This is a genomic window from Marinobacter algicola DG893 (assembly GCF_000170835.1).
GTDB lineage: Bacteria > Pseudomonadota > Gammaproteobacteria > Pseudomonadales > Oleiphilaceae > Marinobacter > Marinobacter algicola.
The window spans coordinates 115,344-169,482 of sequence record NZ_ABCP01000005.1 but is presented as its reverse complement, the minus strand read 5'-3'; the positions used below and the strand labels follow the sequence as shown (position 1 = coordinate 169,482).

Below are 54,139 nucleotides of genomic sequence, written 5' to 3'. Positions count from 1 at the left end.
GCGCAGGGCAAGAACATTGCGCGGCTGGCGGCGATTCGTGCCGGTTTGCCGGTGACGACAGCGGGGCTTTCGATCAACCGTTTCTGCAGTTCCGGTCTTCAGTCCATCGCCATTGCCGCCCAGCGGGTGGTGTCGGAGAAAGTACCGGCCATGGTGGCGGGTGGCGTCGAATCCATTTCCATGGTGCAGAACGAGAAGCTCAACAGCTTCCACGCTACCAACGATTGGCTGATGAAGAACAAGCCCGAGTTGTACCTGGCGATGATCGAAACCGCCGACATTGTAGCCCAGCGTTATGGCATTAGCCGTGAGGCCCAGGACGAGTACGCGTTGGTTTCCCAGCAGCGTACCGCTGCGGCCCAGGAGGCGGGTCGGTTTGACGATGAAATCGTGCCCTATGACGCTACCATGATGGTGAAAGACAAGGAGACGGGTGATGTCAGTTATAAGGACGTCACTTTGACTCGTGATGAATGCAACCGGCCCAACACTACCTTGGAAGGTCTGCAGGGCCTGAATCCGGTGCGCGGAGACAATCAGTTCGTCACCGCCGGTAACGCGTCCCAGCTGTCTGACGGCGCGTCTGTGTGCACGGTGATGAACAGCACCTACGCTGAGAAAAACAATATTGAGCCCATGGGTATCTTCCGTGGTTTTGCGGTGGCAGGCTGTGAGCCGGATGAGATGGGTATTGGCCCGGTTTTCGCGATTCCGCGCCTGTTGGAGCGGAATGGTCTTAAAATGGACGATATCGACCTGTGGGAGCTGAATGAAGCCTTCGCCTCACAGGTGGTTTACTGCCGTGATCGCCTGGGCATTCCCATGGAAAAGCTGAACGTCAACGGCGGCTCTATCTCCATTGGCCATCCCTACGGTGTCACGGGCTCCCGTCTGGCCGGTCATGCGCTGATTGAAGGCAAACGTCGTGGTGCCAGGTATGTGGTTGTGACCATGTGCATCGGCGGTGGCCAGGGCGCGGCTGGTTTGTTCGAGGTGGTGTAAGGTCGTGTGGTACAGAGCACCATCCGCATGAATTTATTCAGGAGCAGAACCATGAAAGATCTCAGCAAAAACTACATCAACGGCCAATGGCAGAACTGGAATGGTGAGACCATTGATGTCCACGAAGCGGCCACTGGCGACGTTATTGCCAGGGTCCCCGCCTCCGGTCGTGAGGAAATGGAGAAGGCCATCGCCGCCGCCAGTACGGCTTTCGAAAGCTGGTCGGAAAGCACGCTGGAAAAACGATTGCATGTGCTGGAGCAACTGCATGCCGGTCTGAAAGAACGGGCAGGTGAAATAGCCGAAACGGTGTGCCGGGAAGTGGGAATGCCCATTAAACTGGCCACCGGCATCCAGGCGGGGCTGCCGGCGACTATTACCAAAAGCTACCTGAAAATGCTGCCGGAATTCACCTTCGCCGAACAGGTCGGCAACTCCGAGGTGCAATACGCGCCGGTGGGCGTGGTGGGATGCATCACCCCCTGGAACTACCCCCTGCACCAGGTCATCCTCAAGGTGGTTCCGGCCATTGCCGCCGGTTGCACTGTAGTGCTCAAGCCGTCAGAAATCGCGCCCCAGAGTGCCTATATCCTGGCGGATATTCTGGCCCAGACAGACCTGCCCGAAGGTGTTTTCAACCTGGTCTGCGGCGAAGGCCACACGGTTGGCGACACACTCATCAAACACCCGGACGTCAATATGGTGTCGTTCACTGGCTCCACCCGCACTGGCAGCCTGATTGCCCACGCCGCTGCCGATGATTTCAAGCGCTTTGCCCTGGAGATGGGTGGCAAATCCGCCTCGGTTATCCTGTCGGATGCCGACCTGGCGAAAGCGGTCAAGGGAACCGTTAACAACTGCCTGCTGAACTCAGGCCAGACCTGCACCGCGCTGCCCCGCATGCTGGTACCGGCCCAGATGCATGACGAAGCCTGCGAGCTGGCCGCCAATGCGGTGGCGAAAATGACGCCGGGCAATCCGCTGGAAGAAACCACACGCCTGGGCCCGCTGGCCTCGGCCCAACAGCGCGACAAGGTCATCGACTTCATCAATATCGGTATCAAAGAAGGCGCCACCCTGGTTGCCGGCGGCCCGGAAGCACCGGAAGGCTGCGACAAGGGCTACTTCGTGAAGGCCACGGTGTTCGGTAACGTCAAACCCGACAGCCGCATCGCCCAGGAGGAAATTTTCGGCCCCGTGCTGTGCGTGATTCCCTACGAGGACGAAGCCGAGGCCATCGAGATCGCCAACGGCACGGCCTATGGCCTGTCCGGCGCCGTCTGGTCTGCCGATGATGCTCACGCGAAAAAAGTGGCAGGCAAACTGCGCACTGGGCAGGTGTTCGTCAACGGTGGGGACTTCAACCCGTTGGCGCCGTTTGGCGGCTTCGGCCACTCCGGTATTGGCCGTGAATTTGGCAAATGGGGACTTGAAGAGTTTCTGGAGGTGCGGTCCCTGCAGCTTTAAGCCTGCTAGTTGGCGGGCTGGGCCCGAGGTGGTGCCCTTTTCTTCTGGGAAAAATAACTCGCTTCGCTCAGACATCTTTTTCCCGGCAGAAAAGGGCCCCACCCCGTGCCTGACTGACTTTGGCGGATATGTCTCTGTTCAGGCCGTTCCGCCAAGCATCACACGAACAGCGGTACAGGCGTCCTCCAACTCCTCTTCACGGGGTTCGCGGCCGTTGATGATGTCGCTGTAAAGGCAGGATTCGGCCAGACGCACCATGAAGTAGGACAGGCTGTTGACGTTCAGAGGCGGATTAATGTGTCCGCCCGCAATCTGATCCCGAAGTGTGCGGGTGTTGGCCTCCACGGTACGGCTGTGAAGCGTGGACTGGGATGACGTCAGGATTTTGAGCGCGTACTCCGGATCTTCGCGGATAAACCGCCGCAAGGGTTCAGAGTGCAACAGGGTGGAATTAATGTGGCGGTATACCCCGACAACAAAGTCGACGCCGTTTCCCGGTGTCGCGCTCAGCGCCTCCAGCCTCAGGGGTTCGTAGAGTGACCAGAGCACTTCCCCCAGCAGCAAATCCTTGTTGCCAACCCAGCGAAACAGGGTGGCCCTGCCAATATTCAATTCCGCAGACAGCGATGCCAGATGAATTCGTTCACCTTTCAGCCACATTCTCCGTGCACGCCGGAAGGCATCTGCTGGTGTCGCCCTTGTTGTTGTTTTTTCTGTCACTGCAACCTCGTATCGGTACTCGATTTCATTCTAACGACAAAACAGGAAGCCCGCTATGAAGACCAGAATCACTGAATTGTTTGGTATCCGTCACCCAATTATTCAGGGTGGCATGCACCACGTTGGCTATGCGGAGCTGGCCGCCGCTGTCTCCAACGCCGGTGGTCTCGGTATTATCACCGGACTGACTCAGCCTACCCCGGAAGACCTGTCCAGGGAAATTGCACGTTGTGCCGAGATGACTGATCGGCCGTTCGGCGTTAACCTCACGTTTCTGCCGTCCTTCAAGGCGCCGCCCTACCCGGACTATATCCAGGCCATTATCGACGGCGGTGTGAAGGTGGTGGAGACGGCCGGGCGTAGCCCCGAGCAATACATGCCCCAGCTCAAAGCGGCCAGTATCAAGGTGATCCACAAATGCACGTCCGTGCGTCACGCCCTGAAGGCTGAAAAAATCGGTTGCGATGCTGTCAGCGTCGACGGCTTCGAATGTGGCGGCCATCCGGGCGAGGATGACATCCCTAATTTTATTTTGCTGCCCCGCGCCGCGGAAGAACTCACCATTCCATTTGTCGCGTCAGGCGGTATGGCGGATGGTCGCAGCCTGGTGGCGGCTATGGCACTGGGCGCTGATGGCATGAATATGGGCACCCGTTTTCTGGCGACCACAGACGCTCCCATCCATGACAACGTCAAGCAGGCCATTGTCGACGCGGACGAACTTCAGACCCGCCTCATTATGCGGAACCTCCGTAACACCGAGCGGGTAATGAACAATGCCGCCGTGGAAGAAATCATCCGCATCGAGCACGCGAAGGCTGGCTCCGAAACCATTGATGATATTCGTCATCTGGTGACCGGTGTGAAGGGCAGGCTGGTGCTTCAGGAAGGCAAGATGGATGAGGCAGCCTGGAGTTGTGGCATGGTGGCGGGGCTGATTCACGACATTCCCAGTTGTGAGGAACTGATTGGCCGCATTATGGATGAAGCAGACAATATTATCCGTCAACGCCTGCTGGGCAGCCTGGAGGCCTGATATCGGCGTGATACATTTGTGAACTTTTGGCTCTACACTGGTATCAACTAACGGTAATTTTCGAGCTTCCAGAGCCAGTAACTTATGACACGAAACGTACTGATTGTTGAGGATAACCCGGGTATCGGGGAGCTGGTGCGAATGCACGTGGCGGACCTTGGCATGAATGCTGTTCTCTGTGACCGAGGCGATACCGGGCTGGAGCGTTTTCGCGAAGGGGACATCGACCTGGTGGTGCTTGATCTGATGTTGCCTGGAATGGACGGTCTCTCGGTGTGTCGGGAGATTCGCTCCGGCCCCGGGTATGTGCCGGTGCTGATGCTGACAGCGAAAAGCACGGAGCTGGATCGTGTACTGGGGTTGGAGATGGGGGCGGACGATTACCTCACCAAACCCTTCAGCGTGGCCGAGCTGTCGGCACGGGTGAAAGCCCTGTTCCGGCGAGTGGACGCCATGTCGAGTTCGTCAGGCGAAACGTCCGGGCCCGAAGAGTTGGGTGAATTGGACACCGAAGGTTTGCGTATCGACCCGACCCGACGCCGAGTGTTTGTATGGGAACAGGAGGTGGAACTGACGGCCCGTGAGTTTGACCTGCTCTGGCACTTTGCCAGCCACCCGGGACGTGTATTCAGCCGGGTTCAGCTTCTGGACAAGGTCTGGGGCTATAACCACGAAGGCTATGAGCACACCGTCAATACCCACATTAACCGTCTGCGCGGGAAGATTGAGCAAGACCCGGCGCGGCCGGAGTTTATTGAAACCGTCTGGGGGGTGGGCTATCGCTTCCGGGACTGAACCATGCTGAAAACGCTCTACACGCGGCTGGCGTTAGGCCTTTTCCTGCTACTGTTGGCCGTTGGTCTGCTGTATACCTTTTTCAGCTTGTATTCCCTGCGGGAGTACAACGCGTCTGTTAATCAGGAACTGCACCGGGATCTGGCGAAAGATCTGGTGGCAGACAGGAATCTGGTCAGCGAAGGGGAGCTCGACCGCGGCGCCCTGAAAGAACTCTTTGCGCTGTACATGACCATCAACCCCAGCATTGAAATCTACCTGCTGGATTTGGACGGCACCATCCTCTCTTACTCCGCTGATCCGGCGAAGATCAAACGCAAGCAAGTCTCGCTCGAACCCATCCGCCGCCTGATGAACGATATGGACAGCTACCCGGTACTGGGCGACGACCCCCGCAGCCATGACCGGCAGAAAGTCTTTTCCGTAACGCCGGTGCCGTCGATAGACAATCCGGAAGGGTATCTCTACGTGGTGCTGCGTGGTGAGGAATATGACGCTGCGGAAACCATGGCCCGAGGTGGTCAGTTGGTGGAGCTGAGCGCCTGGGCTCTGATTATCAGTCTGGCGGTGGTGATGATTGCGGGGCTGGCGGTCTTCCGGCTGCTGACACGCCGGCTGACCTTGCTGACCCGGCTGGTGGAAGATTTCGAGCACAGTGACATGAGTCGACTGGCCCTACAGAGCACCTGGCGGGACCGGCGGCCAGTGGTGCGTGATGAAATTGACTACCTGGGCGCCACCTTTGACGACATGGCCAGCCGTATTGCATCCCAGATCGAACTGCTGACGGAAAAAGACGCCCAGCGCCGGCAACTGGTCGCCCAGGTCTCCCATGACTTGCGTACGCCGCTGGCCTCGATGCAGGGCTACATTGAAAGCCTCAAGCTCAGGCGCGATCGGCTGACAGCGGAAGAGCAGGACCGCTTCCTCGACATCGCCCTCAAGGAAGGCCGACGCCTGAGCCGCCTGGTGGACGAACTGTTTGAGCTTGCGGCTCTCGAGGCCCGGGAGAAACAGCCCGTGCCGGAACCCTTTCCGCTGGCCGAACTGGTGCACGATGTGGTCCAGAAGCACGGACAAGAGGCCAGCACGCGGCAACTGGACTTTGTGGTGGATGGGGATCCCGACCTGCCCCTGGCGTACGCGGACCTGGCCATGACCGAGCGGGTGCTGGACAACCTGATCGGCAATGCCATTGCCTACAGTCCCTCAGAGAGCCGTATTGAAGTGGTGTTCGGGCAGTCGGACGGACTGCCGCAGGTCTGCGTGCACGACAGTGGCCCGGGTATCCCAGAGCAGGACCTGCCTCACATTTTCGATCCTTTTTACCGTGGCGAATCGTCCGGCGGTTCCGGCCACGCCGGCCTGGGGCTGGCCATCGCCCGCAGAATCATGAGTCTTCAGGGCGGTGACATCAGCGTTGAGAACCGGAGTTCCGGTGGCGCATCTTTCTGCATACGCTTACCGATTGGGCCACCCAAATAGGCTGCCTGCATCCGTAATGATCTCTCCGGCGTTATACAAACGTAATAAACTGGAGAAAGTGGTGTGATGAATTCCGTGCAAACTGGTCACAGTTTTCAATAGGCAAGAGGTTAAGGTTATGAAACGGTATCTGTTACTGACGTCTGTCGCGGCAGCGATCGCACTGACCGGTTTCCAGGTTGGCGCTTCCAAGGGGACGGAATCAAAATACGCCCCGGATGATCCTAACCTGGCGGTTGCCACGTTCGCTGGCGGCTGCTTCTGGTGTGTGGAAGCGGCGTATGAAGAGAAAGTGCCCGGCGTTGTTGAGGCGGTGTCCGGCTATAGCGGCGGCGACGAGAAGAACCCGAACTATAAACAAGTAGCTGGTGGCCGTACCGGCCATACCGAGGCGGTGCAGGTCTACTACGATCCTGATGTCATCACCTACGAAGGTTTGCTCCAAGGTCTTTGGCGCACCGCCAACCCCACCGACGTGAAGGGCCAGTATGTGGACCGGGGCAAACAGTACCGGCCGGCGATTTTCTATCACAACGAAGCCCAGAAGCGCGCAGCCGAGGCCTCGATAAAAGCACTGGAAGAGTCCGGTCGTTACGATCATCCGGTCAAGATTGAAGTGGTTCCTTTCGAAGCGTTCTACGACGCCGAGGAATACCATCAGGACTACTACAAGAAGAACCCGGTGCGGTACCAGTTCTACACCTTCAACTCCGGCCGCTACCAGTTTATCGAAAAGGTCTGGGGCGAAGACGAGAAAGTGGATTACGCTCAATACCGTCCCGAGAACAACGGGGGTTCCGCGCAGGCGACTGTCAACAAAGCGTCTGAAGGCAATGCCGGCATGAACCTCAGCCGGGTTGAGGCGTTCAATCCAGACACGTTCACCAAGCCTGACGCCAAAACCCTCAAGGCACGGTTGACCGAGGAACAGTACGAAATTACCCAGGAGGATGGCACCGAGCCTGCCTACCAAAACGAGTATTACGATGAAAAACGGGCCGGCATTTACGTGGACGTTGTGTCCGGCGAGCCGCTGTTCTCCTCCCGTGACAAGTACAAGTCCAACACAGGTTGGCCCAGCTTTACCAAGCCGATCAGCCCGGACATGGTGGTGGAGAAAGAGGACAACAGCTTCTTCATGACCCGCACGGAGATCCGTAGCCGCTATGCGGATTCCCATCTCGGGCATGTGTTCAACGACGGCCCGGCGCCAACGGGGTTGCGTTACTGCATGAACTCCGCCGCGCTCCGGTTCATCCCGTTGGAGAACATGGAGAAGGAAGGTTACGGTGCGTTGATCAGCGAAGTGGAAAAAACCAGCCGTACCGCATCCAACTAAGGAAATGCGTTACAGCCAGAGATCCCGGATGGGGGTCTCTGGCGAAAAGTGGTGCTGGACCTGCGCCATCAGCAATTCGGCGCTGGCCAGCGCATCCACCAGGGCATTGTGCGGTGGGTAGTGTGGCAGCCCATATCGTAGCCGGCTGTCTGCCAGCCGAATCGAGATCGGCTGTTGGCCTTTCAATTTCTGCCACCAAGAGCGTTTCCGGTTGGGATGCAGGTAGGCTTCAATGGCCATGGTATCCATCACCGGGAAGCGGATTTCCTCTCCGATTCTCCATTTCAGCGCCATATTCAGGAACGGACGTTCGATGTTGCGGTAGTGCACTACTGGTATCCGACCGGCCAGGCTTTTCAGAATCTCGTCCAGAACGTCGTCCAGATCAGGGGCCTTGTCAATATCGGTATGGGTTATGCCATGTATCGTGACAGAGGTCTGGTGTAGCGGCAGTTGCGGCTTTACCAGCCAGTGTCGGGAACCCCCAAGTTGCACCCGGCCGAGTGTGAATGGCACCACGCCAATACTGACGATGGAGTGCTTGTCTGGGTCCAGGCCGGTGGTTTCGAAATCCACAGCGACAAACGGGACGTCGTTCAGAGCCGTTTCGGGCGCCACACAACCTGCCTCGTAGAAAGCCTTCAGGCGCGGGTCTTTCGTTTGTGTTGCCAGTTCCCGGTAGTGTTCGGGCCAGGACACAGTGTCGATCAGTTTTGCCTTGCCATCAGACATTCCGGGCCGCCTGGGGGTTATAGCGGAACTTGAGGAACTTTTGTGCCTGACTGACCACCTGAAAAGCGTCTTTCAGGTGGCTGCGCTCAAACGGCGAAAGGTCTTCCGGCCGCACATTGTTGTCCGGCTCTCTACCTGCTTCGATGGAGAGGGCCTGATGTCGAATGCGCACAATCGCAATGAACTCGAAGGCGTCCCGAAGGTTATCAACGCCATCTTCCGGGATCAGTTTGGTTTGCCCAATGGCCTTGAGCCGGTTGAAGGTATTCTGCGCCCGTGATCCGCAGGCCAGGGCATGCACCCGGATCAGATCCGACACCGGTGCCGTGCCGCGGCGCTTCAGGTTGAAAGTCTTGGCTTGCTTGCCGCTTTCCTCCATCACAAAGGTCCGGAAAAATCCCAGCGGTGGCGTTCGGTTGAGTGCGTTGCGGGCGAGCATGGCCAGGAATCGCTGGCTATTGCTCGCCTTTTCCGCAATGAAGGTTTTCAGCTCTTCGGTGTATTCTGTGCGGCCGTGGATGCCGTCCAGGTCAAAGAAGATATTGCTGTTGAGCAACGCCTCCGCCTTGGGATTTTCGATCCAGTCGGCGAAGTACTCCTTCCATACCCGCAGCGGTTGTCGCCACTTCTGGTTGGTGGCCATGATATCGCCGGTGCAGTAACTGTAGCCGCACTCAGCCAGACCATCGCTGACAAACTTTGCCAGCGCCAGGAAATACTCGTCATGCTGGGCGGGATCGAAACTGTCGTCCAGCACCATGGCGTTATCCTGGTCGGTGACGACAAGTTGCTCGTCCCGGGCCATGGAGCCGAGTGCCATAAAACAATAAGGCACGGGGGGCGGCCCCAGTTTCTCCTCGCCCAGCTCAAGCAGCCGTTGGCTGAAGGTACGCCCGATGCCAGCCATGGCACTGCCGATCATATGGGAATTGGCGTCTTCACGAACCATGCGTACGAAGGTGTTGGGTACCTCCTTGCTCAGGCGCTTCAGGCCCTTCACATCCTGCTGATGATAGATGTTACTGACCAGATACAGGCTGCTCTGGGACTCGTGTTTGACGATGTCCGACAGTGCAATGACGCCCCGCACCTTGTCACCTTCCATCACAGGCAGGTGGTGCACGTTGTTGTGCAGCATGGTCAGCATGGCTTCGAAAATGAAGGCGTTGGAACGGGTGGTGATCAGCTCTTCCGTCATAATGTCGCTGATGGGTGTTTCCGACGGCAGTGCCTCGCAGAGGGCGCGGGTGCGCAGGTCGCGGTCGGTAATGATGCCTGAAAGCCGGGGCTGTTTGCCGCTCTCGTCCATCAGCAGGAGGGCCGACACACCCCGTTCCGTCATGATTCGAGCGGCCTCCTGAAGGCGCACGGTATTGGGTGCCATCACGGGCTCGCGGGAAATTAGCCGGGTCACCCTTGCGGTCATCGGTTGATTCGATTTCTCCCGCCGCGAGAGCGCTGACCGCAGACGTGAATGGTCCTCAGTTTCGACAAAATCAGTGAAGTTATCGTCGTTTTCCCACAAATATTGAAATATTTCGTCGGGAATCAGGTAGATCAGGGAGTCTTCAATGGTCTTGGCCGGAAACCGTACGGTTTTGTTCGTTAGCAAGCCAAACTGACCGAAAATCTCACCTTCGGTAATGCGGTTGTATAGCTCGCCAGAGCGACGATAAATCTCGACGGCACCGCTGCGAACGTAATGCAGGTACGTGTTTCGTTCGCCCAGCGTGAGGATGTCCGTGCCGGCTCGGAAATAGGCGATTTCGATGCCGGAGACGACGCGGTCCAGGACATTCTCCGGCATCTCGTCAAACGGAGCGTGCTGGGCCAGGTGGTTGCGTATCTCGATCAGCTCTGCCTGCATTGCTCGCTTCCTTTTCGCGCCGGTTACGCCTGTAGATTTTATTACGCAATATAGCAGTGGCGCTGTTTTACAGCCATGATGTTGGGCAAGATGACGATGGCTTACACATAAGAGGATGGGTTTTGTCTGCGATTCATACACTGGTTCTTGGGGGCATTCGGTCCGGCAAAACCGCGCTGGCGGAACGCATTGCCAGCGCCGCCGGTTTACCCGTGGTCTATGTTGCAACGGCGACCGCCGACGACGAAGAAATGACCCGGCGGGTGGCCCGTCACCGGCAGAATCGGCCGCCGGAATGGGGGTTGGCAGAGGAACCCTTGAAGCTGGCCTCCCTGCTGGATGGTTACACCAGGGAACCACAGCCATCGTTGTTGCTAGTGGATTGCATGAGCCTGTGGGTGAGCAACCTGTTGTTTGCCGGCGACGAGGTGTTTGCCCATGAGCGTGCCGCCTTCCTGCGGGCACTGGAGAACTACCCGGGCCAAATCGTGATTGTCAGTAATGAAGTGGGCCTGGGTACCATTGGCATGGACCCGCTCACCCGCCGTTTCTGCGATGAACTGGGTTGGCTCAACCAGGATCTTGCCGCCTGCTGTGAGCGGGTGCTGATGAGCGTGGCGGGGCTGCCGCAAACGTTGAAAGGCTGATTACCCGCCGTGCGTTTGCAGGCAACTGAGCAGGCCATGCTCCGATTCGTCCACGCGGATACGGCTGCGGCAGGCATAGGGGACGGTTAGCGCTGAAAAAGAGCGTTCAGTGGGGATACCCATTACCTCCGCCAGGAGCATGCGGATCACGCCGCCATGGCACACCACGAGCACCCGCTTTCCTGCCGCTTGCGTTTGCCAGTCCTGCCAGGCGCTGCTGACCCTCTGCCGGAATTCGGTGATGGCCTCACCACCGGGCGGAGGATAACGAACCGGGTCGCGCCAGAAGCGGGTCAGCGCCTCGGGCGTATCGGCCATGATGCTCTCGGAAGTTCTGCCCTCCCAATCACCGAACGCAATCTCCCGCAGCCGTGGCTCCTGGTGCAATGGAATCTGACGTTGCTCAGCCAACTGTTCCGCGAAGAGGCGACAGCGCAGCAGTGGGGAGGTGATGATCACATCCCACTGATCGTCGTCCCTGATAGCCGCGTTCATCTGTTGCCAGCCGGTGTCGCTCAGTGCGTCATCCTTGCTGCCCCGAAACATGGGCCCGCCGGCAGGTTCGCCATGGCGGATCAGGTCGAAAAACGTGATGGTGTTCTGGTTGTTGGTCATCCGGTTTCAGTTCCCTTCCTTGTCGGTCACGCCAGCATCCGCGAAGCTGGCCATCTGGTTGTGCAGGGCACAGGCACTGCGAAGCAGCGGAACCGCCACCGCAGCGCCGCTGCCTTCACCCAGGCGCATGCCCAGATCCAGCAACGGCCTGGCATCCAGTGCGTCCAGCACCGCCTGATGCCCCGGTTCCGCCGAACGGTGCGCGAACAGTAGCCATTCCCGGAGATTCGGCTGTTGGCGCACGGCGACCAGCGCCGCGACGGAAACGATAAATCCATCCACCAGCACGGGAATGCCGCGTGCTGCACTACCCATAATGGCACTTGCCAGCGCGGCAATCTCGAACCCGCCGAGGGAGGCCAGCACGGTCAGCGAATCTCGATTATTGCCATGCTTGGCGAGCGCACGGGCGATGACCTCGCACTTTCGAGACACGCCGGCTGCATCCAGCCCCGTGCCCGGCCCGGCCAGATTTTCCGGGCTTTGTTCCAGCAACGCGCAGGCAATAGCGGTGGCACTGGTGGTATTGCCGATACCCATATCGCCACCCATAAACAGTCGGCACCCGTCATCCGCGGCGCGGGCGGCGGCCTTGTCACCGCTGGCCAGCGCTTGTTCAAGCTGATTTGGTGTCATTGCATCGGTTGTGGCCAGATTGGCGGTGCCCGCGGCGATCTGCTCATCGCGCACATCGGTCAATGGCGGAACGTCGCCGACGGTTCCGAGATTCACCACTTCCAGAGAGGCCCCCAGTTCCCGAGCCAACACGCTGATAGCCGCGCCACCGCTGGCAAAGTTGGCAATCATCTGGGCGGTAACTTCCTGGGGATACGCGGAGATGCCCTCGGCACAGACGCCGTGATCTGCCGCGAAAACAGCAATACGGACAGGATCGACCTGTGGTTGTTGCGTGCGCTGAAGGCCCGCCAGTGTGATCGCCACGTCTTCCAACTGCCCCAGAGACCCCCGGGGCTTGGTGAGCACTTGTTGGCGTTGCCGTGCCCGCTCAGAAAACTGGGTGTCGGAGCTTGGCAACGGCTGTGTCCAGCAGGAAGGCAGCGGCATGGTTGGGTCCTGAGATCGCAAAGTGTTGGGAGTCGAAGATGGTCTACCCGGCCTGAAAAAGTGTCAAGGATAGCAGTCACTCGGTTAGACTTCCTTTCGATCACGACAACTCACCGCCCGCTCGAAGAGACACTGCTGATTTGAATGCCTTCATTCTCGCCGTGACCGCTTGTTTTATCGCCGTTGTATTGGACCGCTGGCTGGGTGAACCGCGCCGGTGGCACCCGCTTGTTGGTTTTGGGCATGTCGCCGCCTTCCTGGAGCAGAGATTGAATCGGCTACCTGAGCGAATGGCGCGATCGATGGTACTCGGGTTCCTGGCCCTGTTAATCGTTGTGATACTTGTGTTGGCGGTAGCCGAGTGGCTGCGCTGGTGGTTGGGGAGCTGGGAATACTTGCTGGTTCAGGCTGTGGTGTTGTATTTCGCCCTGTCCATTCGTGGCCTGACGGAGCACGGCCGGGCAGTGTCTGACGCGTTGCATGGGGGCGACCTTGAGAAAGCCCGCGCGCAGGTCGGTCGTATCGTCAGTCGTGATGCATCGGCGCTTGATGATAATGGCGTCGCAACAGCCGCGACCGAGTCCATGCTGGAAAACGGCGCGGACGCGGTATTTGCCAGCCTGTTCTGGTTCCTCGTGGCCGGTGTGCCGGGCGTTCTGCTTCACCGGTTGGTGAACACCCTGGATGCCATGTGGGGGTATCGCAATGATCGCTACCGGTATTTCGGCCGCGCTGCGGCGAGGCTGGACGATGTATTGAACTGGGCACCCGCTCGCCTCACGGCGCTGACCTACAGCCTGCTTGGCGATGTCCGTAGCGGTTTTCGTTGCTGGCGGACACAGGCCCCGGCCTGGGACAGCCCGAATGCCGGCCCAGTGATGGCTGCAGGAGCCGGGGCCTTGAGGGTTGTACTCGGTGGCCCTGCGCCCTACGCCTCGGGCATCAAGCAACGACCCACGCTCGGTGAAGGTGAGCCGGCATCGGCTGAGACCATCGACGGGGCTATCCGACTGGTCCAACGCGGCGTGTGGTTGTGGCTCGGACTGTTGGTAGCCGTAGCCATTATCGGATGGATAGCCAGCGCCTCTCCTTGACGGTGTCAGCCTGCCGCTTCCGGTTCCCGTGTTTCGCTGGCCGGTATGGTCAACATCAGCAGGAAGCCAATCACCAGGAACACCAGGATGGTGCTCATGCCCCAGCGCTGGCTGTCGGTGACGGCCGTGACCCAGCCCACCAGCAGCGGGCCGGCAAACGCGGTGGCTTTGCCAGAGAACGCGAACAGGCCGAACATCTGCGTTTGCAGGTGCGGCGGCGCAATGCGGGCCAGGTGGGAACGGCTGGCGGACTGCAACGGCCCCACGAAGATGCCCAGGATCATGCCCCATACCCAGAACGCGGTGGCGCCATCCACCACCAGAATGGCCAGGGCACTGCAGCCCAGCCCCACCAGTGACAGCAGGATGGTATTCCGCCCGCCCAGGGCATCATCCACCCAGGCGAAGCCCAAGGCGCCGAGGCCGGCGGTGACGTTCAGCGCGATGGCGAATTGCAGCACTTCCGTGGACCCCATATTGAACGTACCCGCCGCGTACACCCCGCCGAAGGTGAAGATGGTGGCCAGGCCATCGGTGTAGAGCATGCGGGCGATCAGGAAGCGCACGATGTCCTTGTACTGGCGAACGTGGGCGATGGACTCCTTCAGTTGCCGGAACCCGGCGCGGGTGGCGGCGGCAAGTCCCAGGCCGGTGGATGGGCGGTCCGGAACAAAGATAAAGGCCGGCAGGGCGAACACCAGGTACCACACCGCTACCAGCACAAAAGTGGCACGCACGTGCTCGGCGTTGTCGCGATTGAGATCGAACAGGCTGGCATCGGCCTCGATAAAGCCATACAGCGCCACGATAAGGCTCAGCACGCCCCCGGTGTAACCCAGCCCCCAGGCCCAGCCTGACCAGCGCCCGGTTCGCGCCGGGCTTGCGAGATCCGGTAGCATGGAATTGTAGAAAATGAACGCGAATTCGGCGCCGAGTGTACCCAGCCCCACCCACAGTGCTGCGTTCCAGAACTGGTTCTGCTCCGGCGTGACCGTCCACAACATGGCGCAGGAGACCACACAAAGCAGAGTGAAGCTGATAAACCAGGGCTTACGGCGGCCCGACTGGTCGGCGATGGCCCCCAATATCGGCGCCAGAATTGCGATGAACACGCCGGCAATGCCAACGATGTTGCCCCAGGCTGCCGTGCCCTTCACCTCGTCCTGCACCACCGACACGCTGAAGTACTGGGCGAAGACAAAAGTCAGAATGATGGTGAAAAAAGCGCTGTTGGCCCAGTCGTACAGCGCCCAGGACCAGAGCGCGCGTTTGTCTTCCGGCTTGCCCTGTGGGGGGGCGACAGGCGATTGCGATGACATGTGGGGCTGGGCTCCTGATCCTTGCAAGGTAAATCCGTGCAGTGATTGTCGCCATTATCGCCACAAATGCACAGCCCCGCGGGGTTAAACCCTCTTCAGGTTCCGTGATTCGTGGTCCAGCAACCACGCTTTGCGTTCCAGGCCGCCGGCGTAGCCCGTCAACGTACCATTGGCTCCGATCACCCGGTGACAGGGAATCAGAATGGCAATGGGGTTGAGGGCGTTGGCGCGAGCCACAGCACGTACCGCCTTCGGGTTGCCTAACGTGGTTGCCAGCGCGCTGTAGGAGCGGTGCTCACCCGCTGGAATCCCAGTCAGTCCCTGCCAGACCTGCTGTTGGAACTCGGTGCCGGTCAAGCGGATGTCCTTCCACGGCAGGGGCTTGATCACCCCGGAGAAGTAGGCGTCCAGCCATTCGATAATGGTTCCGGGGGCGCCGTCCTGCTGCTCGCGCCACTCAGGCTGACGGAACCGGCGGTTTTGCAGCATATGCATGCGCTCTTCGTTGTCGTCGAAGTCCAGGTGCACCAGTTTCTCATCCACCGTTGCCAGGCTCAGAGGGCCAACGGGGCTGGGAAATCTGCTGACATGAATTTGAGTTGTCATGGTGTGGTCTCCTGCCGGGGTGGATGGGCGTTCAGTGATGTCCACAGGTACTGCGCAGCGTAAGCCCGCCATGGCCGCCAGCGCTCGGCATGGCGAGTCAGGGCTTTGGCGTCTTGCGGGCCGCCCAGGTGGCTCGCGGCCTTGAGTATGCCCAGGTCGCTGGCGGGAAATGCGTCCGGATCTCCCAGGCCGCGCAGGGCCAGGTACTGGAGTGTCCAGGGGCCGATGCCCCGCATGGATGCCAATTGCGCCAACAGGTCGTTGCCATCCTGTTCGGCAAAACCGGGTTCGGCGAACCGGGCGGTGATTCGGGCCAGGGTGTCTGCACGGCTGCCGGGCATGCCGAGTGTGTTCAACGGCTGGCCGACGAGTGCCGCCGGTTCCGGGAATCTATGGGTAATGCCCGTGCCCCTGGCAAGGTCGTCGGGAAGGGGCTGGCCATAACGAGCCACCAGCCGCCCGGCCAGGGTTCGCGCCGCAGAGATGGACACCTGCTGACCCAGGATGGCCCGAACAGAAAACTCAAACCGCTCCCAGCTGCCCGGAACGCGCAGGCCGGGATGCTGTGTGACCAGGGGTTCCATTAGCGGGTCCCGGGCCAGATGTTCGCTGATGCCAGGCAGGTCCGCATCCAGATCGAGCAAACGGCGTATCCGCGCACTCACCTCCAGAATGGACTGCCGCGCCGGCCCACGAAGGATAACCTGCACCCCCGGGGGATGGTCACTTGGGCGGCAGATCACCAGCCCCGGTTGCCCAGCAATGCAGAGCGATCGTGCGTAGTGGTGCGCGCCGACCGCTTCCAGGCCCGGAATGGCTCGCGCCCGAAAGAACGCCAGTAACTGCTCACTGTCGAAGGGCGGGCGGGCTCGCAGGAACAGAACCAGGTCGTCGTGTGCCGGCAAGAAAGGGTTTTCTGCACTGTGTTGCGTGGCTTTGAGTGACGACTTCAGGCCTCTGCGGAATGCCGTTGGTGCATTACCGTAGGCTTGCTTCAGGGTGTGATTGAAGCGGCGCAGGCTGCTGAAACCGGCAATTTCTGCGATTTCCGTCATGCTCAGGTTGCTGTCGACAATCAGCTGCCGGGCCCGCAACAAACGCCGGGCCTGGGCATGTTGTTGTGGGGTGGCGCCAGTGTGGCGTTTGTAAAGCTGGCGCAGGTAGCGGTCGGTAATGCCCAGCCGTTCGGCCAGATTCGCCACGGAGCCGTTATCCAGGGCACCTTCGCTCACCAGCCGCACCGCCCGGGCCACGGTGGTATGAACCCCCGCTGCGGCCGGGCTACCGGGTGCCGCTTCCGGCCGGCACCGCAGGCAGGGGCGAAAGCCGTTGGCCATGGCCGTTTCCGCAGACGGGTAAAAACGCACATTCCCGCGCTTGGGCGTCACCGCCGGGCAAATGGGGCGGCAGAAAATCCCGGTGGTCAACACGGCAGTGTAGAAGCGACCGTCGAAACGGGCATCCCGGGTTTTTAGTGCCTGGTAGCAAAGATCATCCGTTAATGTGTCCATAACCGAAAGTGTACCAGCGAAACCCGAAAAAACTCGCCGGATTCGGAACTGATAGTCGGCCGCCTACATCGCAAGCCCAAGCAGCAGGACCAGCTCCGCAAACACCACGCTGGCCCCAAGGGTATCGCCGGTATAGCCACCCAGCTGCCGGCGCAGATACCCACCCCAGACAACGGCCGTACCGAGCGTGGCGATGACGATCCACAGCAGGGCGTTGGCCCCAAACGGGATCAGGGCCAGTGAGACAATCGCGGTGAACACGGTGGCAATCGCCAGCCGTGAACGCGAGAAATCCTCAGCCACCGGTTTGCTTTTGCTCTTGTCCGGGTCGGTCACATACGGCAGGAAGCCCATAATCATCAGTGGCGCGAGACGCGACACCATCGGGGCCAGGATCAGCGCCAGCCACACCGGTTGTGCTTCGGCCAGCAGCGCAAGCTTCAGCACCAATGCGACCACCAGCGCCACCGTGCCGTAGGTGCCGATGCGGCTGTCCTTCATGATCCGCAACCTGGCCTCCAGGGAGTACCCTCCGCCCAACGCATCGATACTGTCTGCCAGTCCATCCTCGTGGAACGCGCCGGTAATCCACAGATGAAAACCCAGGATAAGGATCAGACTGACCAGCGGGCTCCAAAGCTGCACAACAGCCATGTACAGCCCCGCATAAATCACGCCGAGCACCAGCCCCACCAGCGGGAAATAGACACTGCACTGATTCATCAGGCGGGGGGAATAGTCGATACGCACCAGCATGGGAATGCGTGTCAGGAATCCGATGGCCAGCCAGAAGGCTTGCCATTCCCTGGAAACGAAAGGTCTCAGTTGGCTCAATGCGTTGCCCTGTTATTGGGAGGTGGTGTGAGTTTGCGGTCAGTTTAGCATTATCGCCGGGCGAGCTTGTTGTACACCGACGTTCTGGTTCTCCCGTGGTCCTGAATATCGAAAAGGCCGAACCTACAACCGATCCTGCAAGCCGGAGTTATACGAACCGGTTCGCAAAATTCCGGGTCAGGGGCGGGAACCCCGTGTAAGCATCTGATACTGTTGAAGCTGGATTAGAGCATTGTGGAGTTATACGCCCTTATTCGACGAGATGTTGCAGGCCAAGGAGGGCGTATAACTCCGGCGGTAGCCGTGGTAGGTTCCGGTTAGTTTTTGATTTTAAAGTGATTTCTTGAATCGGTCAGAGCGGCTGAAATTGGAGTTATACGAATGCGTGATATACGAACGGGTTCGTATAATACGCTGTTATGTTTTAGATGCAGGGGTATCTCAGGTTGCAGTTGGTGGACATGAAAGCTAAGCTGTTTCCGTCCGGCGATAGGCCGCTCTTGCGCAGCCTGTCCTCATCAGTGTCACTTTGTGATCATATGGGATGACCTTTTTGTGGCCAATGGTTGCATGTGGTCGCCCCACGTTGGTTTTAAAGTCATGCGCTTTGCGCTAGGTAAGCCGGATCTTGATGAGGAAGATAGCTATGAAGAAATTCAACTATCGCCTAGTTCAAGAGCGAGTGTATCTTGCAATAGCTTTAGTAAAGCTTGCGCAAGAGGTGCTAGTGCTTTTGAACATGGCTTTTAACTATAAAACCAACGCCTTTCCCCGTTATGCCCAAGAGTTCTAGATGGTCTTCTAAATTCGAGATAAAACCCGGTTCTTGGGTTTTTGTGCCTACTGATGAAACAGTGGAATATGGCCAAAAGGTAAAAAAGGAAATTGAAAACCGTTGGTCGCCTCCCGGCTTCTATTATCATCTGAGAGATGGTGGGCATGTTCAAGCTTTATCCTCTCACACGAACAACGATTATTTTATCCATCTTGATATATCCAATTTTTTCGGCCGCATCAACAAATCGCGAGTAACCCGATGCTTAAAGGGTCTTTATCCATATAATCAAGCTAGAGAGATAGCAGTTGAGTCAACGGTCAGAGATCCAAAAAATCCAGCTATTGAAAAATATATTTTGCCATTTGGCTTCGTTCAGTCTCCATTAATCGCTTCGCTATGCCTTCAGAAAAGTAGGCTCGGGCGGTTTTTATCTGATTTGAATAAAATGGACGCCTACAAAGTAAGCGTTTATATGGATGACATAGTCATATCATCAAACAGCGATGCTGACTTAAGTAACGTGCTTCTTGAGATTAAACCGTTAGCAGAGAAAGCTGGATTTCCTTTGAACGAGGCGAAAGAAGAGGGGCCGGCAGAAAAAATCACTGCATTCAACATAGAATTGTCGAATGGAGTTCTAACTCTCACTGAAGAGCGTTTACAAGATTTCATAGCGGCTTACCGAGAATCCGATAATTTTAATGTCATAAGCGGTATTGTCGGATATGTAACAACAGTCAACACAGGACAAGCCGCCAAAATAGTATAAAACATAACAAGGCCAGGCATGGCGACGTCTACTACATTGCGGCTTCGCCTCCATTTCGTAGCCGCGCATGCTGGCTGGCGTTAGGCGGCCGGGTTCGGCCCTATTATCACGGGATGTCCTGTATCGGACGCCCCCATCCAGGGGCAAAGTCAGACGATGAGCTGAAAGCAAATCCAGAAAATCATGCCGACCTGGGCAAGGAAGAACGTAGCACGTGATAGCACAAACGCCGGGGCAGTGCTTATGAGATGTGACAGGCTCTGCCCCACGCGCGCAAGCAGGATGAACATCGCAAGACTATCTACCACGGGGCTCTTGCCCATGAGCGCGGCAACCACCACTACGCCTGCGAAAAGCGGAAAGTTTTCCACGCAGTTCAGGTGCGCGCCCTTGGCGCGAACCATGAAGGCCGGGTCGCGGTTGACCTCAGCGCGTTCCCAGTCTGAGAACTTGCGGCCTCCGAAAAGCGCCATTGGCACGCGAGGGAATGCGTAAGACAGCGTGAGAAGTTGCATCCATACCACGTAAAGCACCACTGCAATGAATCCGGTCATAATCTTTCCTAGTATTTTAATTTGCACTTATTATACGTACACAGCCTCCGAACAGATGCTACGCATCGCACGGCGCTGGACACAGTTGATGACGAGGGTACGGTGGCAGAACAATACGTCCGCGTCGGCAGTTTCGGGAGAGCTCCAGGGGTCGTGGAGGACTGCCGCCTAACAATTCGCTGTACTCGGACATATTTTTCGTTGCCTGCGGCAACTCAAAATATGCCGGTAAGCTCGGGCGTTATAAATCCATGGCCGGAGAGTTTGTGAATATCAGGTCAGCGGTGTTGGAAGATAAAATCGGTATCGAGCGTTTGGCTCAGGTGTTAACACCTGCTACTCACGGGGGTCATCAATCAGGTAATAGCTTGAGCCTGCTCTTGAACTCCAGTGACCACCGCATATGGGTTGCGGGCTCAGACGAGACTATTTTTGGTTGGTTGCATGCTTATTTGGCAATCCGTGTCGGGGTGCTACCTTTTATTGAAATCGGAGGCCTCATCGTCGACGAGCAATATAGGAGAAAAGGTGCCGGCTGTAAGTTGGTCGCTGAAGCTCTGAGCTGGGGCAAAACGACAGGGCTCGCCGTTCGGGTACGCAGCAATTCAAAACGTGATTCTACTCATAAATTCTACCAAGCACTTGGCTTCAAGTTACTGAAACAGCAGCATGTTTTCGAACACAATTTATAATACGCTGTTATGTTGCGAGGTGGGAATAACCAGTGAACGACGAAAAATCTCTGCACAATGCCATTTATGAGGGCGTCGCGTTGTCGCCTTATGACCCAAAGTGGCCCTCTATGTTTGAGGTGGAGCGCAGTCGTCTATTTAGCCTTTTCCCGGATCAATTCGCAGCAATTGAGCACTTTGGCAGTACGGCAGTTCCAGGACTTTCAGCAAAGCCCATCATAGATATTTTAGCGGGTGTCGAGTCTATGTCGCAGGCCGACTCTCTGATTAAACCTTTGTGCCGTTCAAAGTTCACCACCTCCGCCGAGTTCAATGCCACGCTTCAAGATCGCCGATGGCTCATGCGGTGGGCCGACGGTCACCGAACGCACCATCTCCACCTTGTCGTGCATGGCGGCTCACAATGGCAACGGCGTTTGGCCTTTCGCGATGCGCTTCGCTCCAACGAGGAATTGGCTAAAAGGTACGAGCAGCTCAAGAAGCGTTTGGTTGCGGAGTTCAGCTCCAATCGCGAGGCGTACACCGAAGCCAAGGCCGAATTCGTACGGGAGGTACTTGAGTGCAATGAACATAACCAGTCGCTGTAGTACGCGGCCGATGGCCGCCGGACGCCCTTTACATTGCGGCTTCGCCTTTATTACAAGGGCGCCGCTAAGCTTCGCGTTATGTGTTACTGCCAAGGGGTCAGTTTTGTTGCCTGAGTTAAAAACAGTCGGCCTTTTCCTCGTTACCGCATTGGCGGAAATTGTCGGCTGTTATTTGCCTTACCTCTGGCTTCGCGAGGGCAAAACTATCTGGCTTTTGGTGCCGGGCGCGTTGAGTCTTGCGGCATTCGCATGGCTGCTGTCACTGCATCTCACCGCCGCAGGCAGAGTCTATGCTGCGTATGGTGGCGTTTATATTTTTATGGCGATACTTTGGCTGTGGGCCGTCGACGGAGTAAAGCCAACGGCATGGGACTTGGTCGGCTCGGTTGTGGCGTTGGTGGGTATGGCAATCATCATGTTCGGGCCGCGCACCACATAACCAGTAGTTGTAGTTCGTTCCGGCCTGCGGCCTCCACCGGACGCCCTTGTCAGGGCGCCGCTAAACAAAAGCGTGTGTGCCAGGCATGGCACAGAACTAGGGAGGTGAAAGTCCTCCTGCCAGGTATTCGCAGTGCCGAAGGCTAGGAGAAGGGCAAGGGCATCATTGTGAGGTGGGGTCTGAAGGAAGCCCAATCCAAAGCTGCGGGGCGACGAACAGGAACCTGATACGAGGTGTGGTACATCCGGGGCGAGCGGGCACGTGACCGCGAAGCCCTCCAACTGCGACCGGGGTGTGCTTTATAAATCAGGCGTCCACGCAGCGACAGTTTTGTGTCTTACCCTGGGAGGCCTGTTTGCTGTTCAGGGAGAGAACTGAACGCCGGGCAACCGGCGTTGACCGGCAAACAGGAATCAGCAGAGGGCATGGTAGGTTCACCCGTGAACCGAAGGCCCGAACAGAGACAGGAGTCGAGCGTCCGTGCAGGGAAACGGGATGGCACCAGCAAAGCAGCTTGCGCTGCCCCTGGAATTTCCGGGGGGTGAACCCGATTCCGGAAAACGGAAAGCTTTGCACTCCGTTCAACCCTCGCCGTGGATGGCGCGTGTATTGAGCAGGGACAACCTCAATCGCGCCCTGAAACAGGTTCGACGTAACAAAGGAGCGCCGGGCCTCGACGGTATGACCGTGGATGAGCTGCCGGACCATCTGCGCCAACAGTGGCGAGAAATTCGGCAGCAACTGCTCCAGCAGACCTACCGACCGCAACCGGTCCGGCGGGTTCTCATTCCCAAACCAAACGGCGGTTCCCGTCCCCTGGGGATCCCCACCGTGCTGGACCGTTTCATCCAGCAGGCGATGGCCCAGGTCATCCAGGAAGACTGGGAGCCCCGCTTCCACCCACACAGCTACGGCTTCCGTCCGAGACGCTCCGCCCACCAGGCGGTCCAATTCGGACAAAGCTGCGCCCGACAGGGCCAAAGCTGGGTGGTGGATCTGGACCTGGCAGCCTTCTTTGACCGGGTCAATCATGATCGTCTGATGGCACGACTGAAACGGCACACGCCGGACAAGCCGATGCTCAGGCTGATCAACCGGTATCTGAAGGCGGGTGTCCAGATCGACAACCAAAAAGAGCCTACACCAGGGGGGGTGCCGCAGGGCGGACCACTCTCACCGGTGCTGGCAAATGTGGTGCTGGATGAACTGGATTGGGAGCTGGAACGGCGCAATCTGCACTTCGCCCGCTACGCCGATGACTGCCAGATCTACGTTGGTAGTCTTCGGGCTGGTGAACGGGTGATGGTGAGTCTGACGCGCTTCATCGAGGACTCACTGAGGCTCACAGTGAATACACGAAAGAGCGCGGTGGATCGTCCCTGGAAGCGCAGCTTCCTGGGCTTCACCCTCAGCCGGAAAGGGCAGCGATTGAAAGTGGCCAGCAAGGCCATCGACAAGCTGAAAACCCATGTCCGAAGACTGAGCCGCCGAACACGGGGCCACTCCCTGTTCCAGGTAATCGCAGAACTGAAAGAGACCCTGCTTGGTTGGAAAGCGTACTTCGACGCAGCCGAAGTGCTGAGCCCGCTGCGGGACCTGGACAAGTGGATACGGCGGAGAATGCGAAGTTATGTCTGGAAGCAATGGGGCCGTAGCGGGTATCGTGAGCTGAGAAAGCGGGGTGTCTCGGTCAAACTGGCCTGGAACACCGCGAAATCAGCCCATGGCCCCTGGCGCCTGAGTCGGTCACCGGCCTTGGCGCAAGCCTTACCGGCCCGCTTCTTCCGGAGCTATGGGCTGCCGGAATTGGCAGCGCGGTAGCGGGTTGAATCAAGTCACTGAATCGCCGTGGTACGTGATCCGTATGCCCGGTGATGTGGGAGGAGGGGCATCGTGAGGTGCCTCCCTATCCCGATTATGTTCACTATGGAGAGTTCGATGAAATTTCATGCCTTAACAATTTGCGCTCTCGCCGCATTAATAGTCGGGTGCGCAGCAACCAGAATTTCTCCTACTCCAAGCCCCACGAGTGCGCCCCAAGCAGAGTCATCACCGGTAGTCGTTGAACCGGAGTGGGTTCCTCTGACTGACGGTGCTGAGATCTCTTACGATGCGAACTACGAATATCATCCCTCAGAAATGAAACTTAGCAATGGGAAGCTTCTCCGAGGAAATAGTTGGAATGGATATCTAAAGGCATATGTGGAGTCCTTTCCGCCGGAGAAGCGGGAGCCGATCCTTCAGGGAATTACCCGGCATGTAACGGATTATGACAAGGTAGAAGGGGTCATTCGCTTTGAGCCTGTTCGGTACATGTCAGGCCCATATTCACAAGCATCACACCTGGCAGTGGTCGGTACCCTCCGTCCTGAAAGCGCAACGGCATTCCTAAAGTTTCACTACTACGGTGATTCATGGCTTTTCGCGAAGAGTTTTAAAGTTGTAACCGACGGAGTTCCCTTTCAGTCCCCAAAAATAAAGTTTAGGCAAGATCACTACGGCGGCAGCGTATGGGAGACCGCATATCTCAATCTCAACAAAGAAGAGTACAGAGCCCTGGCGGAGGACATTGTATCTTCCGAAGAGGCAATTATTCGCTTCCAAGGAAAGCAGTACTACTCGGATTTAACGGTCACTGAGCGCATGCGTGAAGATATTGAATATATGCTCGAAGCCCTTGATCAAATCGGTGTTGAGTGATCATAACCAGTCGCTGTAGTTCGCGGCCGATGGCCGCCGGACGCCCTTTTCATTGCGGCTTCGCCTTCATTACAAGGCCGCCGCTAAGCTCAGCGTTATGCACTAGAAAGAGAGGAAGGCCATGGAGCTTTATCCAAGTACCCCACCTAAGTTGATTCCCTCTTTCGTCTGCCACGTCGATATTTTGGGCTATTCGCAGCTCAGCAGAGATGCAATAAAGTCAGGTCAGGGCAACTCGTTCCTCAACAAAATACGCGTTGCGCTCACGCGGGCTTATGATCGTGTAAGAGAGAGATCAAAAGGGTGGAATGGCGCACATCGGTTTTCAATCAAGGTCTTTACCGACAACATTGTTGTTGGTTACCCGGCAAAAGATATTAATGTCAGCTTCGGTGAGGTAGAGCTTGGACACATTTTTAGCGTCTTTTCTGAGTTCCAAGTGGCTCTTACCATGGAGGGTTTTCTAGTTCGTGGAGGAATTGCTTTCGGCAGTCACTACATGGACGAAGAGATTGTTTTCGGCGACGCTTTGATTGAAGCGGTGAAGCAAGATAGTAGTGGTGGCGCCCCAAAAATTTCGCTATCACACTCAGCCGTCCAAGCTCTACGTCATCATTTGGGTTTTTACCGTGATCCAATGAAATCGCCGCAAAGTCGTGAACTTTTACAGGATCCTGACGGCTCCATTTTTATAGATTACTTAGCGAATGCATTTATCGCTTTTCCAGATGGTGGAATATTCTTTGAAGTATTTGAAGGCCACAAGAGAACGGTCACTGAAGGGCTGGAGAAATATAGCGGACTGCCTGATGTAAGAGCAAAATATGAATGGGCTGCGAGATATCATAATTTTGTTTGCAAAGAATTTATGAAAAACAATCCGATACCGTTTGACCCGGATGCGGATGAAATAGAAGCAGCGGGAGCTGTAGAAGCTCAGAAACTTGAAGACTATTTGATAGACATTGAGTCCTTAGCACCAATTCCCGGTAAGTTAAGCATAAACCCTATTTTTCCTGTGGAAAGATGAAGAGCATAAACCAATTGCGGAAGGCAGACGCGTGGGACGCGCGGCTTCGTTCAGCGTCATGCATGAAATATAAATGGAGAGTAGTTTGATTACAGAAATTCTTGCAGTCTTCGGCGGAGTGACCGTCGTTGTAGTTGGATTGTCGCGTTGGTTGGGCGGGCTGTGGTCAAAACGCATCCTTCAAAACGAAAGAGCCAGCATTGAAAGAGAGCTTGAACGCGAAAAATCAAGGCTACAAGAAAGCCTTGAGGTGACAAAAGCAGCCTTGGCTTCTCAAACAAAATTGGTTGAAGAACGTCTAAATGCGATTAATGACGAAAGATTTAAGGCTCTAATCGAAAACTATAGTTTGTTGGCTGACACATGGCTCAATTGCAGGTGGGCGATACAGCCGGATGAAATTGGTCGTGACAAACCACCAGAAACAGAGAGGCTGAAAATAGCTGCTGAGTCTATTGATGAGTACTTTAAAGATTTTGAGCGAAAGAAGCTTTTCCTTTCTGATGATTCTCAGTCGTCGGTTTACACATTTATAACCAGTGTCTGGGAAAGCTTGAATAAATTAAGAATTTTTTCCGAATCTAGCGAATCAATAGACGATAAATTAAACGCACTCTACGGCGCTTGGGTCAATGATTTAAAACCGAAAATGGATGCTGCGAGAAGAAGTATTGAGTCTGAGTACAAGATGCTAATCGGGGTGGATGAGCATAACCAAGCATTGCAGCGGACAAGCCGCTGAATGCGGCGTTGAGGCTGTAGAAAAAGTCTGAATTCCGCCCCAGTTTTGCTAGGATCGGGCAAACGGACAAGGAGTCGTCAGATGCCCAAAGCCAAACCCCGTTTCAGGCCCTACAACTACGACCAGGACGCCATGGTCGTGATCAACTATCAGAACCAGCTTCAGCCCGGCACCTTTGAACACGCGGTGCACTACCTGATCGAGCACAAGCTGGACCTGTCGATCTTCTACCCCAAGTACCGCAACGAAGACACCGGCCGACTGGCCTACGATCCCGCCATCCTGCTGAAGATCATCCTGTTCGCCTATTCCAAGGGCATCAAGACCAGTCGTGAGATGCAGTGGTGCTGCGAGACCAACATCACCTTCAAGGCGCTGTCGTGCGATACCGTTCCTCATTTTACGACCCTGGCCAAGTTCGTCAGCAACCATGCCGACGAGATCGAAGACCTGTTCGAGCAAGTCCTGCTGGTGTGCCACGAACAGGGATTACTGGGGAACGAACTCTTTGCCATCGACGGCTGCAAGATGCCCTCGAATGCAGCCAAAGAATGGTCCGGCACCTTTAAGGAGCTGGAAGAGAAACGGAAAAAGCTACGCCGCCTGATCCGCCACCACCTGAAGGAGCACCATGAAAGGGACGAGGCGGAAACGGAAGCCGAACTGGACCGGGACATCCGCCGGGCGAAGACGGTCCTCTCCCTGGACGAATCCCTGAACAAAGTGAACCGCTTCCTAAAGACGAACCGCCCAAGGATGGGCCGGGGGAAGCGGAGCAAGGAAGTGAAGAGCAACATCACCGATAACGAAAGCGCCAAGATGACCACCAGCAAGGGCACGATCCAGGGCTATAACGGCGTGGCCACGGTGGACCGGAAACACCAGATCATCATTGATGCGCAGGCCTTTGGCGAAGGCCAGGAACACCACACGCTACAACCAGTACTGGAAACCGTCGAAGCCCGATTCAAGAAACTGGGCATTGCCGAGAGTATCTACCAACAAGGCACCGTCATCACCGCCGACACCGGCTTCGCCAACGAAGCCAACATGAAATACCTGCACGAACGGCAGATCAACGGCTACGTGCCGGACAACAAATTCCGCAGCCGGGATCCGAAGTTCAACCACCAGAAAGACAAATACGGCAAGCGGCATCAGAACCTGCCAGACACGGGCTGGAAAGAGACCATCCCGGCCAATGAGTTCCAGTTCGATCCAGTGAGCCTGACCTGCATCTGTCCGACAGGCGAAAGCCTGAAATACCACGCCACCCGCACCGACCAGAATGGCCAAAGCCGGGCCTACTTCCAGGGCCGTCTGTTGCAGTGTCGACACTGTCCGAAGAAGCATCAGTGCATGCAGAACCCGGAGGCCGCCGACCATCGGAAAGGCAAAGGCCGACAGGTGTCGTTCACCATTGAGAGCAAGCGCCTGCCCAACTATACAGACTGGATGAAGCACCGGGTCGACAGCCCAAAGGGCAAAGAGATCTACAGCCACCGCATGTCGGTGGTGGAACCGGTGTTCGGCAACATCGGCACCAACAAACGACTGAACCGGTTCAGTCTGCGAGGTAAGAAAAAGGTGCAGGGCCAATGGCAGCTATACTGCCTGGTGCACAATATTGAGAAGCTGGCGAATTATGGGCGATTGGCAGTCTGACTGGAAACCGCAGAAGGACCCACAATCGGCGCCGCTGAATGAGCTATAGGTGACACAGCGGCGAAACTTGGATTCTGAGCCACATTTGCCAGCAAATAAACGAATGCATCCGCCAACGGCGGATGAACAAACGAACAACTGAAAAGGCGAGTGGAAGCGGCTCAGAATTGGGTTTTTCTACAGCCTCGTTCGAAGACCACCAATCAAAGTGCGATGCACTTTTTTTAGATGCCATCTGGAATATTGAATGGACAACGGACTTTTTGAAAAACTCCTCTTTGAGGAAGAGAGCACGACGTTGATATGACTCCCCACGTCAACAGGCATGCACCAGTCCAGGCCCGTTTTTCAGAGCTACGTTCCCGCTGTTAAGGGCGGGTCAGGACAGACGCTGAGGCCAGTTATCGTCGACGGTTTCAATGCTGATATCCGTGGGTTCTCACCACCTTACTTTTCCGTCGTGAAGCCGGTCCTCCGTCTAGGAACGAGCGTCTGGTCTGAGGCTTCAGCCAGGCTTCCTAACGCGCGTCGAGGGTTGCTTCACACTCCGCGGCCTGAGGCACCTGTCCTGTCCCATAACCTTTTTCATAGCATCAACCTTGGATCGGGTTTGGCGATCACCACTTCCCGGGCGATCGCCCAGATGTGGCCGACCAGTTCTCTGGCAATGGCGGCCACCACCACGTTTCGATGTTTGCCACGTTGCATCAGGGATCGTTAGCGCCGACACAGCCGGACCTGGGCATCCCAGGCCTTCTCCACAATGGCCTTGGGCAGATCCTCCTGCCGCAACTGGAGAATTTTGGAAGTCTTGGCCGGGTACCGATACGCGTGCGCAGCTTCAATGAGCATGCGCCTTGCGCGTTTGTTACCAGCGCAGGTGAGTGGCCCGAGTCGTCGCCGGGATCCGCTGGATCGCTCGCTGGGTGTCAGGCCGACATAGGCCATCAGTTTCCTGGGGTTGTCGAAGCGTTGGAGATCACCCAGTTCGGCTACCACGCTGGTGGCCACCAGCAGTTGGACACCCCGAAGTGCCTGCACGGCTTTCACTAGTGGGTAAAAGCGCCAGCGGCGTACCTGATAGGTCAGTTCATTATCGAGCCGTTCCAGGCGTTTGTGGCGCTCCACAATGGTGTAGAGCATTTCCCGGAACACCGTGTTCTGCGCCGGTGTCGGCATGACCAGTTCCGAGAGCCACCGGATGTGTGCGGCTGACCAGTTGGCGGAGCCGGTGTACCGGATATCGTGCCTCAACAGGAACGCCTTGAGCTGGCTCTTGGCATTCTTGAGATCCCACATGGCGGTTTCCCGCGCTCGGGAGAGATCACGGATGGCTTCGTCTTCCGGTTCCGGCACATAGATGGGATCGATGTCGCCGTTGCGCAGTAACTGGGCCAGCTGCATGCAGTCGCGTTTGTCGGTTTTGACCTGCTGGCCGGGTTTCTTCGGGATCAGTGACGGTGCCACGACAAAACAGGGATAGCCCCAGCTTGAAAGCAAGCGATAGAGCCAGTAACCGCAAGGACCGGCTTCGTACACAAACTGAAGCTGGCAGCCCGGGTGTCGGGACTCAAACTGCCGGACCATCTTGCGGATGGAGTAATGCTGGGTGCCGAGGGCACCGAGATACGTGACCGGTTCGGTTCGGGAATCGGTGGCGTAAGCGACGGCGATGGAGTCTTTGTGCGTATCCAGGCCGATAAACAGTGTGCTATGTTTTTTCATGGTGCTGTCCCCCCATTTTACGCATGTGAACACGTAAAGTATGGCTCTGGCTGAGGCTAACCCACGAGGTGGGGGCAGCCCCTAGTGGGGAGTCATAATGTCTAGATTGGAGAATGGAATGGAAACAGTGGAAGTTCGTGGCCCGTTTAGTTTTCGCGGAGACAGTCCATTAATTCGTCATCCGGAAGCTTCCGTAAACGGGTTTTATATTTGGTGTGTTTACGTCGAACAGTCTCTTTATCGAGCATATTACGTGGGTGAAGCTGCAAACATAGCGTCCCGACATAAGACCCACCTGCGAGATTGCCTAAGAGGTAACTATCAAGCTCATTGCTTGGATGGCCTTCGTCGGAATCAAAGTATTTTAATGCATCGCCCCGGGGATGGCATGATCCCTCGGTTCGCTCACATAGATCGCCAAAAATTCAACAATGAGTTCGTTGATAACGTTTGCCTATTTTTCGCCGAAATTCCGGTAACTGGTGATAAAAAATCCGACAAGTTGCTGAGGTGTCGCTACGAGGCGGGAGTCGTTCGCCATATTGAAAATGCAGGGCTCAACGTTCTCAATGTGGGGCGAATTAGTAACTGGGCTGGTGAGCCAGACCAAGTTCGGCTGGAAACAAGTGGTTGTGAGATCGAGGCCATATCCGGAGAGATAGTCTCAATCTAACCAATTGTTCCAAGTCGTTCCGGGCCTGACGGCCCTCCACCGGATGCCCTTTTAGCTGCGCTACAAGGGCACCGCTGAACAACGGCGTTAAATTTTTGCTGCACCCTCGCAGACTATGCTGTAATACGTTGTAGTCGCCAAATTTGAGGGTACAGTCATGAGTGTTACTACAGTTCGCCTTCAGGCAGAGGTTGAGCAGCACCTGGAAGCGATCGCCGGCAGGCTCCACCGGAGCAAAGGCTGGGTGATCAACCAGGCACTGTTAGAATACATTGAAAAGCAACAGCGTGAGCAGGAGCGTTGGCAGCAAACGCTTGAGGCAATGGAGTCGGCGGCCCAAGGAAAGGTGGTCGATGCTAACGAGGTCCATAGCTGGCTCAACAGCTGGGGAACTGAAAACGAGCAGGATGCGCCGAGGTCAGGTAATTGAAACTGGTTTACACGGACGAAGCCATTGAAGACTTGAAGCGCCTTAGGGAATTTATAGCAGCCCACAATCCCTCTGCGGCTCCCAGGATAGCGGCCGAGCTGGTTAGCAAAATCGAATTGTTACCAGACTTTCCAAAGATGGGGGCACCGGTTGAAATGGCGCCGGTTCCCGATTCCATCCGCGACATGGTATTCGGCAAGTACGTTGTCCGCTACTCAGTACATTTGAGTGCCATTATCATTCTTCGGGTATGGCATGAACTGGAAGGTGAACGATAGAAATTTAATGGACTCCCCGATACGCACGACACACCTCGAATTCAAGCGGTTAGTCGCTCAGGCTCTGTAGCCGAGCAGTCGTTGGGTTTTCAATCCAGGACTCACCCCAGAAACCAATAAGTAGAGCCGCGAAGGCAGTCCCGATCAGGTAGTGAGCTGCCCACCCTATGATGTGTTCAGCGCGTTTGGGAGGCGATGCTGCGATAGAGTCGTGGTGAAATTGCCCGCGATGCGCGATGGTCTTAGGCATGCCGCCGTTTAACCCGCACTGTTCCAGGAGCTCCACACCATGGGAATGACGGAGAACCTGCTCTCTGCCAGCCAATTGATTGTGACAGGCCTTATATTCCTGGTCATTCTGGTGGCTGCGGTGCGGGGGATCGATTGGGCCGAGTTTCGCCGTGATCAGGCCCTTCAGCACTCGTTCTTTGGAGCGGCGGTGGTACTGGGGTTTGTCTGGCAATTGCGGGCTGGCATATCCCCGGGGCTTTCCATCCATGTGTTCGGCATGACGTTGATCACCCTGATGATGGGATGGCGGCTGGCGATCTTGTCGGGTTTGCTCGCCCTGGTGATCACGATCATTACCGGTCGAGAGCCGTTGGTTGCTTTTGCGGCCAATGGTTTGGTGACTGTGATGGTGCCCGCGCTGGTCAGCCACGGCATTATGCGCTGGGAGCGCAAACGCGATTTTCGCAATTTCTTCGCCTACATTTTCTTCTGCGGTTTTTTCGGGGCGGGTATTTCGGTGGCCGTGGCGGGTGTGGTGATGTGCCTGATGCTGTGGTCTGCCGGAGTGTATACCTTCGCAGAGCTGATCCACGAGTATCTGCGCTATCTTCCGCTGTTTATGATCCCGGAGGGGTTCGTGAACGGTGCCTTCGTAACCGGCCTGATGGTGTTCCACCCGGATCGGCTACTGACACTGGATCAACGGCGTTATCGCTGAACGGCCAATGGCCGCGTGTTCAGAGTGTCACTGGTTGCGCCAGCGGGAATGCTTCTGAAGTTTTCGCTGCAGGGTTCGCCGGTGCATGTTCAGTGCCCGGGCTGTTGAGGACACATTGCCGTCGTGCTCGTTCAGTACCCGCTGGATGTGTTCCCACTCCATTTCCTCCACCGATGGGGGTTCTTCACGGGTTGCCGGTGGGCTGTCCAGTGGGCTGAAACCGGCCGTCAGTTGGCTCAGTGTGACCGGTTTGCACAGGTAATTAACGGCGCCCCGGCGCATGGCTTCCACGGCGGTGGCGATGCTGCCGTAACCCGTCAGCACCAGCACCTCCAGTTCGGGTTGAAGGGCCAGTAACTCCGGCAGCAATTGCAGGCCGCTGTCGCCGGCCAGGTTGAGGTCCAGCACGCAGCGGTGAAAGGCCTGTGATTCCAGTGCTGCTATGGCCTCCATACGGGTGAGGGCACACTTGGCCTCGATGTTCTGGCGTTTCAGGGAACGCTGGAGCACCTGCACGAAGGCTTCGTCATCATCGATCAGCAACCAGGTCGGCTGGCCGTTCATTCTGCCTCCTTACCGTCCGGGGTATGGGCTTGTGCTTGTGGCAGGTCGATGATCATGGTGGTGCCCGTGCGGTCGGCTCTGGCTTTAAGGGTGCCGCCGTGGCGCTGGATGGTGGCGTTGGAGAGAAATAGCCCTACGCCCAGGCCATGTTCGGAGTCCACGACGCCATCGCCGGCGGTGTTTTGTAGCGAGAGTTCCAGGCCCTTGCCATGGTCCTCGACCACGATCGCGATCCGTCCTTCGTCGCTGTCTCCTGCGCTGACGGCCACCCAGGAAGGGCTGGCCGTCAGGGCGTTGGCCAGAAGGTTCAGTATGGCCTGGTCCAGGGTTGCATCCACGGCGACGGGCTGATCGGGGAATGGCGCCAGCCAGTGGATGGGCGACGCCGGCCACAACAGCGTGGCTGACTCCCGCAGCCGCATCATCCAGAAGTGCAGCGGAAGGATTTCCTGCTGCGCGGCCTTGGCCTGCATGGCGGCGGTGGACAGTTGGTGCAGGTGGTTGCTGCAAAGGCCCAGTTGCTTCTCCATCAGTCCGAGATCGTCCACAAGCGAAGGGTCTGTGTGCACGGACTTCATTTCATCCACCAGCAGGGCCATGGTGTTCAGCGGAGTGCCTAGCCGATGCGCCACTGCCGCAGCCGATAGGCCCAGGGCAATCACCTGTTCATCCCGGAGTCTGTTTTCCCGGAACTCAGCCAGTTGTACCTGTTTCTGGCGCAACCGTCGGGCCAGCGAGCCCACTACCAGCAACAGCATGGTGGCCGTGATGGCAAAAGTGACCCACATGCCCATCAGGTGCAGTTGGGTCAGGTCGGCGTTGTGATTTTCGTGGGTAAGCGGCGTGTGCCAGAGCACCATGGCGGTGTAGAAGGCAAAACCAATGACCGTCAGAGCAATGCTTTCGCGCAGGGGCACCAGGATGATCGCAACGGCAATGGGAAGCAGCAGCAGCGAGACAAGCGGGTTGGTGTAGCCACCGGTGAGGAACAGCCAGGCGCTGATCAGAAAGAGGTCAAGGGCGAGACCAACGCTGACCGTAACCGTCAAGCGGGGAGGCCGGCGGGTAAACCAGAGCCAGCCAAGGGTGGCCAGTACGGTATAGAGCAGGCATATCAACAGGGCTTCCGGCCGGTGAGCCAGGGTGACCACGGTATCGGCGATGGCAACGGCGACCAGTTGAATGACCACGATGGCCAGGCGCATGGTGAGAAGGTAGCGCGCCGCCTGTTGAAAACCGGTTTGTGAGTGAGTCAGCCATTCCATGGCATGCATTCTAGCGGGTTTTCGACGGTGCTACTGCGGGAATGTCGACAGTCGGATGCGGCATACTGTCTCATGCGCGCTGAGTGTCTGACTCCAGCGGTTCCAGAAGGCTGGCCGTTGCTTCCGCCGGGATGATCAGGTTGCGGCCCCGGTCCTTTGCTTCGTAAAGGCGCTTGTCGGCTTCTCTGACCAACTGGCGCAGAGTATCGCCGTCTGGCCCGAATTCCGCTACGCCCCCACTGAGGGTGAGGCGGATAACGTCGTTGTTGACGGTCAACGGGGTTGAGGCAACCGCAATACGGATCTTCTCGGCTACCTCCAGGCCTTGTTGGCCATTGGTATTGGTGAGCAGTATGCCAAACTCTTCCCCTCCCAGGCGTGCCGGCAGATCTGTTGCGCGCAGGCATTCCCGGAAAATGCGGGCAACGTGTTGCAGGGTCAGATCGCCGGTATCGTGACCATAGCGGTCGTTGACCTCTTTGAAATGATCCAGGTCCAGCGCGAGAAGGGTCATCGGCGTGTTATAGCGTCGGGCGCGCTGTTGCTCCCGTTCGAAGATGTCACTGAGCCTGGCCCGGTTGGCAAGCCCGGTGAGGGTGTCGGTCTGGGCGATCTTGAGCAGCTGGCGCTGTGACTGTTCCCGAGTCACTTCATAGACGTGGGAGAATACCAGGATGCACAGAGAGATGACGGCGATGTTGGCGATGGGCAGCGCTTGCATCAGGGTCGGTTCGTTGTGATGCCTGAGCAGAAAAATAATGCCGGCGATACTCATGTAGAACACCGATACAGCCAATCCCAGCCTGCGGCCCATTAGCAGGTGCGAGATGATCGGGATCAGCAGTACCCAGGCATGTACGGTGGCGGAAGCCCTGGGGATAGTCATGGCGAACATCATGGCGGTGAAGAACGGGATGGCGTAGGCAATGATCCATCGCTCCAGATGTCGGGTGTCGCGTATCGCTCTGAAAACCAGAATGGCATAGGCCGTCATTACCAACTCAACAATGGCCAACGCGTAACTGCCCTTGTGCAGGTTAAGCACGGCAAAGAGTGATCCCCCCAACACGGTGAGAAACAGTAATGCCTTTAATACCGCCTTGCGATAAGGGCGCGCCAGGGCTTTCAATGGTTCTTTGTAGCTATCCATGGGGCGATGTCTGCGGTGGCCCGGTAACTCAATGTATCCGGCTGGTAAGAATGTGTAGGCAATGTAAGCACAAGTAAAGAGGAGCGAATTAGATCAGATTTTCAACAAAAAAGTGAGGGTAATTAAGACTAAAGTCGTAGTATTTCTGTCTCGAAAGCGAAATTCACAACGTTCTGGCATGGGTCCATAAGGACATTCGGGCTGTATAGTACCTAAAGACACTGTCCAGCGGAGCGCATGATGGCAAGCCCGGTATTAGCCGTTGAAGGGTTAAGCAAAGGTTATATCAGCGGTCACCAGCGGGTGCCCGTGCTGACGGATCTGTCCCTGTCGGTTTGTTCCGGGAAATCCCTGGCGGTTGTAGGGCGATCAGGCTCCGGCAAGAGCACTCTGTTAAACCTGTTGTGTGGCCTGAACGGGCTGGATGACGGACGCATTACCGTCGCGGGCGAGTCTTTTGTTGCTGGCGCAGGCACCGAAATGCGCTGGGCCGAACTCCGCCGGCGCACCATCGGCGTGGTGTTCCAGGACGTCAATCTGATGCCCGCGCTCTCGCTGCTGGACAACGTACGTCTGCGCACCCATTTGGCCGGTCGTGCTGCTGGCGGCGAGCGTGGGTGGCTGGAGCGCCTAGGTATGGGGGCCGAAGCTGACCGATACCCGGATCAGGTGTCGGGTGGCCAGGCCCAGCGAGCGGCATTGGCCATGGTGTTCGCCATGGCTCCAGCGTTGATTCTGGCGGACGAGCCCACCGGCAGCCTTGACCGCCACACCGCGGATGAGGTGGCTGACTGCCTGTTCACGGTACAGCAGCAAACCGGTTGTGCACTGGTGCTCGCTACCCACGACAGGGAACTGGCTTTCCGCTGCGACCATGTTCTAGATCTCAGCACCACTGGTTGACCAATGATGCTCGCGCGCGCCTTCGTCAGCCATTACCGCCGCCACCCCATTCAGCTGTTGGCTTTGGCGTTGATGATTGTGCTGGCAACCATGCTGTGGACCGGGGTAACGGTACTGACCGACCAGGCTCGTCATAGTCTGTTCCAGAGTGAGGATGCGGTGGCGGCTCGTGCTCATGTGATTCGTGCAGATGGGCGACCGGTGGGCGTTGATGACTTCGCGGCCTTGCGAGTGGCCGGCGTGTGTGTGGCGCCCTGGCTGGAGGTGCAACGGCCGCCGCCGGAAGGGCGGGTGATCGGCATCGACCCGCTGGCGATGGGGTGTTTCGGTGACGCTGTCCCCGGCGGCGGTGCCGACTCATTGGAGGGCGCGCCTTTCCTCGATATCAGCGAGGCCGCAGAGCTTTCGAGAGAAGGATACAGCAGCCAGCTATACCTGCTGGCGCGGGATGGGAACAGGGACTTACCAACGGGCTATACCTTGGGTGAGTTTTCCATGGGTCCTTCCACCGGTGAACTGGCAGACAGTTTCCTGCTGAATCTGGACGCCCTGAGCCTTCTGGTGCTTCTGATTACGGGCCTTCTGGTGCGCAGTGTACATCGATTGGGGGTTGCTCAACGGCACGGCAGCTTTTCCCTGTTGCATCGATTCGGAGTTCCCCGTCAACGGATAACGCAGTGGCTGGCACTGGAGCTGTTGGTACTGACCGGTATTTGTGTTGTACCGGGATTATGGCTGGGGGCAAGGCTTGCCGGAATGCTGGGTAGCGGTTTCGGCCAGGCCCTCGACAGTCTTTTTGACGTGACTGTCTATGCCGGCACCGAAGGGGCACTGCCCTGGAGGGCTGCCGCCATCGTGGTTTTTCTGGTGCTGGCGGTCTGTCTGGTGGACTGGGTGGTCCCAGCGCGTTGGCGGGCGATGGCTGGCCAGGGCCGAGGGAGAACAATCGCCTTCCTAATGTTTCTGGTCGGGATGGTGGGTGTTGCCTTGGCCGCAGACCTGTCCTGGGTTTTTGTCGCGACGGCGATGGTGTTTGCGGGCGCCGGTTGGCTGACGCCTGGATGGTTGGCGCTGCTCGCCCGACGACTTTCCAATCGCACAGGCTCACGAAGAGACGACCCGCTTGCCCGTTGGCGGCAACGGGAACTGGCGGTGATGTTTCGGCACCTGGCGTTGCCGGTGGTGGCGCTGCAATTTGCCATGGCCATGGTGCTGGCGGTGCAGGCGTTGGTGACGACCTTTGAGGGCACCTTCGAAACCTGGCTGGCCCAGCGCCTGGCAGCGGAATTCTATGTCGAGGTGCCAACCGGTGCTGACGCCGACTCGACCGCCGCACAATTGCAGAACCTGGATGGCATCGGGCCTTGGCATCGGGTGATTCGTGGCCGGGCAAGCGTTGCGATGGCGAACGACGGCAGCCATCTCGGCCTTGGTGATGAGCGTGTCGAGGTGGACCTGTTCGCCCTGCTGCCAATCAGTCATCTGGTGAAAACATGGACCCTGTTGGAAAGTGTTGAGAAGCCATGGCTAAGGCTCGAATCCGATAGCGTAATGATCAATGAGCAGTTGGCCCGGCGCTACCGGCTTGAGGTGGGCGACACGCTCGACATCCGCCTGGCGGATACCAATCGCAGTGCAGAAGTGGTGGCTATCTACGCCGACTACGGGCGACCTGCGGGGGAAATTTTGATGGCTGGTTCTGCGCTGCCGGCGGCATTCAAGGCCCATTTCCAAAGCTTTTCAGTGACGCCCGGCAGCGTGGCGATGGCCGACATTCGCAGGCGCCTGTCGGACACCTGGCAGACGTCGGAACTGACCATCAGGGACAACGACAGCATCCGCGCCCTGGCGTCGAAGGTATTCAGTCAGACATTCCTGCTTACCCGCGCCATCAGCCTGCTGACCCTGCTGCTGGCGGCGATGGCCCTGCTGATTATGGGGTGGGTCTTTTTCACCACCCGGGTGAAATATTTCCAGCTGCTGGGCGTTTGGGGACTGCCTGCTTCGATGATCAGGCGCCAACTCCGGCGCCTGTCAGTGGCATTGACGCTGACGGTGACCATCGCTGCATTACCTCTGGGCGTGTGGCTTACCTGGGTGCTGGTCAGTCGCATCAACCCGCTGGCTTTTGGCTGGTCATTGCCGATGGAGCTGTATCCGTTATTCTGGTTTGAATTGGGGGTGATGGCGGTGGCAACAGGCCTGATAATCGCTTATTTGATGCGCCTGCAGCTTGGCCACACGGACAGCATTAAACAGGTGGAGCCATGAAAATCCCAACCGGCGTTTCTGCCGGCATACTTGCTGTCGTCCTTGCAGGCTGCACAGACCCGGGCAATGACACCGGCTTCGCGGGGCTTGCGCAGCAGACCGGCGAGGTGGAGCAATCGCAATTCCAGCAGCCGGAGCCAGGCGACACCCTGGCCTTCCCCGAGGACTGGGGGCCCCATCCGCAACACCGTATTGAATGGTGGTACCTGACCGCTAACCTGGAAACCCGAGACGGTAAGCCGCTGGGGCTACAGTGGACCCAGTTCCGTCAGGCGTTGAAACCGCGACCCGCCAATGCAGAACCACCAGAGGCCAGTGGCTGGCCACTGGACGCGGCGTGGATGGCACACGCCGCCGTGTCGTTCGGGGGTGAACACTGGTTTGAAGAGAAGCTCGCTCGGGGTGACGTGGGGCATGCCGGGGCTAAAGCGGACCCATTGCAGGTATGGCTGGATGACTGGCAGCTGGTTTCGAAACCGGATTCCGGAAGTTGGTATTTACAGGTAGAGGGCGGTGACTGGCGCTACAACCTGCGTCTGAGCAACATCGGTAAACCGGTGCCCCATGGACAGAACGGCTTCAGTGCCAAATCCGCCAGTGGCGAGGGATCGATGTATTTCAGCCTGGTGGATCTGCGCATTGAGGGTACGGTGACCCTTGGCGATGAAACCCTGGCCGTTTCCGGCAAGGGCTGGTTTGATCGCGAGTGGAGCAGCCAGTTCCTGAAAGCTGGCCAACAGGGCTGGGACTGGTTCGCCCTGCATCTGGACGATGGCCATAAACTGATGGCGTTTCGCTTGCGGGAAGACCAGGGCGCGTTCGTGTCTGGCAGTTGGATAAACGCTGAAGGCGAAGTTGAAACGTTGAACGGGAACGACATCAGCCTGAGCCCGCTCAACTGGCAAATGTCGCCGCAGGGCAGGGTTCCCGTAAAATGGCGTTTGACGATGCCACAGCATAGCGTGGATGTGCAGATTGCCGCGCCGCCTGGCGACTACTGGAATGCCGGGCTCTACCCGTATTGGGAAAGCCCGGTGACGGTGACAGGTTCCCACGAGGGTGTGGGGTATATGGAATTGACCGGTTACGGTAACTGATCTAGCGAATGACCGGCGGCTGGAGACCGCCGATCAGTTCCTGAATACCCCGATGCCACTGCTGGCGGAGTTGGTGGAAGTAATCGTTGTGTTCGTCCACCCGGTCGACGAAGCAGGGTTTCAATTCATTGTTGCGGTAGATGACAACATCCAGGGGCATGCCCACCGACAGGTTGCTCTTCATGGTGGAATCGAAGGAAACCAGAGCGCACTGGTAGGCTCTGTCCAGTGAGGATTGATAGTTCACCACGCGGTCGAGGATTGGCTTGCCGTATTTGGACTCACCGATCTGAAAATAAGGCGTTTCTTCGGTGGCTTCGATGAAGTTGCCTTCGGGGTATATGTTGAACAGGCGTGCCTCTTTGCCCCGGATCTGGCCGCCCAGTATCAGTGAGCAGCTGAAGTCCACATGATTCACCTTACCTTCGGGGTTGTCGCGGTGAATAACTTCGCGGATGGTTCTGCCCACCACCTCTGCCGTCTCGAACATGGATGCGGTGGAGAACACATTGGGGTCTTCTGAGCCGGCGCGTTTTTCCAGCAGGCTGATCACGCTTTGGCTGGTGGCCAGGTTGCCCGCCGATAAAATCACCAGTGCCCGCTCTCCCGGCTGTTCAAAGACATGCATCTTTCGGAAAGTCGAAATCTGGTCAAAGCCCGCGTTGGTGCGGGAGTCGGATGCGAAAACCAGGCCGTCGGCCAGGCGCATCGCCACACAATAGGTCATGGGGCTACCCTCGGGTCATACTGGATGCGCTCAGTTTAACCGTTTCTGTTCAGAAAGCATGGGGCGGCGTGTGGAATTTGCACAGCTTTTTGTTACTGGCTTTCCCCGGCCATGGTGACCCAGGCGCGGGTATGCAGGTGCTCCATGCCGCCGCCGCTGCGAACACCTCGCACCGGTGCCGCATCCCGGTAATCCAGCCCGGTTGCCAGTTTGATGTGGCTTTCAGCAACATTCAGCAGATTCACCACATCAAAGGTATGCCAGTTATGGCCCAGCCAGGCCTCGGCCCAGGCGTGGGTGGCCAGGTGGTCGTCGCTGAACGTGTGGATGTAACCACTGACATACCGTACCGGCACCCCAATGTGGCGGCAGCAGGAGATGAATACATGGGTATGGTCCTGACACACTCCCGCCTTCTGCTGGAAGGCCTCGGCGGCGGTGTGAGTCACGGTAGTGACGCCGGGCGTGAATTCGATATGCTCAAGGATGCGGTTCATCATTCGCACCAGGCTGCGCTTGTTGGCGGAGAACTGGCTGGCAAAGGTCCTGATGGCCTTGTCGGCGTCGGTTAATGGGGTGTGGCGCAGGAACACCTCGGGCGGAAACGGTGAGTCGTCTTTGGTCAGCGGTTTGCCGGTAAGGTCAACCACGCCCTCCGCCGTCAGGGTGATTTCCCTGGCGGCTTTGTCCATGGTCATCACGGTGACAATGTTGCCGAAGCCGTCCGTCATCTGGCTGGTTTCGCCGGGGGCGCTCAGATTCCATTCCAGTATCTTCTGCTGCGGTGTGTTTCGGGGTGTCAGGCGCAGATACTGGATGCCTTTGTGCATGGGCTCGTCGTAGGTATAGGTGGTGTCATGGCGAATATTCAGCTTCATTGTTTCCACCCCATGTAGTCTTTCTGGATCTGACCGGCGATGCGCTGGATGCGTTGCAGGAAATCGGTCAGATACTCATTCAGGCCGCGTTCGGCAATGTACTCACGGTCGCCGTAGCGGATGTTGGCATACAGGCTTGTGGCCAGGCGCCGGGCTCGGCGGGCCTCGCCGCTTTCGATCTGCTCCAGAAGATCCGCGATTTCCTCCAGGCAGGCGTGGAGCGAACGGGGAACATCCGGCTTGAGAATCAGCAGTTCGGCCACATTCATTGGCTCGATATTGTGGCCGTAAGTGTTCTGGTAGGCTTCAAAGGCGGCCAACGAGTGCAGCAGCGCCGTCCATTCGAAGAACGACTGGGTGGGGTGCCCTTCCAGGGATTTGGTGGCCATGTGGTGGCGGATGTTCAGCACGCGAGCGGTGGCATCTGCCCGCTCTATAAACGTACCCAAGAGCAGGAAATGGAAGGCGTCATTACGCAGCAGGGTGCCATAGGCCGCACCGCGAAACACGTTTGAGCGTTCGCGGGTCCAGTCAAACACCCGGCTGGCGGTGGATTCGGTCACCCCTTTATGGCGTAGTTCCTTCAGCTCCATCCAGGCCAGGTTAATACTCTCCCAGACATCTGCGGAAAGATTGCCCCGCACGTGCAGGGCGTTGTCCCGGGCGCTGCGGATGACACTGAACACACTGGCGGGGTGGCGGTCATCCAGAAGCATGAAATCAATCAGGTTCTGGGGGGTAATTTCCGGGTAGAGCTCATGAAAAATTTCACGGCTACCGGTCACCAGCAATGGTACGGATAACTGTTCCTCGCGGTCTTCGGGAACGTCGATCAACGCCATGGTGAGGCTGACGTCCAGCAGGCGGGCCTGGGTTTCCGCCCGCTCAAGATACCGCGCCATCCAGAACAGACTTGATGCAGCTCGGCTCAGCATTCCTCGCCCTCCAATACCCAGGTGTCCTTGGTGCCACCGCCCTGGGATGAATTCACCACCAGCGACCCTTCTTTCAGGGCCACCCTGGTCAATCCGCCGGGTACCATCTGCACTTTCTTACCCGAAAGCACAAAAGGTCGCAGGTCGAGGTGTCGGGGTGCCACGCCTTCGTCTACAAACGTTGGGCAGGTAGACAGGCTCAGGGTGGGTTGGGCGATGTAGTTGTCTGGCCTGGCCCGCAACAGCGAGCGGAAATGGTTCAGTTCTTTTTTGCTGGCTTTGGGGCCGATCAGCATGCCGTAGCCGCCAGCGCCCTGGGTCTCTTTGACCACCAGGTCTGGCAGATTGTCGAGGATGTACTTGAGGTCTTTTGGCTTGCGGCCCTGCCAGGTAGGGACATTTTTCAGGATCGGTTCTTCGCCCAGGTAGAAGCGGATCATCTCCGGTACGAAGGGATAAATGGCCTTGTCGTCGGCGACGCCGGTGCCCATGGCATTGGCAAGCACTACATTACCGGTTCGGTAGGCTGCATACAGCCCGGGAACGCCCAGCATGGAGTCCGGGTTGCCAGCCAGTGGATCCAGGAAGTTGTCGTCGACCCGCCGGTAAATCACGTCCACCTGCTGCGGGCCGATGGTGGTCTTCATGTAGACCTTGTTGCGTCGTACAAACAGGTCTGCGCCCTCGACCAGTTCGATGCCCATCTGCCGGGCCAGGAAAGCGTGTTCGAAGTAAGCGCTGTTGAAGCGCCCAGGGGTGAGCACCACCACGGTGGGGTTGGGGTTCAAGGACGCCGCGCGCAGGGTTTCGCCCAGCAGAGCCGGGTAGTGCTCAACCGGTGCTACCGGGGCCTTGGCGAACAGTTCCGGAAACAGTCGCATCATCATGCGCCGGTTTTCCAGCATGTAGGAGACGCCGCTGGGGCAGCGGAGATTGTCTTCCAGCACGTAGAAGTCGCCGTCGTTGTGACGGATCAGATCGATGCCGGCTATATGGGAATACAGATTTCGCGGCAGCTTGAGGTTTTGCATGCCAGGCTGGTACTGCGGATTGGCGAATACCTGCTCCGCACTGATCACACCGGCGCGAATAATCTCGAACTCGTGATAGATATCGAACAGGAAGCGATTCAATGCGTGCACCCGCTGGCGCAAGCCGGCCTGCAGGCGTTGCCAGTCGCTGGCAGAGATCACTCGTGGAATCAGGTCAAACGGGATAAGCCGTTCGGCCCCCTGGTCTTCGCCATAGACGTTAAAGGTGATGCCCAGGCGTTGGAACAGCACGTCTGCCTCGCGGCGCTTCTCGGCTAACAGAGCTTCGTCGGACCTGATCAGCCAGTCTTCCAGCATCCTGCAACTGGGCCGTACCCGATTATTCTGGTCGAACAGTTCGTCGTAGATACCCTCGGGCGGGGTTTGTATCAACATAACCATGACCCTCTCCTGAACACGCCGTCCACCGGATGTGGACGGTCGATATCCAGCCATTCCATGATGTAACGGAATAGCAAAAGGCAGGCCACTCTGGCGACAAACCGTGGGTTTATCACCGGAACGGGTTATTTAAGCAAAGGCCAGGTGAAAGGAAGTGTCAATAAAAAGCATTGCCAGCCGCCAGGAAAGGCGGCTGGCGGGCAAGGGTTATTCCACGGAGGTAGCGCCGATGCGGTGGATGCTGACATCTGCACCGTTGAATTCCTCTTCGTCCGTGAGGCGCAGCCCGGAGATGGCGCTGACGATACCGTAGACGATCAGGCCGCCAACAAAGGCCACCACAACACCGGCAACGGCGCCGATGATCTGCGACATCAGGCTGACGCCGCCCAGGCCCCCGAAGGCGTCCTGGCCAAAGATGCCGGCGGCAATGGCACCCCATACGCCGCACACACCGTGCAGGGGCCATACACCCAATACATCGTCCAGGCGCTCGATCTTGTCCTGGGCCCACTCAAACATGTATACGAAGATGGCGCCGGCGATGCCACCGGTAATCAGCGCACCGACGGGGTGCATCAGGTCCGAACCGGCGCACACCGCCACCAGGCCGGCGAGCGGTCCGTTGTGGATAAAGCCCGGGTCTTTGCGGCCCACCAGCATGGCCACCAGAACGCCGCCCACCATGGCCATCAGGCTGTTCACCGCCACCAGGCCACTGATGCCGTCCAGGGTCTGCGCGGACATTACGTTAAAGCCGAACCAGCCGACGGTGAGAATCCACGCGCCCAGCGCCAGGAACGGAATATTGGAGGGGGCAAAGGCCACCACACGGCCATTGCGGTAGCGGCCGTTACGGGCGCCGAGCAGGAGCACGGCGGCCAGGGCGATCCATCCGCCCACGGCGTGCACCACCACTGAGCCGGCGAAGTCGTGGAAGGCTGCACCAAACTGGCTCTCCAGCCAGGCCTGGAAACCGTAGTTGCCGTTCCAGATCATGCCCTCGAAGAAGGGGTATACAAACGCCACGATCAGCCCCGAGGCGATGAGCATGGGATAGAACTTCGCACGCTCGGCAATACCGCCGGAAACAATGGCGGGAATGGCGGCGGCGAAGGTCATCAGGAAGAAGAACTTCACCAGGTCATAGCCATTGGCGGCGGTCAGCTCTGACGCGCCGGCCATAAAGTGGCTGCCGTAGGCGATGTAGTAGCCAATGAAAAAATAGGCCACGGCAGAGATGCCGAAGTCGGTCATGATTTTCACCAGGGCGTTCACCTGGTTCTTGTGGCGCACGGTGCCGACTTCCAGGAAGGCGAAGCCAGCATGCATGGCCAGTACCATGATGGCACCGATCAGAATGAACAGTGTGTTAGCGCTTTCGGTCAGGGTGTGTACTGCACTCGTGATATCCACGGGTTGGTTGCTCCTGATTTTATGGTTTTATCCACCGGTCACGGGCGGGTTGTGCATTGATAGCGTGCACACCAAGCAAGGAGTGTTCCATTTTGAGGCAAATTTAGAGCGGAGAGCTAATTAGGAGATTCTCCGCTCTGAAGTTGGGCGAGATTGAGTCAGATGCGGAGTGTTTACGCTCTTTAATGGTGCATTTGCGGGGTAAATGCACCAATCTGGCCGCCTACCACTGTAGTTCGTCCTGGCTGGAGTCGTCGGAACTGCGGATATCCGGAGCCGCGGATACATCGGCGTTGGGGTTCATGAGTTCCCTTAACCGCATTTCCTGTTCCTCAATTGGCCCGGATAGATCGATAATAATTTCCACTCGGCGATTTTTGGCCCGATTCTCTGACGAGGTGTTTGGGACTCGTGGCTCGGTATACGCAAGACCGGTGACTGCCAGCCGGGAAGGCTTCAGTTTACCTTCGGCGAGGAGTGCGTTGGCAACCGCTGCTGCCCGCGCGGCGGACAGGTCCCAGTTGCTGTAGAACCGCTGCGTGCGGATGGGAACATCGTCGGTGTGGCCTTCGATGGTCAGCTTGCCGGGGATCTCTACCAGTATGTCGGCCATTTCCAGCAACAGACCTTCAAACTCCCAGGTCAGGTCCGCCGAACCGGAAGGAAAGGCGCCTTTTTCCTCAACCCGAACAATGATTCTATGATGATCCTGGGTAAGATTTACCCGGCCATCTTCGATGGCTGTCTCAAGAACCGATCGAACCTGCTCCAGGGTCTTCTGAAGTTCGTCCTGAATGGCGGATTCCACAGCCACATCCGTCGGGCTTTTCAGGGTTTCCAGTTCCGGCTGTTCGTCGGTGGTTGTCTGTTTGACTTCGTTGACGACGGTGGGCTCGGGCGGTGCCGGAGAAAATTTATCGAATATCGGGCTGGTGCCCATGGGTACTTCAAGAACGGGCACCTCGCGCTGCACGCCAAAGGCTTTCGACAGTTCGCCGGCGATCTGTTTGAACTTTTGTGCGTCGATCTCGGAGAATGACAACAGAAGAACGAAAAAGCACATCAGTAGCGACATCAGGTCCGCGAATGTCACTACCCAGGCGGGGATGCCCGCTTTTTCCTCTTCTGGCAATTCGTCCATGACTAAGCGCCTGCAGTCTCGGCTTCTGAGGTTTTCTCACGTTCTTTCGGCGTCAGGTAACTCGACAGCATCTGTTCGATAATCCGTGGATTGGTGCCTTCCTTGATAGCAACCAGCGCATCGATATAAAGCGATTGCAGGCGTGCTTCCTCGGTCATTCGCAGCGAGAGTTTGTCCGCGATGGGGGTGGCGATCATGGTGGCGATCATGGCGCCGTAGAGTGTGGTTAGCAGGGCAACTGCCATGGCAGGGCCGATGGATTTCGGGTCTTCCATATTGGACAGCATCTGCACCAGCCCGATGAGTGTGCCGATCATGCCCATGGCAGGGGCCACGTCGGCCATTGCCGTAAAGACTTTTGCGCCAGACCGATTGTGATCCAGCGTCAGCAAACGCTCTTTGGACAACAGGTGTTTGATGGTTTCGGCATTCTGACCATCGACCAACATCTGTATCCCCTGGCCGAGAAAGGGCGAGCCCACTTCACGCTCTTCCAGGCCCAGCACACCTTGCTTGCGGGCAACATTGGCCACCTCAATCAGTTCATCGATGCTTTCACGGGTGTCTGGCAAGCGGAATTTGAACGCCCGCGCGGCCACTTTGAAGGCGCTGAAAAACTGGCTGAAGCTGAATTTCGCCAGCACAACAAGCATGGTGCCACCGACCACGATCAGTATAGAGGGGGGATTGATAAAGACATCCGGCGACACGCCAAGGATGACGGCGGAAGCAATAAGCAGGATGGCCCCAACAAGGCCGATCAGGGTGGCAAAATCCACAATAGCTCCATAGGGTTTTGTAATTCAGAGGGCTTTCGAAGATTAACGGTAGTCCACAATCGAATCAATCGCTATCCGTAAGCGTTTGTGTTTCTGTTTTAAGATCTTTCCACGCCGCGTAACGAAGCAGGTCTGATTCCACCATGGCCAGGCACGCGGCCACCACACCGGCGTCGTCCAGCAGGCCGAACCCCAGTATCAGGTCCGGAATCAAATCCAGGGGGTTGAGCACGTAAACAAGGGCTCCGGCTATTGCCGCAATGCTTTTCCAGGGTACTTCCCGATAGTTGCCTTGCCAGTGGTCTCTCAGCATGGAAAACATCAGCCGGATGTCAGTACTGAAGCGGCTCAGTTTGCCACTGTTCCTGACTTTGTCCTCGATGGCTTGCTGGCGGTCGAGCAGGGCGCCCACATCTCTGCGGTGAACCTTGTCAGCCTCTTGATTCAACTGTTCGTTTGCCGTGCGCTTGTTAAAACCGGTCATCGGGCTATTCCTGTGTGGGATGGCCTTGCAGCTCCATGATCCATGAAGCCCGTGACAAAGCCAAGGGTGTTTGCGAGACGATTTCCGATCATGGTTATACTGGTGGTATGACTGACTTCGTGAAACAGAATCCCTCGTCCTTTCCCGATGCACTGTTGTGCGAAGCGCGAGGTCTCGAGGTTTTGGCAGACCTTCTCAAGACGGCCGGTGTCTGCGGATTGCGCGTGCCTGAGGTGAAAGCCGTATCAGCTCGCGAGCTGGTGATTCCGAAGATCCATCCTGTCCCGGCGAGCGAGGAAGCCATGGCCGCGCTTGGCGAGGGCTTGGCGCAAATGCATTCGGTACGTCAGCCCGAGTACGGGTTCGACGCCGATAACATGATTGGGTTGTCACCACAGAAAAATCGCCTGACGGATAATTGGGGCGCGTTTTTCCTGAGAGATCGGCTGGGTGTGCAGGTCGGCATGATCGGCAATGCCCATGTCCGGAAAGAGTTTGAAACGGTGCTTAATCACCAGGGCGACGAGCTGGCCCGGTTTCTGAATGAGCATTGCGAACACCCAAGCCTGCTCCACGGTGACTTATGGTCCGGTAATGTCCTGTTCGACAGCGCCGGGCCATGGTTGATTGATCCCGCCGTTTATTACGGTGACCGGGAAGCGGACATTGCCATGACGGAGCTGTTTGGTGGCTTTTCCTCGGCTTTTTATCGTGCTTATGACCGTGCCTATCCCAGAACGGATGTCTACGAGACCAAGCGAGCCGTTTACAACCTGTACCACACGCTCAATCACTACAATCTTTTTGGGGCTTCCTACCTGGACGCCTGTCGCCACAATCTTGAGGTGATTTCCTCACTGTAAAGGCAGCGGGTCACCACCAGGCTTTGCCCCACATCTCAGGGTTGGCCCAGTTGTCCGGGTTGTTCCAGGCGCGTTTGTGGTTGTAGCTGTCAATGTTGTAGGTGTAGAGCGTGAGTGGGTTGTTTTCGTCGCCAAGCTCGGCCTGCCTGCGGAAGCCCAGCCCGATGAAGTCCGTAAACGACCACCCGGGGCAGTCTGTCACCACAACGGCGATCTGGTGGGTGCCGTAGTTGCGCAGTTGTCCCAGCAGAACCTGACCCTCGTCGTGGCTCAGGTGTTCGAGCGTATTGGTGACCAGGGCCAGGTCCTGGGTCTCTGGCAGCGGAAAGGCGTCATTGGGCGTGCTGGTATCCAGCGTGGTCATGGCCGACTCGCTGTGGTGCTGGCACCAGTGGTTCCCGACCTCGCCAGCGATTTCGCCGCAAACCACCAGTGTGGCGGGTTGGCAGGTGTCGATAATACGGGCCAGGGCCTGGTGGGGGGTGGTCATGGTTTGCTGTGTCCGTCCAGAATGGAATGACCAGTATCACACTGGCCAGTCAGCGGCATCAACCAGATGCAGTCCGACTGGTTGCGCCACATTGCCCCGCCAGCGTTTGACGAAGTCGCCGTCCGGATCGAACTGGCGGGCCTGCTTCTCAAGATTGAAATGCCGTGGTCCCTTTGGGTCGGCACCCACGCCAGCCTGATACTGCCAGTTGCCATAGTTGCTCGCTACATCGTAATCCACCAGTTGTTCCTCGAACCAGGCGGCGCCATAGCGCCAGTCCAGTTCCAGCTCGTTGACCAGGCAGCTGGCGACGATCTGGCGGCTGCGGTTGCTGATGTAGCCGGTTTCACGCAGCTGGTTCATGGCCGCATTGACCAGCGGATATTCGGTGCTGCCGGCGCACCAGGCCTTGAATCGGTGAGGGTAGAAAGACGTCGACCGTTTCTTTTGTTGAACACCGTCGCGGTGGAACAGGCTGGCGCCGTGCTTTAGCGCGTACCAGTAAAAATATTCCCGCCACAATAACTCGAACCACAACCAGTAAGTGGACTCATTCTTCACATGCTGGTTTTCGTAGTCGCTGATGGTGTCGGCGACTTCCCGGGCGGACAGAGCCCCGTTCGCCAGCCAGGGCGATAGCCGGGAAGATGCGTCGGCCTCGTCCAGTGCATTGCGGGTTTCTTTATAGTGGGCGATGCGGTGATTGACGAACAGATAGTCGTTCAGGCGTTCAAGTCCTGCGGATTCCCCTCCTCTAAATCCGATAGGGTGGCGTGGTTCGGCAATGGCCGGGCATTCCCCGCGGTTGTCCTGTGGGTATCCGGGCGCAGGGGGGAGTGCTGTCAGGGTGCGGATTCGCAGCCGTTCGGAGTTCCGGTTGCCGGTCTTCTCCACCTGTTTCCGGAATTGGGAGAAGGTGTCCGGCAGGTGCGACAGATCCATCGGCAGGGAGCCTTCAGTGAACAGGCTGAGAGTCTCGAACTGTTGGAAAACCGTTTGCGGCAGCTTGTCTCTGAGGCTTTTCCACTGGACCGCTTCCCGTGTACCCGGAAGTCGGGAACGTATTACTCGGTTTATGTTGTGATCGTGTACAAGGTCGGGAATCACCTGCTCCGGTTTCCCAAAGGCGATGTGAAGCCGTTGTCCCAACGGTCGAAGGTCCCGTTCCAGCGAGATCAGGCTTTGCCATAGAAACCGCCAGCGATGTGCGCCCAGGGCTCTGCACTGAAACGGGCCGGGGACAAACCATCGAGGGTCAACCACGTAGACGCAGAGCAGCATGTCCGACTTTGAGGCGGCCAGAAGGGCTGCGTTGTCATGGAGACGCAGGTCTCGCGTGAACCAGTAAAGGCTGACCACGGTGCGGAACCTCAGAGTGCGGAAAATACACGGGGTATTACGTTGCTTGAGGGCGGTTAGATTGCCGTAAGGCCGCCAATCGTGATGGCGGCGTTACGGCTATTCAGACTTTACAGCTCTTGTGCCGTTGGGCGCAGGATAATTTCGTTGATATCCACGTCCGCGGGCTGTTCGATGGCGTAAACGATGGCCCGGGCCACTGCGTCGGAATCGATCGCTACCTTATAGAGCTCGTCTGCCGCTTGTTTTGCATCCGGGTCGGTGATGGTGCTGGTGAGCTCGGTCGCGATGGCGCCCGGTGAGATGTTAGTGCTGCGGATCTCGTCACCGGCTTCCATACGCAAGCCCTCAGACAGCGCCTTCACCGCGTATTTGGTGGCGCAGTAAACAGCGGCACCCGGGAACAGTTTGTGTCCGGCGACGGATGACAGGTTGATCACGTGCCCGCTGTGTTGTTCCCGCATGGTCGGTAGCACAGCCGCGATGCCATACATCACGCCTTTAATGTTGACGTCCACCATCTGGTCCCACTCATCGACCTTCAGGGCGTCCAGTGGTGCCAGTGGCATCAGGCCGGCGTTGTTGATCAGCACATCGATCCGGCCGAAGGCTTCTTTCGCTGCAGCGGCCAGGGACTCCACCTGATTGCGGTCGGTCACGTCGGTGACCTGCCAGATGGCCTCGGCACCTTCGGCTTTCAGGTCTTCCGCCAGTTTGGACAGGCGGTCTTCGCGCCGGGCTGCAAGCACCAGCCGGGCTCCCCTTGCCGCGAGGCGGCGAGCCGTGGCTTCACCCAGGCCACTGCTGGCGCCGGTAATAATCACAACCTTGCTATTGATTGGGTCGTTGGTGTTGCTCATGGTCTGACTCCTTTTCGTGTGGCAGTGCTGTTCAGGCACTGATTTCGAGTTCTTTCAGTGTTGGGTAATCGGTGTAACCACGCTCATCGCCACCGTAGAAGGTGCTGTCATCCCATTTGTTCAGCTCCGCGTGTTGGCGAAAGCGCTCTGGCAAATCGGGGTTGGCGATAAACGGACGGCCAAAGGTCACCAGGTCACAGCGACCATTGCCGATGCGCTGGCGCGCTTCTTCAGCGGTGTAGGCACCGTTGGCGATGTAAGTGCCGTTGAATCCAGCCCGGATGGCATCGATGACGGATTCCGGACGACCATTGGCATGGTTGCCCTGGAAAGAGTCTTCCACGACCTCGATGTAGCTGATGCCCAGATCGTTCAGCCGTTTCGCGAATTCACCAAAGGTTTCGACAGGGTCCTCGTCGTACATGGCGTTGAAACTGCCGGTCGGGCTGACCCGAACACCGACATTGTCCTTGCCCCACACGCCGATCACGGCTTCGATCACCATCAATGGCAGGCGCATCCGGTTTTCAACGGAGCCACCAAACTCATCACTGCGGTGGTTGCTGCCGCTCTTGAGAAACTGGTCCAGCAGGTATCCGTTGGCGGCGTGTACTTCAACACCATCAAACCCGGCCGCTTTGGCATTCAGGGCGCCCTGGCGGTACTGTTCCACGATGTCTGCCATCTCGCTGGCTTCAAGAGCTCTGGGCTCGGGCACGTCCACCATGCCGGAGTCGGCGCTGATGAAAGTCTTGGCGCCCTCGGGTTTGATCGCCGATGGTGCCACAGGCTGGTTGCCATCTGGCTGCAGCGCCGTATGGGAAATTCGGCCAACGTGCCAGAGCTGCATGTGAATGCGACCGCCGGCCATGTGTACCGCGCTGGTGACCTTGCGCCAGCCCTCAATCTGCTCTTCCGAGTGGATACCTGGCGTAAAGGCATAACCCTTGCCCTGCGGTGACACCTGGGTCGCTTCGCTGATGATCAGCCCTGCGCCGGCACGCTGCTGGTAGTACTGCGCGTTCATGTCGTTCGGCACATCCCCAGGCTGACGGGAGCGGGAACGGGTCAGGGGCGACATCAGCACGCGGTTGGGCAGTGTGAGGGTGCCGAGATCGTGCGGTTGAAACAGTGCGTCGTTTACATTGTTCATGGATCACTCTCCTTGAGGATTAACTGAGTGTAATTAGACCAGTCTACTAGAAATGACTGAAAAAAATGTGGGTGTTCAGTGAATACCAAGACATTGGCGGAAAAAGACCCGCACAAACCGCTCCATGGGCTCGGTAGACTTCAGAACCTTGGCTCTGAGAATGGCGCCTTCCCAGCCGGAAAGCAGAAAGCTGGCTACGTCGGCAGGACCGATGGATGCATCGATATCGCCGGCCTGGCGAGCCTCTTCAACACAACGCTCAAAGCGTTTTTCCCAACCCTGGAAAACGGTGTCCAGGCGCCTGCGGAAGGTTTCGTTCTGCCCGGCCAGCTCTTGGCCAAGATTGCCAATCAGGCAGCCCCGGGTGAATTCGCAGCTGGTCATGGTTTCCAGGCCAGTGTCGAAGTAAGCTCTGAGCCGATCCACCGCCGAGCGGGTGTGGTCGTTCAGAATCCGATCCAGCTTAGTGTCGTATTCCTGCGCAAAGGTGTCGATGACAGCCAACCCGAAATCGTTCTTGCTGCTAAAGTAATGGTAGAACGACCCTTTGGGTACACCGGCGGCGGTCAGCACGGCATTGATGCCCGTCGCGCCGAAGCCTTTTTGACCAATCAGGTCGGCGCCGGTGTGGATAATGTGATTGCGGGTGTCGTTCGATGTCATGGCTGGTATATTAGACCGGTCGTCTAGTAAGCGTCAAACCCGTAAAACCCGAGACATTCTATTCCGAACCATGTTCAAGGAGTTTGCCAGTGATTAAATCCCGTGCCGCGGTGGCGTTTGCCCCCAACAAACCGCTGGAAATTGTGGAAGTGGACGTTGCTCCACCCCAGAAAGGGGAGGTGCTGGTGCGTATCGTTGCCACCGGTGTCTGTCACACGGACGCCTACACGCTGTCCGGCGCCGATTCCGAAGGGAATTTCCCGGCCATCCTGGGCCACGAAGGCGGTGGCATCGTTGAAGCCGTTGGGGAAGGTGTTACCTCCGTCGAAGTGGGGGATCACGTGATCCCTCTATACACCGCCGAATGTGGACAATGTAAGTTCTGTACGTCCGGTAAAACCAACCTGTGTGGTTCCGTGCGCGAAACCCAGGGCAAGGGCGTGATGCCAGATGGCACGTCCCGCTTCTCTTACAAGGGCGAGCCTATCTACCACTATATGGGTTGTTCCACCTTCTCTGAATACACCGTGCTACCAGAGGTCTCCCTGGCGAAAATTCCCAAGGACGCACCGCTCGAGAAAGTCTGTCTGTTGGGCTGTGGCGTCACCACGGGCATTGGTGCGGTATTGAACACAGCGAAGGTGGAAGAGGGCGCAACGGTTGCCATCTTCGGCCTCGGCGGCATCGGCCTGGCGGCCATCATCGGCGCCACCATGGCCAAGGCCAGCCGCGTCATCGCCATCGACATCAACCCCGGAAAATTCGATATTGCCAGACAACTGGGCGCCACGGACGTAGTGAACCCCAAGGACTACGACAAGTCGATTCAGGAAGTGATCGTTGAAATGACCGACGGCGGTGTGGACTACTCCTTCGAGTGTATCGGCAACGTCAACGTGATGCGCTCAGCCCTGGAGTGCTGTCATAAAGGCTGGGGTGAATCCATCATCATTGGCGTGGCCGGTGCCGGTGAGGAAATCAGCACCCGACCGTTCCAACTGGTCACCGGCCGGGTCTGGAAAGGCTCTGCGTTTGGTGGCGTGAAGGGCCGGACGGAACTGCCGGGTTATGTCGAAAAGGCCGAAAAAGGAGACATTCCGCTGGACGTGTTTATTACCCACAACATGCCCCTTGAGGACATCAATGAGGCGTTTGAGTTGATGCATGAGGGGAAGAGTATTCGGTCGGTGATTCATTTCTGATAGGGCACAAAACCATTCTTAAAGTCCGGGCAGGGACGCCCGCATTCCAGATTTCTGCGCATTTCGGTTAGCCCCTCCGCCCAGGTACCAGGTATCGTACTAACAGCTGCTGGCGCCCCACATGGTAGCCAACCGCCTGGCCTGCTTCGACGGTATCCTGAAGCTGTTCGCTTGTCTTGATGGCCAGTTGATGGATGTCGTGAATTTCCTCGTTCAGTTGTGAAACGGTCTGGCTCTGTTGCTCACTGGCAGCCGCAATCTGCTGGTTCAGGCCGTCGCTTTCGGCAATGCCCGCCACAATATTACGGATTGCCTCTGCGGTGGCGGATACCTGCTCCACGCTCCTCTCGGACTGCTGTTT

55 protein-coding genes and 1 pseudogene (1 of these 56 running past the window's edge) are annotated in these 54,139 nt (G+C 57.5%); 27 read left to right on the top strand and 29 right to left on the bottom strand.

Features of this window, described 5'->3' with window-relative positions; all coding sequences use genetic code 11:
- Together MDG893_RS06440 and MDG893_RS06435 are read left to right on the top strand one after the other, a co-directional pair.
- Positions 1 to 1,002 (top strand): acetyl-CoA C-acyltransferase (locus tag MDG893_RS06440; protein WP_007152931.1); only part of this gene is annotated, 1,002 nt, incomplete at its 5' end.
- A gap of 51 nt (positions 1,003 to 1,053) precedes the next feature.
- The gene (locus MDG893_RS06435) at positions 1,054 to 2,469 is read left to right on the top strand and encodes an aldehyde dehydrogenase family protein (RefSeq protein WP_007152930.1); all 1,416 of its coding nucleotides are present in this window, start codon (positions 1,054 to 1,056) and stop codon (positions 2,467 to 2,469) included.
- Positions 2,470 to 2,607: 138 nt separating this feature from the next.
- Here MDG893_RS06435 and MDG893_RS06430 read toward each other — a convergent pair whose 3' ends face one another.
- On the bottom strand, positions 2,608 to 3,129 hold the full coding sequence (locus tag MDG893_RS06430) for a QsdR family transcriptional regulator (RefSeq protein WP_007152929.1): 522 nt from the start codon (positions 3,127 to 3,129) through the stop codon (positions 2,608 to 2,610).
- 115 nt (positions 3,130 to 3,244) lie between these two features.
- Here MDG893_RS06430 and MDG893_RS06425 point away from each other — a divergent pair, with 115 nt between their 5' ends.
- From MDG893_RS06425 to msrB, 4 genes are all read left to right on the top strand, one after another.
- Positions 3,245 to 4,225 carry an NAD(P)H-dependent flavin oxidoreductase gene (locus MDG893_RS06425; RefSeq protein WP_007152928.1) on the top strand — a complete coding sequence of 327 codons (981 nt, stop codon included), beginning with the start codon at positions 3,245 to 3,247 and terminating at the stop codon, positions 4,223 to 4,225.
- 84 nt (positions 4,226 to 4,309) lie between these two features.
- Complete coding sequence (locus MDG893_RS06420; protein ID WP_007152927.1) at positions 4,310 to 5,020, top strand: response regulator transcription factor; 711 nt, start codon at positions 4,310 to 4,312, stop codon at positions 5,018 to 5,020.
- A gap of 3 nt (positions 5,021 to 5,023) precedes the next feature.
- Positions 5,024 to 6,505: a sensor histidine kinase gene (locus MDG893_RS06415; RefSeq protein ID WP_007152926.1), complete on the top strand. Its 1,482-nt coding sequence runs from the start codon at positions 5,024 to 5,026 to the stop codon at positions 6,503 to 6,505.
- A 118-nt stretch (positions 6,506 to 6,623) separates the two neighbouring features.
- Positions 6,624 to 7,844, top strand: a complete 1,221-nt coding sequence (gene msrB, locus MDG893_RS06410; protein WP_007152925.1) for a peptide-methionine (R)-S-oxide reductase MsrB — start codon at positions 6,624 to 6,626, stop codon at positions 7,842 to 7,844.
- Positions 7,845 to 7,853: 9 nt separating this feature from the next.
- Here the strand turns inward: msrB and MDG893_RS06405 are convergent, their stop codons facing one another.
- Positions 7,854 to 8,576 carry a 3'-5' exonuclease gene (locus MDG893_RS06405; protein ID WP_007152924.1) on the bottom strand — a complete coding sequence of 241 codons (723 nt, stop codon included), beginning with the start codon at positions 8,574 to 8,576 and terminating at the stop codon, positions 7,854 to 7,856.
- Positions 8,569 to 10,443 carry a putative nucleotidyltransferase substrate binding domain-containing protein gene (locus MDG893_RS06400; RefSeq protein ID WP_007152923.1) on the bottom strand — a complete coding sequence of 625 codons (1,875 nt, stop codon included), beginning with the start codon at positions 10,441 to 10,443 and terminating at the stop codon, positions 8,569 to 8,571. The genes MDG893_RS06405 and MDG893_RS06400 overlap by 8 nt, the downstream gene beginning before the upstream one ends.
- 131 nt (positions 10,444 to 10,574) lie before the next feature.
- On the opposite strand from MDG893_RS06400, the gene cobU reads away from it, so the two are divergent.
- On the top strand, positions 10,575 to 11,090 hold the full coding sequence (gene cobU, locus MDG893_RS06395; RefSeq protein WP_040474373.1) for a bifunctional adenosylcobinamide kinase/adenosylcobinamide-phosphate guanylyltransferase: 516 nt from the start codon (positions 10,575 to 10,577) through the stop codon (positions 11,088 to 11,090).
- On the opposite strand, the gene MDG893_RS06390 is transcribed toward cobU, so the two are convergent.
- Positions 11,091 to 11,705: a histidine phosphatase family protein gene (locus MDG893_RS06390; protein ID WP_007152921.1), complete on the bottom strand. Its 615-nt coding sequence runs from the start codon at positions 11,703 to 11,705 to the stop codon at positions 11,091 to 11,093.
- Positions 11,706 to 11,711: 6 nt separating this feature from the next.
- Positions 11,712 to 12,770 (bottom strand): nicotinate-nucleotide--dimethylbenzimidazole phosphoribosyltransferase, encoded by a 1,059-nt coding sequence (gene cobT, locus MDG893_RS06385; RefSeq protein ID WP_007152920.1) that lies wholly within the window; start codon positions 12,768 to 12,770, stop codon positions 11,712 to 11,714.
- Positions 12,771 to 12,922: 152 nt separating this feature from the next.
- Here cobT and cbiB point away from each other — a divergent pair, with 152 nt between their 5' ends.
- Entirely contained in the window at positions 12,923 to 13,864 is a 942-nt protein-coding gene (gene cbiB / locus MDG893_RS06380; RefSeq protein ID WP_244264396.1) for an adenosylcobinamide-phosphate synthase CbiB, read from the top strand.
- A gap of 5 nt (positions 13,865 to 13,869) precedes the next feature.
- Here cbiB and MDG893_RS06375 read toward each other — a convergent pair whose 3' ends face one another.
- The 4 genes from MDG893_RS06375 to cobS all read right to left on the bottom strand — a co-directional run bounded on the left by MDG893_RS06375 (position 13,870) and on the right by cobS (position 18,134).
- Positions 13,870 to 15,183 carry an MFS transporter gene (locus MDG893_RS06375; RefSeq protein WP_007152918.1) on the bottom strand — a complete coding sequence of 438 codons (1,314 nt, stop codon included), beginning with the start codon at positions 15,181 to 15,183 and terminating at the stop codon, positions 13,870 to 13,872.
- Between the two features lie 84 nt (positions 15,184 to 15,267).
- Positions 15,268 to 15,789 carry a methylated-DNA--[protein]-cysteine S-methyltransferase gene (locus tag MDG893_RS21295; RefSeq protein WP_007152917.1) on the bottom strand — a complete coding sequence of 174 codons (522 nt, stop codon included), beginning with the start codon at positions 15,787 to 15,789 and terminating at the stop codon, positions 15,268 to 15,270.
- Entirely contained in the window at positions 15,786 to 17,300 is a 1,515-nt protein-coding gene (locus MDG893_RS06365; RefSeq protein ID WP_007152916.1) for a DNA-3-methyladenine glycosylase 2, read from the bottom strand. Before MDG893_RS06365 ends, MDG893_RS21295 begins: the two co-directional genes overlap by 4 nt.
- Before the next feature lie 63 nt (positions 17,301 to 17,363).
- Positions 17,364 to 18,134 (bottom strand): adenosylcobinamide-GDP ribazoletransferase, encoded by a 771-nt coding sequence (gene cobS, locus MDG893_RS06360; protein ID WP_007152915.1) that lies wholly within the window; start codon positions 18,132 to 18,134, stop codon positions 17,364 to 17,366.
- A 646-nt stretch (positions 18,135 to 18,780) separates the two neighbouring features.
- Here cobS and MDG893_RS21050 point away from each other — a divergent pair.
- Both MDG893_RS21050 and MDG893_RS20650 read left to right on the top strand, forming a co-directional pair.
- Positions 18,781 to 18,927 carry a hypothetical protein gene (locus MDG893_RS21050; protein WP_007152914.1) on the top strand — a complete coding sequence of 49 codons (147 nt, stop codon included), beginning with the start codon at positions 18,781 to 18,783 and terminating at the stop codon, positions 18,925 to 18,927.
- A 43-nt stretch (positions 18,928 to 18,970) separates the two neighbouring features.
- The gene (locus MDG893_RS20650; protein ID WP_208855173.1) at positions 18,971 to 19,681 is read left to right on the top strand and encodes a reverse transcriptase domain-containing protein; all 711 of its coding nucleotides are present in this window, start codon (positions 18,971 to 18,973) and stop codon (positions 19,679 to 19,681) included.
- 149 nt (positions 19,682 to 19,830) lie between these two features.
- Here the strand turns inward: MDG893_RS20650 and MDG893_RS06350 are convergent, their stop codons facing one another.
- A complete protein-coding gene (locus MDG893_RS06350) occupies positions 19,831 to 20,235 on the bottom strand; it encodes an MAPEG family protein (protein ID WP_007152912.1) in 405 nt (134 codons plus the stop codon).
- 266 nt (positions 20,236 to 20,501) lie between these two features.
- Here MDG893_RS06350 and MDG893_RS06345 point away from each other — a divergent pair, with 266 nt between their 5' ends.
- From MDG893_RS06345 to MDG893_RS06310, 8 genes are all read left to right on the top strand, one after another.
- Entirely contained in the window at positions 20,502 to 20,927 is a 426-nt protein-coding gene (locus MDG893_RS06345) for a GNAT family N-acetyltransferase (RefSeq protein WP_167319388.1), read from the top strand.
- Between the two features lie 32 nt (positions 20,928 to 20,959).
- Positions 20,960 to 21,514: a GrpB family protein gene (locus MDG893_RS06340; protein WP_007152910.1), complete on the top strand. Its 555-nt coding sequence runs from the start codon at positions 20,960 to 20,962 to the stop codon at positions 21,512 to 21,514.
- A 106-nt stretch (positions 21,515 to 21,620) separates the two neighbouring features.
- On the top strand, positions 21,621 to 21,953 hold the full coding sequence (locus tag MDG893_RS06335) for a YnfA family protein (RefSeq protein ID WP_040474370.1): 333 nt from the start codon (positions 21,621 to 21,623) through the stop codon (positions 21,951 to 21,953).
- Positions 21,954 to 22,448: 495 nt separating this feature from the next.
- Positions 22,449 to 23,774 (top strand): group II intron reverse transcriptase/maturase, encoded by a 1,326-nt coding sequence (gene ltrA, locus MDG893_RS06330; RefSeq protein ID WP_007152908.1) that lies wholly within the window; start codon positions 22,449 to 22,451, stop codon positions 23,772 to 23,774.
- 117 nt (positions 23,775 to 23,891) lie between these two features.
- The gene (locus MDG893_RS06325) at positions 23,892 to 24,653 is read left to right on the top strand and encodes a hypothetical protein (RefSeq protein WP_050776473.1); all 762 of its coding nucleotides are present in this window, start codon (positions 23,892 to 23,894) and stop codon (positions 24,651 to 24,653) included.
- Positions 24,654 to 24,774: 121 nt separating this feature from the next.
- Entirely contained in the window at positions 24,775 to 25,683 is a 909-nt protein-coding gene (locus tag MDG893_RS06320; RefSeq protein WP_007152906.1) for a hypothetical protein, read from the top strand.
- Positions 25,684 to 25,768: 85 nt separating this feature from the next.
- Positions 25,769 to 26,425 (top strand): hypothetical protein, encoded by a 657-nt coding sequence (locus MDG893_RS06315; RefSeq protein WP_157132780.1) that lies wholly within the window; start codon positions 25,769 to 25,771, stop codon positions 26,423 to 26,425.
- An 81-nt stretch (positions 26,426 to 26,506) separates the two neighbouring features.
- Complete coding sequence (locus MDG893_RS06310; RefSeq protein WP_007152904.1) at positions 26,507 to 28,090, top strand: transposase; 1,584 nt, start codon at positions 26,507 to 26,509, stop codon at positions 28,088 to 28,090.
- Positions 28,091 to 28,675: 585 nt separating this feature from the next.
- Here the strand turns inward: MDG893_RS06310 and MDG893_RS06305 are convergent.
- Positions 28,676 to 29,815 (bottom strand): annotated as a pseudogene (locus MDG893_RS06305) (IS110 family RNA-guided transposase).
- A gap of 118 nt (positions 29,816 to 29,933) precedes the next feature.
- Between MDG893_RS06305 and MDG893_RS21170 the strand changes: the two are divergent.
- The 3 genes from MDG893_RS21170 to MDG893_RS06290 all read left to right on the top strand — a co-directional run bounded on the left by MDG893_RS21170 (position 29,934) and on the right by MDG893_RS06290 (position 31,196).
- The gene (locus MDG893_RS21170; RefSeq protein WP_244264395.1) at positions 29,934 to 30,488 is read left to right on the top strand and encodes a hypothetical protein; all 555 of its coding nucleotides are present in this window, start codon (positions 29,934 to 29,936) and stop codon (positions 30,486 to 30,488) included.
- Positions 30,489 to 30,645: 157 nt separating this feature from the next.
- Positions 30,646 to 30,918 (top strand): CopG family ribbon-helix-helix protein, encoded by a 273-nt coding sequence (locus MDG893_RS06295; protein WP_007152900.1) that lies wholly within the window; start codon positions 30,646 to 30,648, stop codon positions 30,916 to 30,918.
- Positions 30,915 to 31,196 (top strand): type II toxin-antitoxin system RelE/ParE family toxin, encoded by a 282-nt coding sequence (locus tag MDG893_RS06290; RefSeq protein WP_007152899.1) that lies wholly within the window; start codon positions 30,915 to 30,917, stop codon positions 31,194 to 31,196. The genes MDG893_RS06295 and MDG893_RS06290 overlap by 4 nt, the downstream gene beginning before the upstream one ends.
- A gap of 49 nt (positions 31,197 to 31,245) precedes the next feature.
- Here the strand turns inward: MDG893_RS06290 and MDG893_RS06285 are convergent, their stop codons facing one another.
- Positions 31,246 to 31,446, bottom strand: a complete 201-nt coding sequence (locus MDG893_RS06285; RefSeq protein ID WP_050776472.1) for a DUF2938 family protein — start codon at positions 31,444 to 31,446, stop codon at positions 31,246 to 31,248.
- A gap of 39 nt (positions 31,447 to 31,485) precedes the next feature.
- On the opposite strand from MDG893_RS06285, the gene MDG893_RS06280 reads away from it, so the two are divergent.
- Positions 31,486 to 32,145, top strand: coding sequence for an energy-coupling factor ABC transporter permease (locus MDG893_RS06280; protein WP_007152898.1), 660 nt, complete (start codon positions 31,486 to 31,488; stop codon positions 32,143 to 32,145).
- A gap of 27 nt (positions 32,146 to 32,172) precedes the next feature.
- Here the strand turns inward: MDG893_RS06280 and MDG893_RS06275 are convergent, their stop codons facing one another.
- From MDG893_RS06275 to MDG893_RS06265, 3 genes are all read right to left on the bottom strand, one after another.
- A complete protein-coding gene (locus tag MDG893_RS06275) occupies positions 32,173 to 32,709 on the bottom strand; it encodes a response regulator transcription factor (RefSeq protein WP_007152897.1) in 537 nt (178 codons plus the stop codon).
- Positions 32,706 to 33,974, bottom strand: a complete 1,269-nt coding sequence (locus MDG893_RS06270) for a sensor histidine kinase (protein WP_007152896.1) — start codon at positions 33,972 to 33,974, stop codon at positions 32,706 to 32,708. The genes MDG893_RS06275 and MDG893_RS06270 overlap by 4 nt, the downstream gene beginning before the upstream one ends.
- Before the next feature lie 70 nt (positions 33,975 to 34,044).
- Positions 34,045 to 35,124, bottom strand: a complete 1,080-nt coding sequence (locus MDG893_RS06265) for a GGDEF domain-containing protein (protein WP_007152895.1) — start codon at positions 35,122 to 35,124, stop codon at positions 34,045 to 34,047.
- Positions 35,125 to 35,364: 240 nt separating this feature from the next.
- Here MDG893_RS06265 and MDG893_RS06260 point away from each other — a divergent pair, with 240 nt between their 5' ends.
- From MDG893_RS06260 to MDG893_RS06250, 3 genes are read left to right on the top strand one after another with little or no spacing between them, the layout of a single operon-like run.
- The gene (locus MDG893_RS06260) at positions 35,365 to 36,027 is read left to right on the top strand and encodes an ABC transporter ATP-binding protein (RefSeq protein ID WP_040474355.1); all 663 of its coding nucleotides are present in this window, start codon (positions 35,365 to 35,367) and stop codon (positions 36,025 to 36,027) included.
- 3 nt (positions 36,028 to 36,030) lie between these two features.
- A complete protein-coding gene (locus MDG893_RS06255; protein ID WP_040474354.1) occupies positions 36,031 to 38,298 on the top strand; it encodes an ABC transporter permease in 2,268 nt (755 codons plus the stop codon).
- A complete protein-coding gene (locus tag MDG893_RS06250; RefSeq protein ID WP_007152892.1) occupies positions 38,295 to 39,395 on the top strand; it encodes a lipocalin-like domain-containing protein in 1,101 nt (366 codons plus the stop codon). Before MDG893_RS06255 ends, MDG893_RS06250 begins: the two co-directional genes overlap by 4 nt.
- Position 39,396: 1 nt before the next feature.
- On the opposite strand, the gene MDG893_RS06245 is transcribed toward MDG893_RS06250, so the two are convergent.
- The 8 genes from MDG893_RS06245 to MDG893_RS06210 all read right to left on the bottom strand — a co-directional run bounded on the left by MDG893_RS06245 (position 39,397) and on the right by MDG893_RS06210 (position 47,188).
- Entirely contained in the window at positions 39,397 to 40,122 is a 726-nt protein-coding gene (locus MDG893_RS06245) for a proteasome-type protease (RefSeq protein WP_007152891.1), read from the bottom strand.
- Positions 40,123 to 40,214: 92 nt separating this feature from the next.
- Entirely contained in the window at positions 40,215 to 41,000 is a 786-nt protein-coding gene (locus MDG893_RS06240; RefSeq protein ID WP_007152890.1) for a transglutaminase family protein, read from the bottom strand.
- Positions 40,997 to 41,935 (bottom strand): alpha-E domain-containing protein, encoded by a 939-nt coding sequence (locus MDG893_RS06235; RefSeq protein ID WP_007152889.1) that lies wholly within the window; start codon positions 41,933 to 41,935, stop codon positions 40,997 to 40,999. Before MDG893_RS06235 ends, MDG893_RS06240 begins: the two co-directional genes overlap by 4 nt.
- Positions 41,929 to 43,362: a circularly permuted type 2 ATP-grasp protein gene (locus MDG893_RS06230; protein ID WP_157132785.1), complete on the bottom strand. Its 1,434-nt coding sequence runs from the start codon at positions 43,360 to 43,362 to the stop codon at positions 41,929 to 41,931. Before MDG893_RS06230 ends, MDG893_RS06235 begins: the two co-directional genes overlap by 7 nt.
- Before the next feature lie 213 nt (positions 43,363 to 43,575).
- Positions 43,576 to 44,784: an ammonium transporter gene (locus tag MDG893_RS06225; RefSeq protein ID WP_007152887.1), complete on the bottom strand. Its 1,209-nt coding sequence runs from the start codon at positions 44,782 to 44,784 to the stop codon at positions 43,576 to 43,578.
- A 223-nt stretch (positions 44,785 to 45,007) separates the two neighbouring features.
- On the bottom strand, positions 45,008 to 45,925 hold the full coding sequence (locus MDG893_RS06220) for a MotB family protein (protein ID WP_007152886.1): 918 nt from the start codon (positions 45,923 to 45,925) through the stop codon (positions 45,008 to 45,010).
- Between the two features lie 2 nt (positions 45,926 to 45,927).
- Complete coding sequence (pomA, locus tag MDG893_RS06215; RefSeq protein WP_007152885.1) at positions 45,928 to 46,704, bottom strand: flagellar motor protein PomA; 777 nt, start codon at positions 46,702 to 46,704, stop codon at positions 45,928 to 45,930.
- A gap of 64 nt (positions 46,705 to 46,768) precedes the next feature.
- A complete protein-coding gene (locus MDG893_RS06210; protein WP_007152884.1) occupies positions 46,769 to 47,188 on the bottom strand; it encodes a YkvA family protein in 420 nt (139 codons plus the stop codon).
- Between the two features lie 35 nt (positions 47,189 to 47,223).
- On the opposite strand from MDG893_RS06210, the gene MDG893_RS06205 reads away from it, so the two are divergent.
- On the top strand, positions 47,224 to 48,051 hold the full coding sequence (locus MDG893_RS06205; RefSeq protein ID WP_007152883.1) for a fructosamine kinase family protein: 828 nt from the start codon (positions 47,224 to 47,226) through the stop codon (positions 48,049 to 48,051).
- Positions 48,052 to 48,061: 10 nt separating this feature from the next.
- Here the strand turns inward: MDG893_RS06205 and MDG893_RS06200 are convergent, their stop codons facing one another.
- The 5 genes from MDG893_RS06200 to MDG893_RS06180 all read right to left on the bottom strand — a co-directional run bounded on the left by MDG893_RS06200 (position 48,062) and on the right by MDG893_RS06180 (position 52,576).
- Positions 48,062 to 48,541 carry a DUF6231 family protein gene (locus MDG893_RS06200; protein ID WP_007152882.1) on the bottom strand — a complete coding sequence of 160 codons (480 nt, stop codon included), beginning with the start codon at positions 48,539 to 48,541 and terminating at the stop codon, positions 48,062 to 48,064.
- 36 nt (positions 48,542 to 48,577) lie between these two features.
- Positions 48,578 to 49,900: a DASH family cryptochrome gene (locus tag MDG893_RS06195; protein WP_007152881.1), complete on the bottom strand. Its 1,323-nt coding sequence runs from the start codon at positions 49,898 to 49,900 to the stop codon at positions 48,578 to 48,580.
- A gap of 110 nt (positions 49,901 to 50,010) precedes the next feature.
- A complete protein-coding gene (locus MDG893_RS06190) occupies positions 50,011 to 50,760 on the bottom strand; it encodes an SDR family oxidoreductase (RefSeq protein ID WP_007152880.1) in 750 nt (249 codons plus the stop codon).
- A gap of 31 nt (positions 50,761 to 50,791) precedes the next feature.
- Positions 50,792 to 51,913 carry an alkene reductase gene (locus MDG893_RS06185; RefSeq protein WP_007152879.1) on the bottom strand — a complete coding sequence of 374 codons (1,122 nt, stop codon included), beginning with the start codon at positions 51,911 to 51,913 and terminating at the stop codon, positions 50,792 to 50,794.
- A gap of 75 nt (positions 51,914 to 51,988) precedes the next feature.
- On the bottom strand, positions 51,989 to 52,576 hold the full coding sequence (locus MDG893_RS06180; RefSeq protein WP_007152878.1) for a TetR/AcrR family transcriptional regulator: 588 nt from the start codon (positions 52,574 to 52,576) through the stop codon (positions 51,989 to 51,991).
- An 89-nt stretch (positions 52,577 to 52,665) separates the two neighbouring features.
- On the opposite strand from MDG893_RS06180, the gene MDG893_RS06175 reads away from it, so the two are divergent.
- Positions 52,666 to 53,778, top strand: coding sequence for an S-(hydroxymethyl)glutathione dehydrogenase/class III alcohol dehydrogenase (locus MDG893_RS06175; RefSeq protein WP_007152877.1), 1,113 nt, complete (start codon positions 52,666 to 52,668; stop codon positions 53,776 to 53,778).
- A gap of 67 nt (positions 53,779 to 53,845) precedes the next feature.
- Here MDG893_RS06175 and MDG893_RS06170 read toward each other — a convergent pair whose 3' ends face one another.
- Positions 53,846 to 54,139, bottom strand: the 3' portion of a protein-coding gene (locus MDG893_RS06170; protein WP_007152876.1) for a methyl-accepting chemotaxis protein. It continues 1,278 nt past the right edge of the window; 294 of the gene's 1,572 nt are visible here — the last part of the coding sequence; its start codon lies beyond the right edge, outside the window — the gene reads right to left on this strand; its stop codon occupies positions 53,846 to 53,848.

What these genes read in the sequence shown, in the direction of transcription:
- MDG893_RS06325 (WP_050776473.1), top strand. Translation starts at nt 23,892, where the DNA reads ATGAAATTTCATGCCTTAACAATTTGCGCTCTCGCCGCATTAATAGTC.
- MDG893_RS06185 (WP_007152879.1), bottom strand. Translation starts at nt 51,913, where the DNA reads ATGAACAATGTAAACGACGCACTGTTTCAACCGCACGATCTCGGCACC.
- MDG893_RS06405 (WP_007152924.1), bottom strand. Translation starts at nt 8,576, where the DNA reads ATGTCTGATGGCAAGGCAAAACTGATCGACACTGTGTCCTGGCCCGAA.
- MDG893_RS06270 (WP_007152896.1), bottom strand. Translation starts at nt 33,974, where the DNA reads ATGGAATGGCTGACTCACTCACAAACCGGTTTTCAACAGGCGGCGCGC.
- MDG893_RS06180 (WP_007152878.1), bottom strand. Translation starts at nt 52,576, where the DNA reads ATGACATCGAACGACACCCGCAATCACATTATCCACACCGGCGCCGAC.
- MDG893_RS21050 (WP_007152914.1), top strand. Translation starts at nt 18,781, where the DNA reads ATGAAGAAATTCAACTATCGCCTAGTTCAAGAGCGAGTGTATCTTGCA.
- MDG893_RS06310 (WP_007152904.1), top strand. Translation starts at nt 26,507, where the DNA reads ATGCCCAAAGCCAAACCCCGTTTCAGGCCCTACAACTACGACCAGGAC.
- MDG893_RS06415 (WP_007152926.1), top strand. Translation starts at nt 5,024, where the DNA reads ATGCTGAAAACGCTCTACACGCGGCTGGCGTTAGGCCTTTTCCTGCTA.
- MDG893_RS06190 (WP_007152880.1), bottom strand. Translation starts at nt 50,760, where the DNA reads ATGAGCAACACCAACGACCCAATCAATAGCAAGGTTGTGATTATTACC.
- MDG893_RS06430 (WP_007152929.1), bottom strand. Translation starts at nt 3,129, where the DNA reads ATGTGGCTGAAAGGTGAACGAATTCATCTGGCATCGCTGTCTGCGGAA.
- MDG893_RS06400 (WP_007152923.1), bottom strand. Translation starts at nt 10,443, where the DNA reads ATGCAGGCAGAGCTGATCGAGATACGCAACCACCTGGCCCAGCACGCT.
- MDG893_RS06230 (WP_157132785.1), bottom strand. Translation starts at nt 43,362, where the DNA reads ATGTTGATACAAACCCCGCCCGAGGGTATCTACGACGAACTGTTCGAC.
- MDG893_RS06210 (WP_007152884.1), bottom strand. Translation starts at nt 47,188, where the DNA reads ATGACCGGTTTTAACAAGCGCACGGCAAACGAACAGTTGAATCAAGAG.
- MDG893_RS06240 (WP_007152890.1), bottom strand. Translation starts at nt 41,000, where the DNA reads ATGAAGCTGAATATTCGCCATGACACCACCTATACCTACGACGAGCCC.
- MDG893_RS06375 (WP_007152918.1), bottom strand. Translation starts at nt 15,183, where the DNA reads ATGTCATCGCAATCGCCTGTCGCCCCCCCACAGGGCAAGCCGGAAGAC.
- MDG893_RS06420 (WP_007152927.1), top strand. Translation starts at nt 4,310, where the DNA reads ATGACACGAAACGTACTGATTGTTGAGGATAACCCGGGTATCGGGGAG.
- MDG893_RS06365 (WP_007152916.1), bottom strand. Translation starts at nt 17,300, where the DNA reads ATGGACACATTAACGGATGATCTTTGCTACCAGGCACTAAAAACCCGG.
- MDG893_RS06285 (WP_050776472.1), bottom strand. Translation starts at nt 31,446, where the DNA reads ATGCCTAAGACCATCGCGCATCGCGGGCAATTTCACCACGACTCTATC.
- MDG893_RS06320 (WP_007152906.1), top strand. Translation starts at nt 24,775, where the DNA reads ATGGAGCTTTATCCAAGTACCCCACCTAAGTTGATTCCCTCTTTCGTC.
- MDG893_RS06220 (WP_007152886.1), bottom strand. Translation starts at nt 45,925, where the DNA reads ATGGACGAATTGCCAGAAGAGGAAAAAGCGGGCATCCCCGCCTGGGTA.
- MDG893_RS06435 (WP_007152930.1), top strand. Translation starts at nt 1,054, where the DNA reads ATGAAAGATCTCAGCAAAAACTACATCAACGGCCAATGGCAGAACTGG.
- MDG893_RS06425 (WP_007152928.1), top strand. Translation starts at nt 3,245, where the DNA reads ATGAAGACCAGAATCACTGAATTGTTTGGTATCCGTCACCCAATTATT.
- msrB (WP_007152925.1), top strand. Translation starts at nt 6,624, where the DNA reads ATGAAACGGTATCTGTTACTGACGTCTGTCGCGGCAGCGATCGCACTG.
- MDG893_RS06390 (WP_007152921.1), bottom strand. Translation starts at nt 11,705, where the DNA reads ATGACCAACAACCAGAACACCATCACGTTTTTCGACCTGATCCGCCAT.
- MDG893_RS06255 (WP_040474354.1), top strand. Translation starts at nt 36,031, where the DNA reads ATGATGCTCGCGCGCGCCTTCGTCAGCCATTACCGCCGCCACCCCATT.
- MDG893_RS06235 (WP_007152889.1), bottom strand. Translation starts at nt 41,935, where the DNA reads ATGCTGAGCCGAGCTGCATCAAGTCTGTTCTGGATGGCGCGGTATCTT.
- MDG893_RS06350 (WP_007152912.1), bottom strand. Translation starts at nt 20,235, where the DNA reads ATGACCGGATTCATTGCAGTGGTGCTTTACGTGGTATGGATGCAACTT.
- MDG893_RS21295 (WP_007152917.1), bottom strand. Translation starts at nt 15,789, where the DNA reads ATGACAACTCAAATTCATGTCAGCAGATTTCCCAGCCCCGTTGGCCCT.
- cobT (WP_007152920.1), bottom strand. Translation starts at nt 12,770, where the DNA reads ATGCCGCTGCCTTCCTGCTGGACACAGCCGTTGCCAAGCTCCGACACC.
- ltrA (WP_007152908.1), top strand. Translation starts at nt 22,449, where the DNA reads ATGGCACCAGCAAAGCAGCTTGCGCTGCCCCTGGAATTTCCGGGGGGT.
- MDG893_RS06245 (WP_007152891.1), bottom strand. Translation starts at nt 40,122, where the DNA reads ATGACCTATTGTGTGGCGATGCGCCTGGCCGACGGCCTGGTTTTCGCA.
- MDG893_RS06205 (WP_007152883.1), top strand. Translation starts at nt 47,224, where the DNA reads ATGATCCATGAAGCCCGTGACAAAGCCAAGGGTGTTTGCGAGACGATT.
- MDG893_RS06260 (WP_040474355.1), top strand. Translation starts at nt 35,365, where the DNA reads ATGGCAAGCCCGGTATTAGCCGTTGAAGGGTTAAGCAAAGGTTATATC.
- MDG893_RS06265 (WP_007152895.1), bottom strand. Translation starts at nt 35,124, where the DNA reads ATGGATAGCTACAAAGAACCATTGAAAGCCCTGGCGCGCCCTTATCGC.
- MDG893_RS06295 (WP_007152900.1), top strand. Translation starts at nt 30,646, where the DNA reads ATGAGTGTTACTACAGTTCGCCTTCAGGCAGAGGTTGAGCAGCACCTG.
- MDG893_RS06250 (WP_007152892.1), top strand. Translation starts at nt 38,295, where the DNA reads ATGAAAATCCCAACCGGCGTTTCTGCCGGCATACTTGCTGTCGTCCTT.
- MDG893_RS21170 (WP_244264395.1), top strand. Translation starts at nt 29,934, where the DNA reads ATGGAAACAGTGGAAGTTCGTGGCCCGTTTAGTTTTCGCGGAGACAGT.
- MDG893_RS06200 (WP_007152882.1), bottom strand. Translation starts at nt 48,541, where the DNA reads ATGACCACCCCCCACCAGGCCCTGGCCCGTATTATCGACACCTGCCAA.
- MDG893_RS06275 (WP_007152897.1), bottom strand. Translation starts at nt 32,709, where the DNA reads ATGAACGGCCAGCCGACCTGGTTGCTGATCGATGATGACGAAGCCTTC.
- MDG893_RS06280 (WP_007152898.1), top strand. Translation starts at nt 31,486, where the DNA reads ATGGGAATGACGGAGAACCTGCTCTCTGCCAGCCAATTGATTGTGACA.